Source organism: Streptomyces humidus, assembly GCF_014649655.1.
Lineage (GTDB): Bacteria > Actinomycetota > Actinomycetes > Streptomycetales > Streptomycetaceae > Streptomyces > Streptomyces humidus.
Genome location: NZ_BMTL01000029.1, coordinates 57672 through 115342 on the forward strand (window position 1 = coordinate 57672; position 57671 = coordinate 115342).

At 72.1% G+C, this 57671-nt stretch carries 43 protein-coding genes and 3 pseudogenes (2 of these 46 cut by a window edge); 17 read left to right on the forward strand and 29 right to left on the reverse strand.

The features are described 5' to 3' along the window. From IE239_RS29760 to xylB, 3 genes are all read right to left on the reverse strand, one after another. Positions 1-559, reverse strand: the start of a protein-coding gene (locus IE239_RS29760) for a GAF domain-containing protein (RefSeq protein ID WP_190152520.1). 698 nt of this gene lie to the left of the window's left edge; only the first 559 of its 1257 coding nucleotides appear in the window; the start codon lies at positions 557-559; its stop codon lies beyond the left edge, outside the window. A 452-nt stretch (positions 560-1011) separates the two neighbouring features. Then, positions 1012-2220, reverse strand: a complete 1209-nt coding sequence (locus IE239_RS29765; protein ID WP_190152521.1) for an ROK family transcriptional regulator — start codon at positions 2218-2220, stop codon at positions 1012-1014. 72 nt (positions 2221-2292) lie between these two features. Further along, a complete protein-coding gene (xylB, locus tag IE239_RS29770; protein WP_190152522.1) occupies positions 2293-3738 on the reverse strand; it encodes a xylulokinase in 1446 nt (481 codons plus the stop codon). Between the two features lie 139 nt (positions 3739-3877). Between xylB and xylA the strand changes: the two genes are divergently transcribed. Next, complete coding sequence (gene xylA, locus IE239_RS29775) at positions 3878-5044, forward strand: xylose isomerase (RefSeq protein ID WP_190152523.1); 1167 nt, start codon at positions 3878-3880, stop codon at positions 5042-5044. Positions 5045-5287: 243 nt separating this feature from the next. Next, complete coding sequence (locus IE239_RS29780) at positions 5288-5692, forward strand: hypothetical protein (RefSeq protein ID WP_229878389.1); 405 nt, start codon at positions 5288-5290, stop codon at positions 5690-5692. Between the two features lie 255 nt (positions 5693-5947). Here IE239_RS29780 and IE239_RS29785 read toward each other — a convergent pair whose 3' ends face one another. Then, positions 5948-7333 (reverse strand): SWF or SNF family helicase, encoded by a 1386-nt coding sequence (locus IE239_RS29785; RefSeq protein WP_373308166.1) that lies wholly within the window; start codon positions 7331-7333, stop codon positions 5948-5950. Further along, the gene (locus IE239_RS29790; RefSeq protein ID WP_229878390.1) at positions 7330-10248 is read right to left on the reverse strand and encodes an SCO1167/SCO6262 family helicase; all 2919 of its coding nucleotides are present in this window, start codon (positions 10246-10248) and stop codon (positions 7330-7332) included. The genes IE239_RS29785 and IE239_RS29790 overlap by 4 nt, the downstream gene beginning before the upstream one ends. Positions 10249-10510: 262 nt before the next feature. Between IE239_RS29790 and IE239_RS29795 the strand changes: the two genes are divergently transcribed. Continuing rightward, the gene (locus IE239_RS29795) at positions 10511-10693 is read left to right on the forward strand and encodes a tail-anchor membrane protein (protein ID WP_190152525.1); all 183 of its coding nucleotides are present in this window, start codon (positions 10511-10513) and stop codon (positions 10691-10693) included. A 206-nt stretch (positions 10694-10899) separates the two neighbouring features. Here IE239_RS29795 and IE239_RS29800 read toward each other — a convergent pair whose 3' ends face one another. Next, complete coding sequence (locus IE239_RS29800) at positions 10900-11895, reverse strand: hypothetical protein (RefSeq protein WP_190152526.1); 996 nt, start codon at positions 11893-11895, stop codon at positions 10900-10902. A 574-nt stretch (positions 11896-12469) separates the two neighbouring features. Between IE239_RS29800 and IE239_RS29805 the strand changes: the two genes are divergently transcribed. Further along, positions 12470-13366 (forward strand): oxygenase MpaB family protein, encoded by an 897-nt coding sequence (locus IE239_RS29805; RefSeq protein ID WP_190152527.1) that lies wholly within the window; start codon positions 12470-12472, stop codon positions 13364-13366. Between the two features lie 103 nt (positions 13367-13469). After that, positions 13470-13788: pseudogene (locus IE239_RS42475) on the forward strand (alpha/beta fold hydrolase); the annotation flags it as partial. A gap of 4 nt (positions 13789-13792) precedes the next feature. Here IE239_RS42475 and IE239_RS29810 read toward each other — a convergent pair. Further along, complete coding sequence (locus IE239_RS29810) at positions 13793-14392, reverse strand: class I SAM-dependent methyltransferase (RefSeq protein ID WP_190152528.1); 600 nt, start codon at positions 14390-14392, stop codon at positions 13793-13795. A gap of 866 nt (positions 14393-15258) precedes the next feature. On the opposite strand from IE239_RS29810, the gene IE239_RS29815 reads away from it, so the two are divergent. Next, entirely contained in the window at positions 15259-15861 is a 603-nt protein-coding gene (locus tag IE239_RS29815) for a GTP-binding protein (protein ID WP_190152529.1), read from the forward strand. A 22-nt stretch (positions 15862-15883) separates the two neighbouring features. Here the strand turns inward: IE239_RS29815 and IE239_RS29820 are convergent, their stop codons facing one another. Next, entirely contained in the window at positions 15884-16312 is a 429-nt protein-coding gene (locus tag IE239_RS29820) for a PPOX class F420-dependent oxidoreductase (RefSeq protein ID WP_190152530.1), read from the reverse strand. Between the two features lie 116 nt (positions 16313-16428). Between IE239_RS29820 and IE239_RS29825 the strand changes: the two genes are divergently transcribed. Both IE239_RS29825 and IE239_RS29830 read left to right on the forward strand, forming a co-directional pair. Beyond that, entirely contained in the window at positions 16429-16842 is a 414-nt protein-coding gene (locus IE239_RS29825; protein WP_190152531.1) for a roadblock/LC7 domain-containing protein, read from the forward strand. A gap of 138 nt (positions 16843-16980) precedes the next feature. After that, positions 16981-17985, forward strand: a complete 1005-nt coding sequence (locus IE239_RS29830) for a DUF6397 family protein (protein WP_229878391.1) — start codon at positions 16981-16983, stop codon at positions 17983-17985. On the opposite strand, the gene IE239_RS29835 is transcribed toward IE239_RS29830, so the two are convergent. Both IE239_RS29835 and IE239_RS29840 read right to left on the reverse strand, forming a co-directional pair. Next, positions 17922-18788 (reverse strand): acyl-CoA thioesterase, encoded by an 867-nt coding sequence (locus tag IE239_RS29835; protein WP_190152532.1) that lies wholly within the window; start codon positions 18786-18788, stop codon positions 17922-17924. The two genes, IE239_RS29830 and IE239_RS29835, sit on opposite strands and share 64 nt — an antisense overlap. 100 nt (positions 18789-18888) lie before the next feature. Then, positions 18889-21402: a DEAD/DEAH box helicase gene (locus tag IE239_RS29840; RefSeq protein ID WP_190152533.1), complete on the reverse strand. Its 2514-nt coding sequence runs from the start codon at positions 21400-21402 to the stop codon at positions 18889-18891. Positions 21403-21547: 145 nt separating this feature from the next. On the opposite strand from IE239_RS29840, the gene IE239_RS29845 reads away from it, so the two are divergent. After that, complete coding sequence (locus IE239_RS29845) at positions 21548-22342, forward strand: metal-dependent hydrolase (protein WP_190152534.1); 795 nt, start codon at positions 21548-21550, stop codon at positions 22340-22342. A gap of 17 nt (positions 22343-22359) precedes the next feature. Here the strand turns inward: IE239_RS29845 and IE239_RS29850 are convergent, their stop codons facing one another. The 4 genes from IE239_RS29850 to IE239_RS29865 all read right to left on the reverse strand — a co-directional run bounded on the left by IE239_RS29850 (position 22360) and on the right by IE239_RS29865 (position 27422). Beyond that, a complete protein-coding gene (locus IE239_RS29850) occupies positions 22360-22617 on the reverse strand; it encodes a type B 50S ribosomal protein L31 (protein ID WP_190152535.1) in 258 nt (85 codons plus the stop codon). A gap of 18 nt (positions 22618-22635) precedes the next feature. Further along, positions 22636-23106: a DUF5709 domain-containing protein gene (locus tag IE239_RS29855; protein WP_190152536.1), complete on the reverse strand. Its 471-nt coding sequence runs from the start codon at positions 23104-23106 to the stop codon at positions 22636-22638. A 594-nt stretch (positions 23107-23700) separates the two neighbouring features. After that, positions 23701-25518, reverse strand: a complete 1818-nt coding sequence (locus IE239_RS29860; protein WP_190152537.1) for an ABC transporter ATP-binding protein — start codon at positions 25516-25518, stop codon at positions 23701-23703. After that, positions 25515-27422: an ABC transporter transmembrane domain-containing protein gene (locus IE239_RS29865; RefSeq protein ID WP_190152538.1), complete on the reverse strand. Its 1908-nt coding sequence runs from the start codon at positions 27420-27422 to the stop codon at positions 25515-25517. The genes IE239_RS29860 and IE239_RS29865 overlap by 4 nt, the downstream gene beginning before the upstream one ends. A gap of 258 nt (positions 27423-27680) precedes the next feature. On the opposite strand from IE239_RS29865, the gene IE239_RS29870 reads away from it, so the two are divergent. Both IE239_RS29870 and IE239_RS42480 read left to right on the forward strand, forming a co-directional pair. Then, positions 27681-28424 (forward strand): L,D-transpeptidase family protein, encoded by a 744-nt coding sequence (locus tag IE239_RS29870; RefSeq protein WP_190152539.1) that lies wholly within the window; start codon positions 27681-27683, stop codon positions 28422-28424. Positions 28425-28427: 3 nt separating this feature from the next. Beyond that, positions 28428-28595 (forward strand): annotated as a pseudogene (locus tag IE239_RS42480) (peptide-N4-asparagine amidase); the annotation flags it as partial. 140 nt (positions 28596-28735) lie between these two features. Here IE239_RS42480 and IE239_RS29875 read toward each other — a convergent pair. Next, on the reverse strand, positions 28736-29254 hold the full coding sequence (locus tag IE239_RS29875) for a MarR family winged helix-turn-helix transcriptional regulator (protein WP_190152540.1): 519 nt from the start codon (positions 29252-29254) through the stop codon (positions 28736-28738). 93 nt (positions 29255-29347) lie between these two features. Between IE239_RS29875 and IE239_RS29880 the strand changes: the two genes are divergently transcribed. Further along, complete coding sequence (locus IE239_RS29880; protein ID WP_190152541.1) at positions 29348-31189, forward strand: ABC transporter ATP-binding protein; 1842 nt, start codon at positions 29348-29350, stop codon at positions 31187-31189. A 53-nt stretch (positions 31190-31242) separates the two neighbouring features. Beyond that, complete coding sequence (gene mltG / locus IE239_RS29885) at positions 31243-32097, forward strand: endolytic transglycosylase MltG (RefSeq protein ID WP_190152542.1); 855 nt, start codon at positions 31243-31245, stop codon at positions 32095-32097. 12 nt (positions 32098-32109) lie between these two features. On the opposite strand, the gene IE239_RS29890 is transcribed toward mltG, so the two are convergent. Beyond that, on the reverse strand, positions 32110-33186 hold the full coding sequence (locus tag IE239_RS29890; protein WP_190152543.1) for an NAD(P)-binding domain-containing protein: 1077 nt from the start codon (positions 33184-33186) through the stop codon (positions 32110-32112). A 228-nt stretch (positions 33187-33414) separates the two neighbouring features. On the opposite strand from IE239_RS29890, the gene IE239_RS29895 reads away from it, so the two are divergent. Then, entirely contained in the window at positions 33415-33837 is a 423-nt protein-coding gene (locus tag IE239_RS29895) for a secondary thiamine-phosphate synthase enzyme YjbQ (protein ID WP_190152544.1), read from the forward strand. Between the two features lie 124 nt (positions 33838-33961). On the opposite strand, the gene IE239_RS29900 is transcribed toward IE239_RS29895, so the two are convergent. The 7 genes and pseudogenes from IE239_RS29900 to IE239_RS29930 form a co-directional block, all read right to left on the reverse strand. Beyond that, complete coding sequence (locus IE239_RS29900) at positions 33962-34630, reverse strand: response regulator (protein ID WP_190152545.1); 669 nt, start codon at positions 34628-34630, stop codon at positions 33962-33964. Then, positions 34627-35955 (reverse strand): sensor histidine kinase, encoded by a 1329-nt coding sequence (locus IE239_RS29905; RefSeq protein ID WP_229878393.1) that lies wholly within the window; start codon positions 35953-35955, stop codon positions 34627-34629. The genes IE239_RS29900 and IE239_RS29905 overlap by 4 nt, the downstream gene beginning before the upstream one ends. Positions 35956-35971: 16 nt before the next feature. After that, positions 35972-36805, reverse strand: a complete 834-nt coding sequence (locus IE239_RS29910; RefSeq protein WP_190152546.1) for an ABC transporter permease — start codon at positions 36803-36805, stop codon at positions 35972-35974. Next, positions 36805-37734 carry an ABC transporter ATP-binding protein gene (locus tag IE239_RS29915; RefSeq protein ID WP_190152547.1) on the reverse strand — a complete coding sequence of 310 codons (930 nt, stop codon included), beginning with the start codon at positions 37732-37734 and terminating at the stop codon, positions 36805-36807. Before IE239_RS29915 ends, IE239_RS29910 begins: the two co-directional genes overlap by 1 nt. A 331-nt stretch (positions 37735-38065) precedes the next feature. Further along, positions 38066-38214 (reverse strand): annotated as a pseudogene (locus tag IE239_RS43490) (arabinofuranosidase catalytic domain-containing protein); the annotation flags it as partial. Between the two features lie 24 nt (positions 38215-38238). Next, positions 38239-39330, reverse strand: a complete 1092-nt coding sequence (locus IE239_RS29925) for an arabinofuranosidase catalytic domain-containing protein (protein WP_190152548.1) — start codon at positions 39328-39330, stop codon at positions 38239-38241. Positions 39331-39427: 97 nt separating this feature from the next. After that, entirely contained in the window at positions 39428-41380 is a 1953-nt protein-coding gene (locus IE239_RS29930) for an alpha-L-fucosidase (protein ID WP_190152549.1), read from the reverse strand. An 833-nt stretch (positions 41381-42213) separates the two neighbouring features. On the opposite strand from IE239_RS29930, the gene IE239_RS29935 reads away from it, so the two are divergent. After that, the gene (locus tag IE239_RS29935; RefSeq protein WP_190152550.1) at positions 42214-43836 is read left to right on the forward strand and encodes an alpha-L-arabinofuranosidase B; all 1623 of its coding nucleotides are present in this window, start codon (positions 42214-42216) and stop codon (positions 43834-43836) included. A gap of 325 nt (positions 43837-44161) precedes the next feature. Then, a complete protein-coding gene (locus IE239_RS29940) occupies positions 44162-46087 on the forward strand; it encodes an alpha-L-fucosidase (protein WP_190152551.1) in 1926 nt (641 codons plus the stop codon). A 288-nt stretch (positions 46088-46375) separates the two neighbouring features. Here IE239_RS29940 and IE239_RS29945 read toward each other — a convergent pair whose 3' ends face one another. Further along, positions 46376-46591, reverse strand: coding sequence for a DUF4177 domain-containing protein (locus tag IE239_RS29945; RefSeq protein ID WP_069772325.1), 216 nt, complete (start codon positions 46589-46591; stop codon positions 46376-46378). Between the two features lie 336 nt (positions 46592-46927). On the opposite strand from IE239_RS29945, the gene IE239_RS29950 reads away from it, so the two are divergent. After that, positions 46928-48328 carry a cytochrome P450 family protein gene (locus IE239_RS29950; RefSeq protein WP_190152552.1) on the forward strand — a complete coding sequence of 467 codons (1401 nt, stop codon included), beginning with the start codon at positions 46928-46930 and terminating at the stop codon, positions 48326-48328. A 102-nt stretch (positions 48329-48430) separates the two neighbouring features. Here the strand turns inward: IE239_RS29950 and IE239_RS29955 are convergent, their stop codons facing one another. The 5 genes from IE239_RS29955 to IE239_RS29975 all read right to left on the reverse strand — a co-directional run. After that, positions 48431-48985: a DinB family protein gene (locus IE239_RS29955; protein WP_190152553.1), complete on the reverse strand. Its 555-nt coding sequence runs from the start codon at positions 48983-48985 to the stop codon at positions 48431-48433. Positions 48986-49107: 122 nt separating this feature from the next. Continuing rightward, positions 49108-50931, reverse strand: a complete 1824-nt coding sequence (locus IE239_RS29960; protein ID WP_190152554.1) for a hypothetical protein — start codon at positions 50929-50931, stop codon at positions 49108-49110. Next, a complete protein-coding gene (locus IE239_RS29965; protein ID WP_229878394.1) occupies positions 50928-54746 on the reverse strand; it encodes a vWA domain-containing protein in 3819 nt (1272 codons plus the stop codon). The genes IE239_RS29960 and IE239_RS29965 overlap by 4 nt, the downstream gene beginning before the upstream one ends. A gap of 5 nt (positions 54747-54751) precedes the next feature. Continuing rightward, positions 54752-55936, reverse strand: coding sequence for an ATP-binding protein (locus IE239_RS29970; protein WP_190152556.1), 1185 nt, complete (start codon positions 55934-55936; stop codon positions 54752-54754). Between the two features lie 35 nt (positions 55937-55971). After that, positions 55972-57671, reverse strand: the 3' portion of a protein-coding gene (locus IE239_RS29975) for a hypothetical protein (protein WP_190152557.1). It continues 3310 nt past the right edge of the window; the window shows 1700 of its 5010 coding nt (coding positions 3311-5010); its start codon lies beyond the right edge, outside the window; it ends in the stop codon at positions 55972-55974.

A 57671-nucleotide genomic window follows, 5' to 3' on the forward strand; every position in this document is an offset into this window, starting at 1 on the left:
CGGCGCCCAGGACCCGCCCGGTCCGCGGATCGTGCACCGGGGCGGCAGCGCACGTCCACGGCTGCACGCGCCGTATGAAGTGCTCGGCCGCGAACACCTGCACCGGCCGGTCCAGGGCGACCGCCGTGCCGGGCGCGTTCGTCCCCACCGCGTTCTCCGCCCAGCGTGCGCCGGGCACGAAGTTCATCCGCCCCGCCTGTCGCCGGGTCGCCGCGTGCCCCTCCACCCACAGCAGCCTGCCGCGCGCGTCGCACACCGCCAGCAGATGCTCGCCGTCGGCGGCGAACGTGCCCATCAGCTCGCGGAACAGGGGCATCACTCGAGCCAGCGGATGCTCGCAGCGGTAGGCGCCCAGCTCACCGTCGTCCAACTCGACGCTCGCGGCGCCGTCCGGGCCGACGCCGGCCCGCGCGGAACGCCGCCACGAGTCGGCCACGACGGCACGCACCGGTCGGGGCACGGTGCCCGCCTCGGTGAACGTCTCGTGCGCCCGACGCAGGAGCCGTACTCGCTCGGCGGGGTCGGCCCCGGGTTCCAGGGCCACCCAGGGATCGGTCAACTGGTCCTCCCGGAACGCGGTACGGCTGAGTGCGGGTCGCAGGGTGCGGCTGGGGACATCGTCACGCCGGGTGCGCGGCGCGACAACCGTCCGGCGACACTCAGTCGAAACGTCGCCGGCGGGTCGTGTGATCACGCTACGGGCGCCGGTCGGGCGGACAGGGGGAACGGCCGAGATCCGTGGACGAACCCGCGTTTGTGGACAACTCGGTCACCCGAAGGAGGGGTTCCGGTCATCCGGCGGCCAGGGCGAGGCACGCGGACCCGGCTCGCGGCCTCGGTGACACATGAACCTGTCCTTCGGGGCGCACACGGGCCGAGACCCGTCAGGGACGCAGCGAGGCGGCGTCCTCAGGCCCCGCTTCGGAACATCTCGCTCCGGAACGCCCCGCTCCGAACGTTTCCCGCCGCCCGTCGCTGCCTGCCGCCCGCCGCCTGCCGCCCGTAGGCCTCTCAGGCTCGCTCCGCCACCGCGGCCGGGTCGTCGAGCACGGCTCGCACCACCGAGTGCGCGGCCCCGAGCAGGGGTCCCTCGGGGCCCAGCCGGGAGACGGAGACGGGACAGGCGGGGCCCGCCGTGCGCCGGGAGAGTTCGGCCTCCAGCGACGGCAGAAGCCACGGCGCGAGTCCGGCCAGGGCGCCGCCGAGCACGACGCTCTGCGGATCCAGCAGGTTGAGCGCACCGGTCAGGGCGATGCCCAGGGCTGTTCCCGCCTCGCGCAGAGCGCGCCGCACCTCCGGATCACCGTCCGCGGCGCGGCCCGCGAGGAGGCCGACGCGGTCCTCGCCCGGTTCCAGCCCGGCCGACCGCAGCACCGCCTCCTCACCGGCGTACTGCTCCAGACATCCGCGTCCGCCGCACCCGCACTCCGGCCCGTCGGGATGCACCGGCACATGGCCCAGCTCGCCCGCGAAGCCGCGGGTGCCGCGCAGCAGGCTGCCGTCCACGACCAGCGCGGCGCCGATGCCGATCTCTGCCGACACGTGCAGGAAGTTCGCCGGAGTGTCCGCGCCGAGCCAGAGTTCGGCCAGCCCGCCGAAGTTGGCTTCGTTGTCGACGGTCAGGGGGAATTCGCCGGGCAGCAGCGCCCCGAGGTCGACGTCCTGCCAGCCGAGGTTCGGCGCACGGACGACCGTGCGGGCGTCGCGGGCGACGAGGCCGGGGACGGCCACCGCGAGGCCCGCCGGCCACAGCCCCTCGCCCTCGGCCTCGGCGACGACCTGGCGCACGAGCCCGGTCAGTTCCTCGACGACCGGCCCGGGGGAGCGGCCCCGGTTGGCGACGTGCCGCTCGGCACGCGCCCGGACGTCACCACGCAGGTCGACGGCGCAGACCGCCAGATGGTCGACGCCGACCTCGGCGCCGATGCCCACCGGTCCGCGCCCGCTGACCGCCAGCGCCGATCCCGGGCGCCCCACCCGGCCGGGCCGCTCGGGGCCCAGTTCCTCCAGCAGACCGGTACGTATGAGCTCGTCGACGAGGGTCGAGACCGCCGCCCGGGTCAGACCGATGCGTGAGGCGATGCCCGCGCGCGAGAGCGGTCCGTCGGCGTGGACGGCGTGCATCACCCTGGCCAGATTGCGCCGGCGCATGCCCTGCTGGGTGTCGGGCAGCGCGCGCCCCGGTCCGGTCGGCCGGGCCTCGTGCGGCGGTGCGGTCATGCCTCCGTCGATTCGTCGATCTGTTGATGTTGGGGTGCCGATGTCAAGGCACCGATGTCCGGGCGTCGGTGTTCAGCGCGCGTCCGTGCTCCGTTCCAGCAGCGCGGCCGCGTCGGAGAGTACCCCGGCGATACGGCCCAGCGTCGCCTCGTCCCGATCGACGGCGTCGAGGACCGGGCCCCGCGCGGTGTCCCAGCGGCGGGCGACGGCGGCCGGGTCCTCGCCGGTCAGGAGGCCCGCCGCCTGCGCCGCGGCTCCCAGCGCGACGAGCTCCCTGGCCTCGGGCACCTGGACCGGCCGCCCGGACAGCCGGCGCACGGTCTGCTGCCAGGCGTCGCCGCGGGCGCCGCCGCCGATCAGCAGAAGGGGGGCCGAGCGGTCGGCGTCCTCGTCCAGGACCAGGTCGAGCGCGCCGAGCAGGGAGTGCACGGCGCCGTCGTAGGCGGCCTGGAGGAGCTGACCGGCGGTCGTGTCGTGGCGCAGCCCGTGCAGCAGGCCGGAGGCGTTCGGCAGGTTCGGGGTGCGTTCGCCGTCCAGGTAGGGCAGCAGGGTGAGGTGCTCGGCGGGCTCCACGGCCTCGCGGTCCAGACCGAGCAGAGCGGCGACGCGGTCGACGGCGAGTGTGCAGTTCAGGGTGCAGGCGAGCGGCAGCCAGTCGCCGTGGGCGTCGGCGAAGCCGGCCACGGTGCCGGTGGGGTCGGTGGGGCGGTGCTTGGCCACCGCGTACACCGTGCCCGAGGTGCCCAGGCTCAGGACCGGTGTGCCCGGGCGCAGCCCGAGGCCAAGGGCCGCCGCCGCGTTGTCGCCGGTGCCGGGGGCGACCAGCGTTCCCTTGGCGAAGGGCAGGTCGTGGCTGTCGCGCACGGTGCCCGCCACCTCGCCGGGCCGCACCACGCGGGGCAGCAGCGCGGGGGAGAGCCCCACGTGGGCGAGGATCTCCTCGTCGTACGCCTCCGTGGCCGAAGCCCACCAGCCGGTGCCGGACGCGTCGCCGCGGTCCGTGGTGCCCTCGCCCGTCAGACGCTCGGTGAGGTAGTCGTGGGGGAGGCGTACCGACTTCGTGGCCCGCAGGGCCTCCGGCTCGTTCTCGGCCAGCCAGGCCCATTTCGTGACCGTGAAGGAGGCCGCCGGCACGGATCCGGTGCGTTCCGCCCAGAACTTCGCGCCGCCCAGCTCCTCGGTCAGCCGACGGGCCTGGGGCGCCGACCGCACGTCGTTCCACAACAGTGCCGGACGCACCGGCTCCCCGCGCCCGTCCAGCGTGACCAGCCCGTGCTGCTGTCCTCCGATGGACACCGCGGCCACCTCGCGCGCCGCGTCGCCGCACTGGTGCAACGCCTCGCGCAGGGCGTCCCACCACTGGCGCGGGTCGCTCTCGCGACCGGCCCCGGAGGAGACCGTGTGCGGGGCCTGGCCACTCGCGACGACCTCGCCGGTGGCCGAGTCGACGACCAGGGCCTTGGTGGACTGGGTGGACGTGTCCACGCCGACGACGAGCGGACCCTCGGCTGCTGACATCGGGTTCTCCCTCAAGTTTTTTCCGCGGCTCTGCGGGATCTGTCTTCCCAGAGATGCGTCCGCATACTAATTTGTAAACGGCCATGACGAAATAGTTCGCCACCGCCAGCACGACAGTCTTCGAGCAAGGAGCCGCGGCATGAGTTACCAGCCCACCCCCGACGACAGGTTCACCTTCGGCCTGTGGACCGTCGGCTGGCAGGGGAGGGACCCGTTCGGCGACGCCACTCGGCGCGCCCTCGACCCGGTCGAGACGGTGACGCGCCTGGCCGAGCTGGGCGCCTACGGCGTGACCTTCCACGACGACGACCTGATCCCGTTCGGGTCCTCCGACAGCGAGCGCGAGGAGCACATCAAGCGCTTCCGCCAGGCTCTGGACACCACCGGCATGACCGTCCCGATGGCCACCACCAACCTGTTCACGCACCCCGTCTTCAAGGACGGCGCCTTCACGGCGAACGACCGTGACGTGCGCCGCTACGCCCTGCGCAAGACGATCCGCAACATCGATCTGGCCGCCGAGCTGGGTGCGAAGACCTATGTCGCCTGGGGCGGCCGTGAGGGCTCGGAGTCCGGTGCCGCCAAGGACGTGCGTGTGGCGCTCGACCGCATGAAGGAGGCTTTCGACCTCCTCGGCGAGTACGTGACGGCCCAGGGCTACGACCTGAAGTTCGCCATCGAGCCCAAGCCGAACGAGCCGCGCGGCGACATCCTGCTGCCCACGGTCGGCCACGCCCTGGCCTTCATCGAGCGCCTGGAGCGCCCGGAGCTGTACGGCGTCAACCCCGAGGTCGGCCACGAGCAGATGGCCGGGCTGAACTTCCCGCACGGCATCGCGCAGGCGCTGTGGGCGGGCAAGCTCTTCCACATCGACCTCAACGGCCAGTCCGGCATCAAGTACGACCAGGACCTGCGCTTCGGCGCCGGCGACCTGCGTGCCGCGTTCTGGCTGGTCGACCTGCTGGAGAGTGCCGGCTACGCGGGCCCGAAGCACTTCGACTTCAAGCCGCCGCGCACCGAGGACCTCGACGGCGTGTGGGCGTCGGCCGCGGGCTGCATGCGCAACTACCTGATCCTCAAGGACCGCGCGGCCGCCTTCCGCGGCGACCCGGAGGTCCAGGAGGCCCTGCGCGCCTCGCGTCTCGACGAGCTGGCCCAGGCCACCGCCGCCGACGGACTGCAGAGTCTGCTCGCCGACCGCACCGCCTTCGAGGACTTCGACCCCGAGGCGGCCGCAGCCCGGGGGATGGCCTTCGAGCACCTCGACCAGCTCGCCATGGACCACCTCCTCGGCGCTCGGGGCTGAAACAACCGCACACACGCGCGCGTGTGTGTACGGCCGAGGGGGCCGCACACACGCGTGCCGCCGGACGTTCGCGTCCGGCGGCCGACGGAACCTCCGGGCGCAATACGCCGGAATCATGTCCTCCGTGACCTGAACCGGTATCAACTCGCGCGCGGGGGTCGCCTCCTGGACGGGCCCACGGTCAGGCTGGGCGGTATGGCCCTACCGCCCGTACCGCCTCAGCCGCCCGTACCGCCGGGTGACATGCCGCCTCCCGGCGGCTTCGGACCGCCCACCGCCCCTTACGCGGCCGGGACGGCCGACGGCCCGGGCGGTCCCGGCCGGCCCAGGAAGCCGCTCTTCGTGGTGCTCGTCCTGCTGATCGTGGCCGGTGTCGTGCTCGCCGTCGTGCTGACGGCCTCGAACGACCGCTCCCCGGACGACGCGCCGGGCCCCGGGGACAGCGCCACGACCTCTCCGAAGCCTTCCGCCAGCCTTCCGGTGGAACTGCCCAGCGGCTTCCCGGGCGAACTGCCGTCGCACCTCCCCACCGGCTTGCCCACGCAGTTGCCGAGCACTCTGCCGACCGAGTTGCCGAGCGGACTCCCGACGGAGTTTCCGAGTGGACTGGAGTCGCTGCTGCCACAGGCGGCGGAGCCTGCTTCGTAGCCGGCGTCACCGACCGCGCGGCAGCCGCACGTACGCGAACGACGCAGCGATGCCGCTGTTCGACCAGCCGCCCCTGGGCGTGGAAGGCATCCTTCGCCGTCCGTCATCCCGTAGACGTAGACGTTGTCCTTGATGAGGGCCGGAGTGGCGCGGTCCGAGAGCAGAGGCACGCACCGAACGGTGTGCTGTCTGGAGGTGAAAGCGGAGCGGCGGCCGTCTGCCGGACCGACACGGCGCTGAGGACGATATGCGAACTCAGTCAGGGAATGCGCTTCCTTCGCCGCCGGGCCGCGCGGTGGCCAGGGCCGTCGCCGGATCGTGGGCGGCGCCGCCCGCAGGTGTCCAGCGGCCGCCCTCCTCGCGGAACGGCCACCAGCGACCGTCCCGCCCCAACCGCAGTTGACAGCCCGTGCCCACGGCCGTCCACCGATTTCCCCGCTCTTGCAGCAGAGGCCGTTCGTCCTCCTCCCAGGCCGAGTCCAGCGCCGCACGCGCGCGTACGAGCGCTTCGCCCTCGACGGTCCACTCCTCCTCGAGGACCGACAACGCGGACGCGCCTCCGTGCGCCCAGGCGCGCACCCCCAGTTCGAGCTGCTCCCGGTCACGCCCCGACCCGGCGGCGAGCCGGCCGGCCACGACCGCGGCGGGTGTCTCCCCCGCGTGGGGGCCTCCGAGGACGCCCGCCGCCAGCCGCACCGCGTCCTGGGCGAGCGTCGACCGACCCGTGGCCGCCGCGCTCCGTCCGGCGTTTTCCCGCAACGCTTCCACGAGCATCCTTCGCGCCTCGACGGCCGTCAGCGCCGCCAGAATCTCCAGCGCCGCCGGGTCCAGCCCGAGGGGGACCGGCGCATCCGTGTCCAGCGACGGGGGAAGGCCCGGTTCCTGCGGAAGTTCGGTTGCGGCGGGCAGCGGGGGCAGGACGCTCCCGGCCGCGTAGGCCTCCGCCGCGTCCACGCCCTCCGCCCCCGGTCCGGACACCTCCTCCGCGGCGACACCGCGCGCCTGGAGGGCGCCCAGCAGGGAGTCCTCGCGGCACCCTCTGAGCAGCAGCAGGATGAACGGGTCCTGGTCGAGCAGCCTTGCCACCTGATAGCAGACGGCCGCGGTATGACCGCAGTGGTCCCACGCTCCGCAGTCGCACTCGGCCTCCAGGTCGCCGAGCCCCGGGAGGAGGCTGATGCCGGCCGTCTCGGCGTCCTCGACCAGATGCGGGGGCATCTCGCGGTCGAGCAGCGCGGCCACGTGCCCGGATCGCTCACCCGCCAGGTCCAGGAACCGGTCCCACTGCGCGTCCGAAAGCACGTCGAGCAGCACGTCTGCCCTGTGCGCCGTGCGATCGCGGTCCCGGACGACGGCCGTGACGCGTCCCGGCCGCACCGACACCGCGCCCACGGCGCCCGCCCGCGCCAGCCGGCGGCCTGTCCTCACCTGCGCCCCGTCCAGCGCGCCGTCCTCCAGGGCGGACAGCCACGCCCGGCCCCACCAGGTCCGCGCGAACGCCTTTCCGGGCACGGGAGGCGACGCGGCGAAAGTCCGTTCGTCGCCGTCGATGCCGTCGATGCCGTCGATGCCGTCGATGCCGTCGATGCCGTCGATGCCGTCGATGCTGTCGTGGCTGACGTGCCCGTCGTGCCCGCTCATCGTGTGCCCCCTCGCAGTTCCACCAGGTCGGCCAGCTCGGCGTCCGTCAGTTCCGTGAGCGCCGTCTCCTCGCCACCGAGAACGGCGTCGGCGAGGTCCTGCTTGCGGCGCAGCATGCCGGCGATGCGATCCTCGACCGTGCCTTCCGCGATCAAACGGTGTACCTGCACCGGTCGGGTCTGGCCGATGCGGTAGGCGCGGTCGGTGGCCTGAGCTTCGACGGCCGGGTTCCACCAACGGTCGTAGTGCACGACGTGCTCCGCGCGCGTGAGGTTGAGGCCGGTGCCCGCAGCCCGGAGCGACAGCAGGAACACGGGGATCTCGCCGTCCTGGAAGCGCCTGACCATGGCGTCCCGCTCGGCGAGGGGAACACCGCCGTGCAGGAACTGGGAGGGCACGCCTCGGGCTGCCATGTGCTGCTCCAGCAGACGTGCCAGGCTTACGTACTGCGTGAAGAGGAGAACGCTCGCGCCCTCGGAGAGGAGGGCGTCGAGCAGCTCGTCCAGGAGCTCCAGTTTCCCGGAGCGTCCGGCGGTCCTCGGCCGCTCCTCCCGCAGGTACTGCGCGGGATGGTTGCAGATCTGCTTGAGCGCAGTCAGCATTTTCACGATCAGTCCGCGTCGCGCCATGTCGTCGGCCCCGGCGATCGCCGCCAGGGTCTCGCGCACCACGGCCTCGTAGAGGCCCGCCTGCTCCTCGGTGAGGGACACGGGGTGATCGGTCTCGGTCTTGGGCGGCAGTTCCGGGGCGATCCCGGGGTCCGACTTGCGGCGGCGCAGCAGGAACGGCGCCACGAGCCGGGTCAGTCGCTCGGCTGCGGCCGGATCGCCCCCGCCCTCGACCGAGCGCGCGTACCGCGTACGGAAGGCCCCCGGACGGCCCAGGAGCCCTGGTGTCGTCCAGTCCAGGATCGCCCACAGCTCCGACAGGTTGTTCTCCACGGGGGTGCCGGTCAGCGCCACGCGTGCGCGTGCGCCGATCGTGCGCAGCGCCCGAGCGGTGGCCGAGCAGGGGTTCTTGACGTGCTGTGCCTCGTCCGCCACGACCAGCCCCCACGTCGCCCGGCCGAGGCGGTCCGCGTCCAGTCGCAGCGTGCCGTACGTGGTGAGCACGAACTCCCCGTCGGCCAGGTCCTCCAGGTCGCGACGGGCACCGTGGAAGCGGCGCACAGGCGCCCCCGGCGCGAACCTTTCGATCTCCCGCTGCCAGTTGCCCATGAGGGACGTCGGGCAGACCACGAGTGTGGGGCCCGCCGAGGACGGATCCGTCTGACGGTGCAGGTGCAGCGCGATCAGCGTGACCGTCTTGCCGAGCCCCATGTCGTCCGCCAGGCAGCAGCCCAGTCCCAGGGCGGTGGTCCGGGCCAGCCAGGTCAGGCCGCGCCGCTGGTAGTCGCGCAGGGTGGCGTCGAGCGTGGCGGGCTGCTCCACCGGCTCGGGCGCCTCGGCGCCGGTCAGCCGCTCCCGCAGGGCCGCCGGCCACCCGGTGGACCGTACGTCGACCCGGCGGCCGTCGATCTCCGTGGAGCCCGTCAGGGCCGCGCTCAGGGCGTCCACGGGCGTCATCCTGCCGTCCTGCCGGGCGCGGGCCCGGCGCAGCTCCCTCGGGTCGAGTAGGACCCACTGATCGCGCAGCCGCACCAACGGCCGGTCCGCTTCTGCCAGCTGCTCCAGTTCCTCCCGCGTCAGCCGCCGGTCGCCCAGCCCGAACGACCAGGTGAAGCTCACCAGCGTGTCCGCCGACAGGAAGGACGGAGTGTCCGAGCCGACGCGACCGGGTTTCGCCTCTTCCTGCGGTTGCCCCACGACCGCGTGGATCGTCAGCGAGCGGACGAGCTCCTTCGGCCAGTGCACCTCCACACCGGCGTTCGCCAGGGCCCGTGTGCCCTCCCCGAGGAGCTCGGCGATCTCCTCCTCGAGAAGATCGACGGCGTCCGGGACGCCGGCGGACAGCAGCGGGGCGAGCGGTGGCCAGGCCCTGGCCGCGCGACGCAGCGCGAGCAGGGTCTCCATCCGCGCGTGGGGGCCGAACGCCCCGGGCGGGTCACCCCGGTCGCCCCAGATCTCGGCGGCGTCCGCGACGAGCGCGGGATCGCTCACGCTGTGCACCTGAAGCACGGCCCGGAACCCGGGTTTCGATCCGCCGCCGTCAGGGGGCGCCGAGGCCTCCGCGCCGCTCGTCTCCATCCCCTCGGCTCCGGCCGGGCCGAGTGCGGGCAGGCCGGGCCCCGAGACCTCGATTCGCAGCGAGATCCGTACGCGGGCGTCGTGTGCCTCTGAGACTTCGGCCGCCCACGCGCGCAGCTCAGGCGCGAGCTGCGGCTGCCGCGCCGCGTAGAGGGGGTCGCCGGTCACGAGCGACGCGGCGGGCGTGCGGGGCAGTGTGTCGGCGACGGCGTCCAGGAAGGTGCGCAGCAGGCGCTCGGGATCGGGGAGCCGTAGCGGTGTGGTCTCGTCCAACGGCACGGCGTGCGCTTCGGGTGGCATCGACGCGGCCAGTCTGCGCACCTGCTCGATGTCCTGCGCGCCCAGTGGCCCCATCCGCCATACGTCGTGGCCTTCCGGGGACAGGCCGGGAAGGAGCAGCCCGCGTGCGGCGCACCGCAGGGCGAGCAGGGTGGCCGCGCTCCAGAAGGCGGTGGACCGGTGGGCGTCCGGTTCGGCACGCGTGCGGGTGAGGACGGGGAGGGCGTCCCACATCGGCAGCAGCACGGCCGGCACGCGCGCGAGGGTCACACCGGTGCCGTGCGGTACGACCAGGCGCAGTCGGTGGGCGGAAGCCGGTGGGGCGGCTGGAGGAACCTGTTCCTCGCCGTAAGGACGCCAGAAGGCGACGCCGCCGGCGCGGGCCGGAGCCCCGGGGAGGAAAACGGCGCGGCAACGGGCCGGCTCGAAGATCTCGGACGGTGCGTCCACGGAAACCCTCTGCGCGGAGATGAGCCTCTCCTCAAATTTGACTACTTGGGGTGGGGTCGCCGAGAGTACAGCACCTCACCGAGAACGTGGACCACTTTCGGATCGGCCTCGGACGCGGACCTGCGAAGCGCGAGACACACGGCTCTCAGGGGCGTCTCGGGGTGCACCTCAGGGACGTCTCAGGGTCAGGATCGGAACCGTGGGCGGCGCGGGCCCGTTTCCATGGCAGAGAGCGGCAACGGCCGCGGAGGAGGCGACACAGATGTCGAAGAACGCGAAGATCGCCGTGGGCGGTGTGGCGGTCGGGCTTCTCCTGTTGATCTGGCTGCCCTGGTGGGCTGCCCTGTTGATCGTGGTGGGTGTCCCGGCGGCGGCCTACCTCACGCTCGATCCGGCACAGCGGCGCAGACTGCGCCGTGTCACGCGCAAGGAAATCGGCCGCTGACGCGCGGGCCCCGCGGCTCGGGGGGAACGACCGGTGCGGCCCTCCAGGAGCCATAGCGGTCAGGGCGGCCGCCGGGACCTTCGCCGTTCACCTAGGCCCCCTTTGTCACCGAGGGTGTCGATGGTCGACGCAGGAATCCATGACCCCCAAAGTCGCCGTTGTCGCCACAGGGACGACGGCCGTCGAGAAGGGAGAGACCGGAAGCTTCACAGAGGGCGCACGGCCATCTTGTCGAGCGCCTCGAGAAGCCCGGGCAGTTCGGGTCCGCGGCCGATCGGGAGCACCTCGCCGGGCTTGTCATCGAGGAGGACGAATGCGATGTCGTCGGTCCTGGCCACCAGCGACCAGCCGGGTCCGTCGGCGCGCAGAGTGCGCGCCTCACCGGGAGCGAACGAAGAGCGCACGCGGCCGAGCGGGGGAGGGGTGTCCACATAGGCGCGTACTTCGGCCAGCACACGTCGGATGTCGCTGTGACCCCCCGGCGCGTCCTTCCGGGCCTCTGGTGCCTCTCCGGCCTCACCGGTGCCTGCCACGCCTGCGGAACCAGGCGCCTCGCCGTCCCCGTCGGGCCCCGAGGCCGCGCCGGGCGCCGAGGTCGTGCCGGGCCGGCCGCCCTCGCGGGCCTGGTCCGTCCGGTCGGCTCGCTGCGCCCCGACGGCGTCTGTGTGCGTCCCGGCGCCGCCCTCCCGGGAGGGCACGAACTCCGTGTCGTCGATCTGCTCGCGCCACAGCGCCCACTGCAGCGCGATCTCGTCTGCCCCCAGCCGCCGCTGGGCCGGACCCCAGGTGCTCGCGTCGGGCGGGCGCAATGCCGGGCCGTCCGCCACCTCGGGAGCGGGATCGTGCGGCGCCGGCACGCCGGGAGCCGCGACGGCGACCGCCAGCGGCCAGCCGGGCAGCGCGGCGACCACCGTCCGTTCGGCGGGTGACAGGTCGTACTCCATACCGCAGTCCCACGACGCGATGGCGACGGCGACCAGCGACACGTCGTCGATGACGACGGTCCAGCGTGCGCCTTCGCCGTCCTGGCCCAGCACCAAGCCGTAGCCGTCGGCGAGCGGCGGGAGGCCGAGCGCCGCACAGGCCTCCGGATAGTCGTCGCCCAGCGCACTCGGGAACTTCGCCGGCGTCAACAGCACCGCCGTGAGCACATAGAGCGCATCGTCCGCGGCGGCGACGGCGTCCTCGTCCGTCCCGGCCATCCCAGCCTCCCCATCGGTTCGTCCAACGGCGCGCACCCTAGTGCGGCGGGAAGGCGCTTGTCACTGCCGACCGACCATTCGGAGCTGCAGCTTTCCGGTCGGACGGGGCGAATCGACCATCTCCGGCCGTCGGACGCCGTATGGCGTCGGCAGCCCGAGCGGCGCACGGACCACGGCATAGGGCGGTTCGTCGCGCTCCCGTGCGAGAGCGAGGACCGCGCGACAGGGGCGGTTCATCGACCGCGAAGGACAGCACCTGCGACGACACCCGGCCGCCGCCTCATCGAACCTGCCCTGGTCGTCTTCCGCGCGGGTCGAGCGTAGACGGCGGCCGCCTCGACAGGATCGGGTGCGCGCCTTCGGCCGGCCCGGGTCCGACGTCTCGCCCGGACGCACGCCCGGGACGGCCCTGCTGCACGGGCCGGCGTGCGCGTCACGTCGAAGTGCCTCCCGTAGCCGTGCGGATCCTGCAGAACCCGCCGACCGCCTTCCCGGGGGATGACGGCGACTGGACGTTCATCTCCTCCTTTTCGCCCTAGAGTTGGCGGTCGGGCGACAGAAGGGGGACAAAGCGGTGAAGCGCTTCGAGCGACTGGAACGGATCCGGCGGCTGGACCCGCACGAGGACGCGTTCGAGATCTACCGGCTCACTGCGGCGTACGAGTTCCCCTGGGACGTCACCCGCGCCTTGGAGCTGGCCCTGTATCGCACCTATGCGGTGCCTTCCATCGGGCGTCTGCTGGCGGAGACCGCGGAACTCACGGAGCGCCCACAGAAGCGCTACGACGACACCTCGCTCCTGCTGGGTGCCGTCGTCGAACACGGCTTCGACAGCGAGCAGGGGCGCACGGCCGTCCGCCGCATCAACCGGATGCACCGTAGTTACGACATCAGCAACGACGACATGCGGTACGTGCTGTGCACGTTCGTCGTGGTGCCCAAACGGTGGATCGACGCCTACGGATGGCGCAGGCTGTCGCGCCACGAGATCGTCGCCTGCAGCGTGTACTACCGCACTCTGGGGCAGCGCATGGGCATCAAGGACCTTCCCGAAACCTACGAGGAGTTCGAGGCCTGTCTCGACGCCTACGAAGAGGCCCACTTCGCCTGGGACGAGGGTGCGCGCCGCGTCTCGGACGCCACGCTCGCCCTGATGGCCTCCTGGTACCCGCGGCCTCTTGCTCCCGTCCTGCGCCGAGCCACGCTCGCCCTCCTCGACGCGCCGCTCCTGAAGGCCTTCCGTTACCCCGTGCCCGGCCCTGTCACTCGCGCCCTGGTGCGCGGAGCGCTACGCGCGCGTGGACGAGCGGTGCGGCTGCTGCCGCCACGCAGCGTCCCCCACTACGCCCGGCAGAACCGGGAGATCAAGGGTTACCCCAACGGTCACCGGCTGGAGGAACTGGGCACCTGCCCGGTGCCCGGCGTGGCCGGCTGCCCCGTGCGACGGCCGGGCGAGTCGGTCGGCCGGTGAGTCGATCAGCGAGTCGAGTGGCTCGCGCAGCCGGCCGAGCTCGGCCCGGGTGGTGGCCCGCGTCATGGTGAGGACCCCGCCGCCGGAACGGGTCCGTCAGCTCTTCGGGTCGGGCGGGTGCGCGCGTGTGCCGAACAAGGTCGGCCCCGCGTGGGCCGCCACCATGCGGCTGGCCGACCCGCGCGCACTGCATCGCGTGCCGTCGGGCTCAGGCACGGATCGGATCCGGTCATGCGAAAGATCCTGACCGGCCTCAAGACGGTCGAACGCGTCTGTCTGCAGGGCGAGCTCACCGGCGAACTCGAAGGCGCGGAGGCGCTGGAGGCGGAGGGCGTCCGGGTGGTGGCGTCCCCGGCGCGGGCCACAAAGTGGTGTTCGACCGCCCTGACGTGTTCGTGTGCCTGGTCACCGGACGTGCCTGAGTCCTCAGCCCTGCCGGACGGCCAGGGCGAGGAAGCGGGAGTCCTCGTCGACGTACGACGTCATGCGCCAGCCCGAACTGGTCAGCAGCGGGCCGAGGTTGGGCTCCGCGCGCAGGTCCTCCGGTGTGATCCGCCGGCCCTGGCGGGCCGCGAGCGCGGCTCTGCCGATCGGGTGGAAGAGCGCCAGCGTGCCGCCGGGGCGCACCACCCGTGCCAGCTCCCGCAGGTTCTCCTCCGGGCGAGGCAGATGGGCGACGAGCCCCGCAGCGAACACGGCGTCCACTGAAGCGGAGCGCAGCGGAAGCGCGGCGACGTCGGCGAGCACCAGTCGCCCGTCGCGGTCGCGTCCGGCCCGTACGGCGGCCTCCAGCATCGCCGGGGTCAGATCCACCCCCACGACCGTTCCCGAGGGCCCTACGGCCGCACGCAGCGGCGTCAGCGCGCGTCCGGTGCCGCAGCCGGCGTCCAGCACGCGGTCACCTCGGCGCAACCCGAGTTCACCGGCCGCGGCTTCGTAGGCGGGGCCGTCGTCGGGGAACCGGCTGTCCCAGTCCGCGGCCCGAGCGGTGAAGAACTCCTGGACGTGTGTGTGGTCGTCGCTCATGCCCGCATGATCCCCCACCGGCAGGGGATGCGCCGGTGTGCACGTTCGAGGGTGCCCCGATCGGTCCGTTGCATTTTCCCGTCATGTTCCAGCAGCTTTCGCACTGCGCCCCCTTGTGGCTTCGTGCTCCGGACGGCATCCCATGGCCATGGCACATCTGGACCACGCTGCCTTCGGCCGACCGGACTCCGTGCTGTGGATACGTGATGACTCGGCGACCTCTTCCGGCTCGACCACCTCATCCCGCTCATGCGACGCCACGCGGAGAGCCTGACCGTCCTCTCCCGACCCGCCGCAGGCCGGTCTCCTCACCGACATGGTCCGCGCCGCCGACTCCGAGGTCACCGGACCACGCGCGCGTGGAGGTGCGCCGACCCCGGAGGGGGCCTACATCGGCATCGCCGTCGCCGGCCTCCGCCTGCTCGCCGGACCCGTCCGGAACGCGGCCCCGTTCTCCCCGTTCTCCCGATTTCCCCCTTCTCCCGCTCCCGCCGCACACGCGTCTGCGGCGGGAGCGGCAATCCCGTCAGCGACGGATACGCCGTAGAGGTCGAGGACCGGGGCCAGGGCATGGGCGGCGAAGTCGTCACCGAGGCCAACCGGCGAATCGCGCGAGTCGGAGGCTCTCGACCTGTTTCGGACGCGTACGGACCTCCGCGGCGCCGAGTCGGGCACTACTTCGGACACCGACACGCAGGAGTCGATCACATCGGTCGGACCCCGGTCGAACGGCTCGAAGAAGGCGCGCGATCGTCATGATGCTGCCGTCGCGTGCTTGTGCAGAGGCTCCGCGCGACCGCTGCGTCGAGGCCCGGCGCGCCCGTACCGACGTAGACCGTTGCCGGCACTCCCGAGAGAAGTGATCCATGGTCTCCGAGCACTCCCACGACACCGGCGAGACGACTCCCCTCGCATTGAAGATACTGGTCGCCGGCGGCTTCGGCGTGGGCAAGACCACGATGGTGGGCGCGGTCAGCGAGATCAAGCCGCTGCGCACCGAGGAACTGCTCAGCGAAGCCGGCCGGTCGGTGGACGACACCGAGGGCCTGGACCACAAGGTCACGACCACCGTCGCCATGGACTTCGGCCGTATCACCATCCGCTCCGGCCTCTCCCTCTACCTGTTCGGGACGCCGGGCCAGGACCGCTTCTGGTTCCTGTGGGACGAGCTGTCCCAGGGGGCCCTGGGCGCCGTGGTCCTCGCCGACACCAGGCGTCTGGAGGACTGCTTCCCGGCCGTCGACTACTTCGAGCACCGGCACATCCCGTTCGTGGTGGCGGTCAACTGCTTCACCGGCTCGCGGACGTATGCCGCCCAGGACGTTTCGCGCGCCCTCGACCTCGACAGCGGAACACCCGTCGTGCTGTGCGACGCCCGTGACCGCGACTCGGGCCGGGAGGTCCTGATCAGACTGGTCGAGTACGCCGGGCGTATGCACACCGCCCGGCTGCTCGAGTCCGTGGGCTGACCCCGCCGTACGGCGGCCGGGGTCAGTCCGCCACGCGCTTCTGCGCCAGGACCTTGGCGATCGTGACGCGGACGAGGAGTTCGCCCGGCACGCCGTTACGGGCCCCGAACTCCTCGGCGCGCTCCTCTCCCATGTACCGGGCCCCGATCCGGGCCGCCCAGTGCCGGACCTCGTCGAGATCCTCCGAGATCCGGGCCCTGCCCTGCAGCACCACGTAGTCGAACGGCGGCCGGTCGTCGTCCACGCACAGGGCGACCCGGCCGTCCCGGGCCAGGTTGCGGCCCTTCACCGTGTCCTTGCCGGTGTTGAACACCACGTCGTCGCCGTCGAGCACGAACCAGATCGGTGCCACGTGCGGGCTTCCGTCGGCCCGCACGGTGGACAGTTTTCCGGTGCGGGTTCCGTGCATGACGAACGCCCGCCACTCTTCATCGGTCATCTTCTGTGCCATGCCGCCATCCTCCTTGCTCCGGCGACCGGTCCTGCGCAAGGCTGGCCGACAGATGCTCCGGTGAGACGGAGGATCACACGGGACGTCACTCGGGGACGTCACACGGGGAGTGGGACATGGCGCAGAACCAGGACCTGGACCGGCTGTTGGACGATCTGACCGAGCGCGTCGAGCCGGTGCGCCATGCGCTCGTCCTGTCCAACGACGGTTTGGTGGCGGGCGCGAGCTCGCGACTGCGCCGGGAGGACGCGGAGCACCTCGCCGCCGTCTCGTCCGGGCTGCACAGTCTCGCCAAGGGCTCGGGGCGCCACTTCGGCGCGGGCCGGGTGCGTCAGACCGTGATCGAGTTCGACGACGCCGTGCTGTTCGTCACCGCCGCGGGCACCGGCAGCTGTCTGTGCGTGCTCAGCGGCGCGGACGCCGACATGGGCCGGATCGCCTACGAGATGACCCTGCTCGTCGACCGGGTCGGCGAGCACCTCACCGTCGACGCCCGACAGCCGGAGCGCGCTCCGCTGAAAGACCTCTGACCTGCTCTTCCTCTTCCCCGATCGGAGTTATCCACAGGCTCGCCATGCTGTCCGCGATTCCGGCTACGGTTTTTTCCGAGGCCACCGCGGAGGACGCGGGCCCACTCCACACCACTTCACTCCACGGGGGAGACGACCATGTCCCGCACCACCATCGCCCCGCCCGACTCCGTTTCCTGCACGCCGAGCCGTGCCGCACGTGAACTGGAACTGAAACGCGTCGAGCTGGATCTCGCCGTGCACCTCGGGCGCATCAGGACCGTACCTGACGCGGCAGGTGGCGCCCGCAGGGTGCCCCGCGCCGAGATCGACCGCCTGCGCGCGCAGCCCGGCTTCCCCGACTCGCTGCGCGAGACCGTGCTGGCCGTGGGGACCGCCGAGGGCGCCGCTCTCCTCGAAGTGCCGCCGACCCGCTTCACCCGCCTCGCCCGTCTGGGGCTGGTGGTGCCAGTGAGGTTCTATCTGAACCGCTACCGGGCCGTCGTCTGGCTGTATCTCGCCGAAGAACTCAAGCAGTTCGCGGCGGACCGGACCAACGCGTTCCTGCTCACCGGCCGCACGCCCGAGGTGTTTCGGAGCCAACTGGCCGCCGGTGTCGACCTGCGACCCAGGAACTGGCGCGGACGCCACCTGGGCTTCCTGCTCCGTCAGGCGGAAGACCCCTGGCAGCACGCCGGGGCCCTGGCCGGGTTCCTCGACCCCCTCCAGGTCGCGGAGATCGTCAAGGACCCGTACGAGCGCTCCCATCTGAACCGGTTCCGGCCGGTACCGCCGGCACATTGCGCCCCGGGCACGCCGGCCGCACACCTCGTCGAGAAGATCACCATGGCGGAGGACCCCGACGAGATCGACTGGCTGAGGTCGGACCTGCAACGCACCTTGGACGAGGCCCGAGTCGATCAGCCCGCTCCGCGCCCCTCCGCGAAACGGACCGTGCCGTGTCCACCGGAGCAGCGGGCCGCGCCCGGCGAGCCCGATACCGAGCGGCCCGCGCGCGGCCTGCTGAACCGGCTGTGCCGCCGAAAGCCTGCCGCCCTGCCGACCGGGACCCGCAAGCACCCGCAGCGACTCCGTGACGCCTACAGCGCCCGGAACAGCCCCTCCTGGACGACCGACACCAGCAGGCGCCCCTCCAGGTCGTAGATGCGCCCCCGGGCCAGTCCGCGTCCGCCGGTGGCGATCGGCGACTCCTGGTCGTACAGGAACCACTCGTCCGCGCGGAACGGCCGATGGAACCACATCGCGTGGTCCAGGGACGCCATGTCGAAGTTGCGCGGCCCCCACAAGGGCTCGACCGGAAGGCGGACGGCATCCAGCAGAGTCATGTCGCTGGCGTACGTGAGCGCGCAGGTGTGAACGAGCGGGTCGTCGCCCAGCGGCCCGACCGCACGCATCCACACCGCGCTGCGCGGCTCGGCGTCCTTGACGTCCTCAGGCCTCCAGCGCAGCGGATCCGCATACCGGATGTCGAAGGGCTGGCGGCGTGCCATGCGCTCCAACTGCTCGGGCAAAGCGCCCAGATGCGCCCGGACCTCCTCCGCCACCGTCGGCAGGGACTCAGGGTCCGGGACCTCCCGGGCCGGCGGCAGCTGGTGCTCGAAGGGACCTTCCTCAGGCTTGTGAAAGGAGGCGGTGAGATTGAAGATCGTGCGTCCCTGCTGCACGGCGGTGACCCGGCGGGTCGTGAAGGACCGGCCGTCCCGCACCCGTTCTACCTGGTACACGATCGGCACGCCCGGCCGGCCCGGGCGCAGGAAGTACGCGTGCAACGAGTGCACGGGCCGGTCGCCGTCGGTGGTCCGGCCCGCCGCGACCAGCGCCTGGCCCGCCACCTGGCCGCCGAAGACCCGCTGCAGCGACTCGTGCGGGCTGCGACCCCGGAAGATGTTGACCTCGATCTGCTCCAGGTCGAGCAGGTCGACGAGCCTCTCGGCCGGATTCGTCATCGGTGCGTTTCTCCTGTGCCCTCTTCTGCGCCTTGTCCCGTGCTCGGGCCGACGCCTGATCCGGCTGTTCCGGTACGCGACGCCGGACCTTCGCCCGGTCTCACAACTGGCCGACGGACGTGACGCGGACGACAGCACGGCCCTCGGCGTCGGACGCGGTGAGGTCGACCTCCGCGCTGATGCCCCAGTCGTGGTCGTCGTTCGGGTCGTCGAAGATCTGACGGACCCGCCACAGGGCGTTCCGCGGCTCCTCCTGGATGACGAGCAGCTTCGGCCCGCGGGCATCGGGGCCGGTGCCGAGGTCGTCGTACTCGTCCCAGTACTTGTCCATCGCCTCGCCCCACGCGTCGGCGTCCCAACCCGACTCGCCGTCCAGCTCGCCGAGCTCGTGGACATGGTCGAGAGCTGCCAGCTCGACCCTGCGGAACATCGCGTTGCGGACCAGGACCCGGAACGCACGGGCGTTCGCGGTGACGGGCTTGACCTCGTCGGCCTTCTCCTGCGCCTCCTCGGCGGTCATCTCCTCCGGGTTGGCGAGCTGCTCCCACTCGTCCAGCAGGCTGGAGTCGACCTGGCGCACCATCTCGCCCAGCCACTCGATCAGGTCCTGCAGATCCTCGGACTTGAGGTCGTCCGGGACGGTGTGGTCGAGCGCCTTGTACGCACCGGCCAGGTACCGCAGCACGATGCCCTCGGTGCGCGCCAGCTCGTAGTGCGAGACCAGTTCGGTGAACGACATCGCCCGCTCGTACATGTCACGGATGACAGACTTCGGCGACAACGGGTGGTCGCCGACCCACGGGTGGCTCTTGCGGTACGTGTCGTACGCGTGGAAGAGCAACTCCTCCAGAGGCTTCGGGTACGAGACGTCCTGCAACCGCTCCATGCGCTCCTCGTACTCCACGCCGTCCGCCTTCATCGCGGCCACCGCCTCGCCGCGCGCCTTGTTCTGCTGCGCGGCCAGGATCTGGCGCGGATCGTCCAGCGTGGACTCCACGACGGAGACCATGTCGAGAGCGTAGGAGGGCGACTCGGGGTCCAGCAGTTCGAACGCCGCCAGTGCGAACGTGGACAGCGGCTGGTTCAGCGCGAAGTCCTGCTGCAGGTCGACGGTGAGACGGACGATCCGGCCGCTGGCGTCCGGCTCGTCGAGCTTCTCCACGATGCCGCCGTCCAGCAGCGAGCGGTAGATCGCGATCGCGCGCCGGATGTGCCGCAACTGCTGCTTGCGCGGCTCGTGGTTGTCCTCCAGCAGGTGCCGCATGGCCTCGAAGGCGTTTCCGGGCCGGGCGATCACCGACAGCAGCATCGTGTGCGTGACGCGGAAACGCGAGGTCAGCGGCTCAGGGTCGGAGTCGATGAGCTTGTCGAAGGTGGTCTCGGTCCAGCCCACGAACCCTTCGGGCGCCTTCTTGCGCACCACTTTGCGACGCTTCTTGGGATCGTCCCCGGCCTTGCTGAGGGCCTTCTCGTTCTCGATGACGTGCTCTGGGGCCTGCGCGACCACCAGACCCGCCGTGTCGAAGCCGGCCCGGCCCGCTCGGCCCGCGATCTGGTGGAACTCACGCGCCCGCAGCGTGCGCACCCGGTTGCCGTCGTACTTGGTCAGCGCCGTGAACAGCACCGTGCGGATGGGCACGTTCACGCCGACGCCGAGCGTGTCCGTACCGCAGATCACCTTCAACAGACCTGCCTGGGCGAGCTTCTCCACCAGACGCCGGTACTTCGGCAGCATGCCGGCGTGGTGGACGCCGATGCCGTGCCGCACGTAGCGCGAGAGGTTCTGGCCGAACTTCGTGGTGAATCGGAAGTTGCCGATCAGCGCGGCGATCCGCTCCTTCTCCTCACGCGAGCACATGTTGATGCTCATCAGCGCCTGCGCCCGCTCCACCGCCTGCGCCTGCGTGAAGTGCACGATGTACACGGGCGCCTGCCGGGTGTCCAGCAGGTCGGTGAGCGTCTCCGTCATCGGCGTGTACCGGTACTCGTAGGAAAGCGGCACGGGGCGGGTCGCCGAGCGGACCACCGCCGTGGGCCGGCCGGTGCGCCGGGCGAGGTCCTTCTCGAAGAAGGACACGTCCCCGAGCGTCGCCGACATGAGCACGAACTGCGCCTGCGGAAGCTCCAGGATCGGGATCTGCCACGCCCAGCCGCGGTCGCCCTCCGCGTAGAAATGGAACTCGTCCATGACGACCTGGCCGACGTCGGCGTGCCTGCCGTCGCGTAGGGCGATCGAGGCGAGCACCTCGGCGGTGCAGCAGATCACCGGAGCGTCGGAGTTCACCGATGCGTCGCCGGTCAGCATGCCCACGTTCTCCGTGCCGAAGATCTTGCACAGCTCGAAGAACTTCTCCGACACCAGCGCCTTGATCGGCGCCGTGTAGAAGGTGACCTCGTCCCGTGCGAGGGCCGCGAAGTGCGCGGCCGCAGCGATCATGCTCTTCCCGGACCCGGTGGGCGTCGACACGATCACGTTCGCCCCGGAGACCACCTCGATCAGCGCCTCCTCCTGGTGGGGGTAGAGCGTCAGACCGCGCTCCTGCGCCCAGGACTCGAAGGCTTCGTACAGGGCGTCGGGATCCGCGGTCGGCGGCAGCTGATCGATGAGGGTCACGCCCCCATCTTGCCTGCCGTCGCCCCTGAGGGGGGAATCGGCTGCCGGCCCGAAGATCACGGCGGCTACGCTGTGTCGCCGACGGAGCGTCATCGCACCCGGTCAACTGGACAGCGGCACACGAGGAACAGGGCGGGCAACGGCCATGATGGGACCAGCACACTCACTGTCGGGGGCCGCGGCCTGGTTGGGCGTCGGCGCGGCCGCCGCCGCCACCGGTCACACCATGCCCTGGCCGGTCCTGCTAGTCGGCGCGCTGATCTGCGCCGGCGCAGCGCTCGCCCCGGATCTCGACCACAAGGCGGCCACCATCTCCCGGGCCTTCGGCCCCGTCTCCCGCTGGCTGTGCGAGATCGTCGACAAGCTCTCCTACGCCGTCTACAAATCCACGAGGAAGCAGGGCGACCCGCGCCGCTCCGGCGGGCACCGCACGCTCACGCACACCTGGCTGTGGGCGGTCATGATCGGCGCGGGATCCTCGGCGCTGGCGATCGCCGGCGGCCGCTGGGCGGTGCTGACGATCCTCTTCGTCCACATGGTGCTCGCGATCGAGGGCCTGCTGTGGCGGGCGGCCCGCGGCTCCAGCAGCGACGTGCTGGTGTGGCTGCTCGCCGCGACCAGCGCGTGGATCCTCGCCGGCGTCCTGGACAAGCCCGGCAACGGCTCGGACTGGCTGTTCACCCAGCCCGGTCAGGCGTACCTGTGGCTGGGGCTGCCCATCGTGCTGGGTGCTCTGGTGCACGACATCGGCGACGCCCTGACCGTCTCGGGCTGCCCGGTTCTGTGGCCCATCCCGATCGGGCGCAAGCGCTGGTACCCGATCGGTCCTCCCAAGCCGATGCGGTTCCGGGCGGGCAGCTGGGTCGAGCTGAAGGTGCTCATGCCCGTGTTCATGGTGCTCGGCGGAGTGGGCGCGGCGGCTGCCCTCAACTACATCTGACGGTCGGCGCGGTCGGCTCAGGTCATCGCGCCGTCGTCGCCGTAGCGCCGCTCGAAGCGGGCGATGCGGCCCTCCGTGTCCACCGTGCGCGCCTTGCCCGTGTAGAAGGGGTGGCTCTCGGAGGAGATCTCCACGTCCACGACCGGGTAGGTCTCGCCGTCGTCCCATTCGATGGTCTGGTCGCTGACCGCGGTGGACCGGGTCAGGAAGGCGAAACCGGCGGCGCGGTCACGGAAGACGACCTCGTGGTAATCGGGCTGCTTGTCCTGCTGCATGAGTGCTCCTCCTGCGGTTCAACCGGACAAGGTGTCCTCGTCGACGATGTGCATCGCGGCCTCCTCCGCGGAGGCGGCCGCTCCGTCGATGCCGACGTCCGTGGCGATCAGCGCGCTCTCCTCGTCCTCGTGGGCTCCCTCGTCGGGTGCCACCAGCCGTCCGGAGCGCATGGCGCCGACCTCGTTGTCGAGGAGTTCCCCGTCCGTGCCGTCGCAGTCCCCGAGACCGTCACCGTCGGGCGCCCCGGTGTCCGGCAGCTCCTCCGCGAGGCGCTGGTCCAGGCTCTCCCCCTGTCGGCGCTCCGCGGCGGTCACACCGACGTGCTCCACGGCCCAGGGACGGTCCGGCGGGGACCAGCCGCGGTCGAGGGGGTCCTCCACGCCGTCGTTCTCCAGTGTGTCCTCCCCGTCGAGCAGCCCCGCGTCTTCCTGGATGTCGGAGGCGTCAGGCTGGTAGACGTCGTCTCCCCATCCGTCGGCGCTGTTCACGGCTACCTCCCGGGGGTGACGGGCCGGTTCCCACCGCGGTCGGCGGTCGGGTGCCGCCGTACGAGGCGCCGGCCGGGCGCGGCGTGTGCCGGATGGATTCCGACGGTCTCCCGCGCGGGTGCCGTTATCCAGCGTTCCACCCCGCTTCGGTACCGCGCAACGCCAGAGGCCACGCGAGGGCGGGGCCGTGTCGCCCCGGACGGGGCGACACCGCTCCTCGGCGCCCTGATCGGTCATTGCGTCGACCCGGGGTCGTGGCCGGGGCGGGTGCCATGGCTCCGTCCGGGGCCGGCCTCGGCCGCCTGCGCGGAGGCAGACGACCGTGGCTTCGCCCGGGGCCGGCCCCGGGCACCTGCCCCGGGGCAGACGCCACGCTCCGGAGCAGACGCCCCGGCCGACACCGACGCGGGAGCCGCTGCCGTGGCCGTCACTGTCCCCGGCGGCGCCGGTACCGGTCTGTGTGCCGGCACGCGCGTTCTCACCGGCACGGGCGCCCGCACAGGTCTCCGCAGCGGTCTCCGCGCGGGTGCCGGGGCACGCGCCGCTCGTGTCGGCCTCGGCGTTCGACGGGGGCTGCCTGCGTCGCCACGACGCTCACCCGTGCCACGACCGCCAGAGCGCCGCGTACGCTCCGTCAGCCGCCACCAGCTCGGCGTGGCTGCCCAGCTCGCTGATGCGGCCGTTCTCGACGACGGCGATCATGTCCGCGTCATGGGCGGTGTGCAGCCGGTGCGCGATCGCGATGACCGTGCGGCCGTCCAGGACACGGGCCAGGGACCGTTCCAGATGGCGGGCTGCGCGTGGGTCGAGCAACGAGGTCGCCTCGTCCAGGACCAGCGTGTGCGGGTCGGCCAGCACCAGACGGGCCAGGGCGATCTGCTGGGCCTGGGCCGGGGTGAGCGGGACGCCGCCGGAGCCGACCTCGGTGTCGAGGCCGTCGTCCAGGGCCCGTGTCCAGCCGTCGGCGTCGACCGCGCCCAGGGCTGCCCACAGCTCGGCGTCCTCCGCTGCCGTGGAGGTCTCCTCCGTCGGGTGGAGCCGAGAGTGGGGGAGGGCGAGGCGCAGGTTGTCGCGCAGGGAGCCCACGAAGACGTGGTGTTCCTGGTTCACCAGCGCCACATGGGAGCGGACCAGTTCGGCCGGCATCCGCGACAGCTCGGCGCCGCCGAGGGTGATCCGGCCGTCGCGGGGCGCGTAGATCCCGGCGAGCAGCCGCCCCAGGGTGGACTTGCCCGCGCCGGAAGGGCCGACGAGGGCCAGCCGGGTGCCGGGGGAGACCTCCAGGGAGACCTTGCGCAGCACGTCCACGCCCTCGCGGTAGCCGAAGTGGACCCGGTCGGCGAGCACGTCGCGTCCGTCCGGCGCCAGCCCGGAGTCTCCTCCGTCCGGCTCGATGTCCCGCACCCCGACCAGCCGGGCCAGCGACACCTGGGCGACCTGCAGTTCGTCGTACCAACGCAGCACGAGGTTCACGGGGTCGACGAGCATCTGGGCCAGCAGCGCCCCCGTCGTCAGCTGACCGACGCCGATCCAGCCCTGCAGCACGAACGCGCCGCCCAGCATGAGGACCGATCCGAGCACCGTCACATGCACGAGGTTGATCACCGGGAAGAGCACGGACCGCAGCCACAGGGTGTAGCGCTCCCAGGCCGTCCACTGCTGGATGCGCTCCTCCGAGAGGGCGATGCGACGGTCGCCCAGACGGTGTGCCTCCACGGTGCGGCCGGCGTCCACGGTCTCGGCGAGGGCGGCTGCCACGGCGGCGTAGCCGGCCGCTTCCGAACGGTAGCCGGCGGGCGCCCGCTTGAAGTACCAGCGGCATCCGACGATCAACAGCGGCACGGCGATGAGCACGGCCGGCGCGAGCGGCGGCGCGGTGACGACGAGTCCGCCGAGCAGCAGCAGGGCCCACATCACGCCGATGGTCAGCTGTGGCACCGCCTCACGCATCGCGTTGGCCAGCCGGTCGACGTCCGTGGTGATGCGGGAGAGCAGATCCCCCGTGCCGGCCCGCTCCAGCACGCCCGGCGGCAGGCGAACCGACCGGACGAGGAAGTCCTCGCGCAGGTCTGCGAGCATCCGCTCACCGAGCATCGCGCCGCGCAGCCGCACCTGTCGCACGAAGGCGGCCTGGACGACCAGAGCGAGCACGAACAGGGCGGCGGTGAGCCCCAGATGGAGCTCGCGCACTCCGTCCGACAGGCGTTGAACGAGGTCGCCCAGCAACCAGGGGCCCACCATCGACGAGACCGTGGCGACCGTGTTGACGAGGAGGAGCAGCAGAAAGGCGCGGCGGTGCCGGCGCAGAAGTTCGGCCACGTAGGCGCGCACGGTCGCGGGGGCGCCGACGGGCAGCGTGTTCGCCGTCCTCGGAGCCGCCGGGTCGTACGCGGGCGGTGCCACGCCGATCATGCCCTCTCCTCGATCTCTTCGCGCTCGGTCCGTACGAAAGCGCGCTCGGTGGGTGTCGTGTCGTGTTCGATGTGTGCGAGTTCGTTCTGCTTCAGGTCCTTCTGCTGCAGGTCCTTCAGCGCCCCGCTCAGGGAGACCCGCTCCTCCTCGAGGGCCGTGCCCGGATTGCTCTCCTCCTCGGTCTCCCTGGTCACGACGGCCCGGTACCGGGGTTCGCGGTGCAGCAGTTCACGGTGCACGCCGGTCGCGACCGCCGTGCCCTCGTGCACCAGCACGACCCGGTCGGCCCGGTCGAGCAGCAGTGGGGACGAGGTGAACACGACCGTCGTGCGCCCCTCCCTCAGCTCGCGCAGTCCCTCGGCGATCCGGGCCTCGGTGTGCGAGTCGACGGCCGAGGTGGGCTCGTCCAGGACGAGTACCTCGGGGTCGGTGTACAGGGAACGGGCCAGCGCGAGCCGCTGTCGCTGGCCGCCGGAGAGCGACCGGCCGCGTTCGGTGATCCGGGCGTCCATCGGGTCGGCGGCGTCCAACGACCCTTGCACGAGCGCCTCGAGGACGTCCCCGCACTGGGCGGCGGCCAGCGCCGTACCCGCGTCGATCTTCCCCGAGGCGGGTACGTCGAGCAGGTCGCGCAGGGCGCCGGACAGCAGCACGGGATCCTTGTCCTGGACGAGGACCGCCGTGCGTGCGCAGTCCAGCGGGAGTCCGTCGAGCGGGATGCCGCCGAGGAGGACCGACGGGCCGTCCTCCGCCGGGTGGCCGCCCAGCCGTTCGGCCAGACGTCCGGCCGCGTCGGGGTCGCCGCACACCACCGCGGTGAGGCGGGCGGCCGGAGCGAGCAGACCGGTGGCGGGGTCGTACAGGTCGCCCGAGGGTGCTTCGGCCGCGCGCGACCCGCCGATGTCGGTCGCCCGTTCCAGGGACAGCACGCTTGCGGCACGTCTGGCCGACGGACGCGAGAAGGAGTAGGCCATCGCGATCTCCTCGAAGTGCCTGAGGGGATAGGTCAGGACCATCACGGAGCTGTAGACCGCGACCAGTTCGCCCACCGTGATGCGGCCCTCGCGGGCGAGGTGGACGCCGTAGCAGACGACCCCGATCAGCAGCAGGCCCGGCAGCAGCACCTGGATGGCGCTGATCAGGGCCCACATACGGGCGCTGCGCACCGCCGCGTGGCGCACTTCCTGGGAGGCGCGGCGGTATCGGTCGAGGAAGAGTTCCTCGCCGCCGATGCCGCGCAGCACCCGAAGGCCCGCCACGGTGTCCGAGGCGAGTTCGGTTGCGCGTCCGGCCTTTTCGCGCTGGATGTCCGCCCGGCGGGTGGCCCGCGGCAGCAGGGGCAGCACCGCGAGTGCGAGGACGGGCAGCCCCACGGCGACCACGACGCCGAGCGCGGGCTGGTACACGACCAGGCCCACGCAGACCAGGAGGACGGTGACGGCCGCGGCGGTGAAACGGGACACCGCCTCCACGAACCAGCCGATCTTCTCGACATCGCCGGTGGAGACGGCCACGACCTCGCCGGCCGCCACCCGCCGGTTCAGCGTGGACCCGAGCCGCGAGGCCTGTCGGGCGAGCAGTTGCTGCACTCGGGCGGCCGCCGTGATCCAGTTGGTGACCGCGGCCCGGTGCAGGAAGGTGTCCCCGATGGCGACGGCGGCGCCGCACAGGGCCAGCACCGCGCCGGTGAGGGCGAGTCGGGCGCCGGAGCGGTCCACGACGGCCTCGATCGCGAAGCCCACGCAGAACGGCAGCGTCGAGACGGCGACGAAGTGGAGCAGTCCCCAGGCCAGGGCCTTGAACTGACCGCCCAACTGGTTGCGGCCCAGCCACCACAGGAAGCGGGGGCCCGAGCGTACGTCCGGGACACCCGGGTCGGGGTACGGAAGGTCTTGGATCTGCATGACGTCCCAGTGGGCTCGAGTCAGGGAAGGGGGAGAAAGGGGCGAGAGACGGGCGGGAAAGGGAATCGGGCAGGAAGGTGGGGAGGGACCGGACGGGAAGGGCCGCGGGGTGCGGTAAGAAACCGTGCAAGGTTCGCGTCGTGGAGTGGTGGGAATCAACCGGTTTTCCATGGCGACGGCAGGATCCGGCAACCATCGACGCGGCCGGGTGTCCGGAACCTGCCGCAAAAGTCCGGAAAGCGATGCGAGCATGGCCCGATGCGACTCGGCGACGGGCGGCGTGCGGGAGCCGCGACAATGACCTCCGTGCTTCTGTTCGCTGCCCTGGCCGCGTGCGGCGGAGCGGGCGGGGAACGCGGAAGCGAAGGCATGGCGGGGGCCGGTGCGCAACGCGGCAGTCGTTCGCCGGGACCGGCGTCGGCGACCCGTGTCCCCGGTGTCGGCGACCGGATGCAACGACGGATTCCCGTTGCTTCGCGCCAGGCCGTGGTGGTGTACGGCGACGGAAAGGACTCCGCGGGAGCCACCGTCGTGCTCTACGCCAAGCGTGGTCCGAACTGGGAGCGCGTCCGCGGTTGGCCGGGGCACAACGGCAAGAAGGGGTGGACGGCGGAGCACCGGGCAGGCGACAACCGCAGCCCTGTCGGCGTGTTCACACTCACCGACGCGGGCGGGGTGCTCGCCGACCCCGGAACCAGACTGCCCTACACCAGGTCCGCCTCCTTCGCGGCGCCGCGGTGGTGGGCCAAGTCGCACTGGCACGACTTCGACTACGTCATCGCCATCGACTACAACCGTGTCAAGGGGGCCCCGCCCGACGACCCGACGCGGCCCGAGGGCGAAGAGAGAGGCGGTGGAATCTGGCTGCACATGGACCACGGCAGCGGGACGTCGGCCTGCGTCAGCGTGTCCAGGGCGGCGATGGAGCACTTGTTGCGCATGCTCGACCCCGACGAGCATCCCGTCGTGGTCATGGGGGACAGAGCCGCGCTGAAGGAGTGAGCCCCCTTCCTCCGGCGCGCGATCCCAGGGCCCCGCGCTTTCGACGTCAAGCCGATCGAATACGACCTGACCCCCTTCGCGGGGATCCTCGACGACCGGCGCTCGCCCGGTATCGAGGTGTCGGCAGCCGGTGTGCCCGGGAGGCAGAGCGGCTTGAGCACCTCCGTCAACTCGTCCGGCAGCGCCCGGGCAAGGCCGCCGTCGGCGGGAGAACCGTCACGCGGGCCACGGAGACCGAACGTGGGCCGCAGCGTTTCCGGCAGCGGCCGGCCGCCGAGCCTTCGGAGGGATCGGGTCCCTTCGCGCGCCGTTCAGCAGATTCCTCCCCGCTCCCCCTCAGGGCCCCTCCGCCGGTCCGGCTTCCCCTCCCGCTCCGGTCCCGGTCCGTGGTCCACCGTCTCGCCACCCACCAGTGCGTCCAGCAAGCCGCTCAGCACCTCGCGCTCCAGGGTCGTCAGAGGGTCGAGGATCTCCTCCGCCGCCGACACGCGAGCGCCGCGCAGCTCGCGCAACGCCTTGCGGCCGCCTTCGGTGAGCTCGATCCGGATGACCCGCCGGTTCGTGGGGTCGGGCGCCCGCCGCGCCATGCCGCTGGCCTCCAGCCCGTCGACCAGGGTCGTCACGGCCCGGGGCACCACCTCCAGCCGGGCGGCCAGGTCGGCCATGCGCGGCGGTGAGTCGCAGTGCGCCAGCGTGCGCAGGAGCCGGGCCTGTGCCGGTGTGACACCCAGCCCGCTCTGCTGCAGATGGCGCTTCTGGATGCGGTGCACCCGGCGCGTGAGCCGCAGCAGTTGCTCGGCGAGCAGACTGTCGGAATCGGGGGTGGTCATGAGGGAACAATATCAGGACGCCGTTCATTGTGAGTATAGGTAACAATGAGCTATGCTCCGTCAGTCCTCATCGTCACACCCTCCGTAGGAGCCATGCCCCGAGATCACATCGAATGGACCCCCGCTCCCGGCGCGTCGACCGACGAACCCCGTCAGGTGCGCCGCATCCTCGCCCTCTTCAAGCCCTACCGCGCCCGGCTCGCGGTCGTCGGCCTGCTGGTCGCCGCCTCGTCGCTGGTCACCGTGGCCACTCCCTTCCTGCTCAAGGAGACGCTGGACGTCGCGATCCCCCAGGGGCGTACCGGCCTGCTGAGCCTGCTCGCCCTCGGCATGATCCTCAGCGCGGTGCTCAGCGGCGTCTTCGGCGTCCTGCAGACGCTCATCTCCACGACGGTCGGGCAGCGCGTCATGCACGACCTGCGCACGGCCGTCTACGGACGCCTGCAGCGCATGTCCCTCGCCTTCTTCACGCGCACGCGTACCGGTGAGGTGCAGTCCCGCATCGCGAACGACATCGGCGGCATGCAGGCCACCGTCACCTCCACCGCCACCTCCCTGGTCTCCAACTTCACCAGTGTGGTCGCCACGATCATCGCGATGGTCGCCCTCGACTGGCGGCTGACGGTCGTCTCGCTCCTGCTGCTGCCGGTGTTCGTGTGGATCAGCCGTCGCGTCGGCAACGAACGCAGGAAGATCACCACTCAGCGTCAGAAGCAGATGGCCGCGATGGCCGCCACGGTCACCGAGTCCCTGTCGGTCAGCGGCATCCTGCTCGGCCGCACCATGGGCCGGTCCGACTCCCTCACGCATGCCTTCTCGGAGGAGTCCGAGCAGCTGGTCGGACTCGAGGTGCGGTCGAACATGGCCGGACGTTGGCGCATGGCCGTGATCGGGATCGTCATGGCGGCCATGCCCGCCGTCATCTACTGGACGGCCGGCATGGCCCTCCAGCTCGGAGGCCCCGACGTCTCCCTCGGCACGATCGTCGCCTTCGTGTCCCTGCAACAGGGCCTGTTCCGTCCCGCCGTCAGCCTGCTGTCGACCGGCGTGCAGATCCAGACCTCCCTCGCGCTCTTCCAGCGCATCTTCGAGTACCTCGACCTCCCCGTCGACATCACCGAGCGCGAGAACCCGGTCCACCTCGACCAGATCAAGGGCGAGGTGCGCTTCGAGGACGTCGTCTTCCGCTACGACGGCGACCACGGCGACCACAAGGGCGACGGCATGGGTGACGAGGCGGTCAGGCCCGTCCTCGACGGCATCGACCTCACCGTCCCCGCAGGCGGCAGCCTCGCCGTCGTCGGCCCGACAGGCGCGGGCAAGTCCACGCTGGGCTACCTGGTGCCGCGGCTGTACGACGTGACGGGCGGCCGGGTCACCCTCGACGGCGTCGACGTGCGCGACCTCGACTTCGACACCCTCGCCCGCGCGGTCGGCGTCGTCTCGCAGGAGACGTACCTCTTCCATGCCACGGTCGCCGACAACCTGCGCTTCGCCAAGCCGGACGCCACCGACGAGGAGCTGCACGCGGCGGCGCGGGCGGCGCAGATCCACGACCACATCGCCGGACTGCCCGACGGCTACGACACGGTGGTCGGTGAGCGCGGCCACCGCTTCTCGGGCGGCGAGAAGCAGCGCCTGGCCATCGCCCGCACCATCCTGCGCGATCCGCCGGTGCTCATCCTCGACGAGGCGACCAGCGCCCTGGACACCCGCACGGAACAGGCCGTCCAGGAAGCCATCGACGCGCTCTCGGCGAACCGCACCACCGTCACCATCGCCCACCGGCTGTCCACCGTTCGGGGTTCCGACCAGATCGTGGTCCTCGACTCCGGAGCGGTGGCCGAACGGGGCACGCACGAGGAGCTGTTGAGGCAGGACGGCCGGTACGCGGCCCTGGTGCGACGGGACGCTCGACTGGAGCCGACAAGCTGACAGTATGGCAAGTTATGCCAGGTTTGAGATGATCTGAGGGTTACCGTGCCCGCATGCAGATGAACACTCCGCCTCGGAGCACGATTCGACTGACGCGTCGGGGCCGTCTCGTCCTCATCGCGACCGGAGCCGTCGTGGCCGGCGCCGCCGTGGCGGTGCCGCTGCTGACCCTGGGGAAACCTGAGGAGGCGCCGAAGCCGAAGACCCTGGTCATCCCCGAGGGCTGGCGCGCGAGCCAGATCTACGAGGCGATCGACAAGGCGCTCGCCCTGCCCTCCGGCACCACCAGGAAGGCGATGCCCACGGCCGGCCTGAAGCTGCCGAGCGACGCCAGGGGCAACCCGGAGGGGTACCTCTTCCCGGCGACCTATCCGGTGGACAGGAAGGCCACGCCGCAGTCGCTGCTGGCGTACATGGTCGACACGGCCGACAAGAGGTTCAACGGGGCGCCGATCGCCGCGGGCGCCCAGCGCAACGCCGTGAACGTGTACCAGGCGGTCACCGTCGCCAGCCTCGTCCAGGCGGAGGCCGCCACCAAGGCGGACATGGGCAAGGTGGCCCGGGTGGTGTTCAACCGGCTCAAGCGCGGGATGCCGTTGCAGATGGACTCCACCATCAACTACGCGTTGAACCGCTCCCTGCTGAAGACGACGGAGAGCGACACCCGTGTCCAGAGCCCCTACAACACCTACCAGCGCATGGGCCTGCCTCCTACGCCCATCGACAACCCCGGCGAGGAGGCGATGCGGGCCGCCATCAGCCCCACCCCCGGTGACTGGCTGTACTTCGTCACCGTCAAGCCGGGCGACACGCGCTTCACGGCCGGCCTCGCCGAGCACCAGCGCAACGTGGCGGAGTTCAACCGCAACCAGAAGGCTGCCAAGAGCCCGTCCGCCGCGGCGGGGTGAGGCGGCGGGCCGTCAGGCGGCGACCGTCTCCTGCGCGAGCAGTCGCCTGATGTCCCGAACGGCCGCGCGTCCGGCCCGGTTGGCGCCGACGGTGCTGGCCGACGGCCCGTAGCCGACCAGATGGATCCGCGGGTCCGCGACCGCGCGCGTGCCCTCGACCCGGATCCCGCCGCCCGGCTCACGCAGGCGCAGCGGCGCGAGATGGTCGACGGCGGCCCGGAAACCGGTCGCCCACAGGATGACGTCGGCGGGGACCCGCCGGCCGTCGTCCCACTCCACACCCTCCGGGGTGATCCGGTCGAACATGGGCAGCCGGTCCAGCACGCCGTCGGCCAGCCCCTGGCGGATCGCGTCGTTGAGCGGCAGACCCGTCACGGAGACCACGCTCAGGGGCGGCAGCCCCCGCCGCACCCGCTCCTCCACCAGCGCGACCGCGGCGCGCCCCGCCTCCTCGTCGAAGGGCCCCTCACGGAAGACGGGAGGCCGACGCGTCACCCAGGTGGTGTCGGCCGCGTGGGGCGCGATCTCCAGCAGATGCTGCGTGCCGGACGCGCCGCCGCCGACCACGACCACCCGCAGCCCCGCGAACGCCTCTGGGCCCGGGTACTGCGCGGTGTGCAACTGCCGGCCGCGGAAGGTCTTCTGGCCCGGAGAGCTCGGCCAGAACGGCCTGCCCCAGGTGCCGGTCGCGTTGATCAGGGCTTGCGCGGACCACGTGCCGTCCGAGGTCTCCACCAGCAAGCGCCCGCCGGAGCCTTCCCGGACGCTCCGCACCTCGACCGGCCGACGCACGCGCAGATCGAACGTGTGCTCGTAGGCGGCGAAGTACTCGCCGATGACCTCGGACGACGGCCGGGCGGGATCCGCGTCCGTCAGCTCCATCCCGGGCAGCGCGTGCATCCCGTGCACCTTGCCGTACGTCAGCGAGGGCCAGCGGAACTGCCAGGCGCCGCCAGGGTCGGGCGCGCGGTCGAGCACCACGAAGTCGCGCTCCGGCTCGAAACCTGTGCGCCGCAGGTGAAAGGCGGCGGCCAGCCCTGCCTGGCCGGCGCCTATGACCACCACCTCGACCTCACGCACGTTGTTCACGTTTCCACCAACGCGCCGAGAGGCGTGGATCTTCCCGAGCCCGTCGCCGCGACGGCCGTGAACCCGGGCGACGAGGAGTAAGCGGCTCAGGCTGCTCGGGCGGCTCCGAGGGCCGTCGGGTTCATGTCGGTCAACGGTCGTCCTGCACGTCGGATCCCCGGCGTCACACCTCGGCCGGCCGACGGGACGAGGGGGTGCGGGATCCCGCGTATGGGTCAGGATGGTGGCATGCCAGATGCGTTCACCACCCGAGTTCTGTCCGTCGCCTCCGGTTCCCGCGAGCGGGTCGTCGATCTCACCGGAGAGTGCGAGACGTTCCTGCGTGACGTGGCAGCCGGCCGCGACGGCCTGCTGAACGTCTTCGTCCCGCACGCGACGGCCGGCATCGCGATCATCGAGACCGGGGCCGGCAGCGACGACGACCTGCTCGCCGCGCTGCACACACTCCTGCCCGCGGACGACCGCTGGCAGCACCGGCACGGCAGCCCCGGTCACGGCCGCGACCACGTCCTCCCGGCCTTCGTCCCGCCCCATGCGACCCTGCCCGTCGTGGAAGGGAGGCTGCAACTGGGCACCTGGCAGTCGGTCTGTCTGGTGGACACCAACAAAGACAATGTCAGCCGTCAGGTCCGGCTGAGCTTCCTGGCCTGAGCGAGATCGTCCTGGGCGCGGCCGCCGGATCTGCGTACCTTGCGTGTCCAGGTCATCGCCGCGGACTCTGTGAGACTCGGGGCGCTTCACCCGGGACCGCCCCGTGTGAGGAGCTCCTGGCGGGCTACGGCTTGGCGCTGACCAGCCCGGTGTCGTAGGCAGTGATCACGGCCTGGATGCGGTCGCGGGCGCCGATCTTGGCGAGGACGCGGCCCACGTGCTTCTTGACGGTGGATTCGGTCAGGACGAGGCGTTCGGCGATCTCGGTGTTGGTCCAGCCCTGGCCGATGGCGACGAGGACCTCGCGCTCGCGATCGGTGAGGGTGTTCAGACGGGGGTCCTCGACGGGTGGGGTGTGCGTGGGGGCCAGGACCTGGTGGGTGTAGGCGTCCAGGAGGCGGCGGGTGAGGCGGGGGGAGACGACGGCGTCTCCGGTGGCGACCGCGTGGATGCCGGCGACGAGCTCCTCGGGGCGGGCGTCTTTGAGGAGAAAGCCGCCCGCTCCGGCGCGCAGGCCTTCGTAGGCGTATTCGTCGAGGTCGAAGGTGGTGACGATGAGGACGCGGGTGCGGCCCCCGGCGGCGATGATGCGGCGGGTGGCTTCGATGCCGTCCATGCCGGGCATGCGGATGTCCATGAGGACGACGTCGGGGCGGAGTTCGGCGGTCATGCGGACGGCCTCGGCGCCGTGCCCGGCCTCACCGACGGGGGTCAGGCCGGGGGTGCCCTCCAGCAGCATGCGCACGCCCATGCGCTGGAGGGGCTGGTCGTCGGCGATGAGGACGGTGGTCATGGCTGATGGTCTCCCGGGGGTACGTCGAGCACGACGTCGACGAGCCAGCCGTGGCCGCTTGCGGGCGGTCCGAGGGTGACGGTACCGCCGTACATGGCGGCCCGCTGGCGGATGCCGACGAGACCGTGCCCGGCGTCGCCGGAGGGCGCCTCGGCGGCGGACACGCCGGTGTCGGCGACCCTGATGCGCAGGGTGCCGGCGTCCTTGGTGACGGTGACGTCGGCCGTGGCGCCCGGTCCGGCGTGTACGAGGGTGTTGGTGAGGGCTTCCTGGACGACGCGGTACACGGTGAGCTGAACGCCGCTGCCGAGGGCGTCGAGGTCGCCTGTGGTGCGGTAGGTCACGGGCAGCCCCGCCGCGCGCACGCGTGCCAGCAGCGGGTCCAGGTCCCGGATGCCGGGCTGCGGGCCGAGCAGCCGCACGTCTTCTTCATGCCCCCGCTCCTCGCGCAGCACGCCCAGGACGCGCCGGAGTTCGCTCATCGCCTGGCGTCCGGTGTCGGCGAGGATGCGCAAGGGCTCGGCGGAGGTCTCGCCACGGTGGGTGGCGAGGGTGGCGGCGCCGTCGGCGACGCTGACCATGACGGAGAGGTTGTGGCCGACGATGTCGTGCATCTCGCGGGCGATACGGGCGCGTTCGGCGGCGGTGGTGAGACGCACGCGCTGGTCGTGCTCGATCTCCAGACGCCTGGCGCGGTCCTCCAGGGCCGCCAGGTAGAGGCGGCGGATCCGCAGGGTCAGGCCGATGGCGACGGCCGCCGTCGCCGTGCCCAGCAGGAAGAAGAGGCCGAGGAACGGGTGCTCGAGGGGGGTCAGGAGCCAGACCGCCAGGGTCATTTCGGCCGCGGTCACAGCGGCGGCCCAGCCGAGCGAGCGCAGTGAGCCGCGCAGGGCCAGGCTGTAGAGGGCGATGAGCGTGGCCATCCCGGTCTGCTGCCACACCCCCAGCGACCACTGCGCCAGCAACACCGCGGAGATCACCCAGTAGGTGACGGCCGGGGTCCTGCGGCGCCACCACAGCGGTACGGCGAGTGCGACGGCGAAGGCGACCAGCACCGGGGTCGGCACCTGGCCGTGGTCCGTGGTGTCCCCGAAGGGGCCGTGGCGGCTGTGGGAGAGCAGGTCGGGGAGGCTGGACAGGGCGACGACGAGGACGACCGCGGTGTCCAGCAGCCACGGATGACGCTGGTCCAGTCGGTGCCGGGCGCTCTGACCGCGCAGCATGCGGCCCAGGAGAGGGTGCGCCCAGGCGTCGGCGAGCCCGGGGGACGGCTCGGTGGCCGTCCCCCGGGCGGCGGCCGCGGGGGTCTGTCTCGTGATCCCCACTGTCTCGCACCGCCCCTCAGGCGTCGCTCTTGAGGAGCCGCCAGGCGGCTGCGGCGAGGGTGAGGGCGACCCACCCGGCGAAGACGGCGAGTCCCGCCCCGGGAGAGAGGGCGTCGGAGGACTGGTGCAGGGTGTACATCGCCGCGCCCGCGTTGCTGGGGAAGTAGGGGTTGATGTTGTCGTACACGGAGTCGGGCAGCAGCGAGGCCAGACCCGGGAGGATGAGCAGGACGCCGACCAGGACCGCGATCGCCCCGGCGCTGGAGCGCAGCAGCATGCCCAGGGCCACGCCCGCGACGGCGACGAGGGCGAGGTAGAGGCCGGCGCCGGCCAGGCTGCGCAGCACACCGTCGTCGCCCAGGGACAGGGCGATCTTCTCGCCGTCCAGGCCCAGGGTGCCCAGCTGGAACGCGGCCAGGGCGCCCAGCGAGGCCAGGACCAGGATGACGGGTCCGATCACCGCGGCCTTGGACCACAGGACGGGCAGGCGACGGGGGACGGCGGTGAGGGTGGAGCGGATCATGCCGGTGGTGTACTCGCCGGCCGACAGCAGGGCGCCGAGCACGCCGACGGCCAGCGACGCGAAGGTCACCCCGAGCAGCGCGAGGCTGACCGCGTCCTGGTCGCCGGAGCCGGGTCCGGGCGGCCCGCCCTGGCCGACCGTGTCGGGACTGTAGGTGGCGGAGGCGATCGCGCCGAGGGCGATCAGCAGCACCACGGCGACGCCGAGGGTGATCCAGCTGGAGCGCAGCGACCACAACTTGGCCCACTCCGCGCGCAGCACCCGCGGACCCGTCACCTTGCAGGCCTGGGCGCCGGCCCGGGCGGGGGAGAGCTGGGTGACGGTCATCAGGCTGCCTTTCGCTCGGTCTCGGCGGGGTGGCTCTGGTACTCGACGACGTCCCTGGTCAGGTCCATGAACGCGGCCTCCAGCGAGACGGTCTGCGGAGTGAGTTCGTACAACGCCACCCCGTGCTCGGCCGCGATCCGCCCGATCTGACGGGCGTCGCGTCCGGAGACCAGAAGCTCCTCGGCGGACGAGGAGGAGATCGTGACGTCGGGGCCCGCCAGCAGCGGGCGCAGCCTGGCGGTCTCGGCGGTGGCGACCTTCACCCCGCCGCCGTTCGCCTCCCGGGTGAAGTCGTCGACGGTGGTGTCCGCGAGGAGACGTCCGCGGCCGATGATCACCAGGTGGTCGGCGATCAGTGCGGTCTCGCTCATCAGGTGCGAGGAGAGCATCACCGCCCGGCCTTCGTCGGCCAGCGAGCGCAGCAGGTTGCGCACCCACAGCACGCCCTCGGGGTCGAGGCCGTTGACCGGCTCGTCGAGCATGACGATAGCGGGGTCGCCGAGCAGGGCCGCCGCGATGCCGAGCCGTTGGCCCATGCCGAGCGAGAAGGCCCCGACCCGCTTGCCGGCCACGCTGGTCAGACCGGCCAGGTCGATGACCTCGTCGACCCGGCGGCGCGGGATGCCGTGCGTGTACGCGAGCGCCATGAGGTGGCTGAACGCGCTGCGGCCGGGGTGGACGGACTTGGCCTCCAGCAGGGTGCCGATCTCGTGCAGCGGTGCCGTGTGCTTCGCGTACGACTTCCCGTTGACGGTGACCGAGCCCCTGGTGGGGGAGTCCAGGCCGACGACCATGCGCATGGTGGTGGACTTGCCGGCGCCGTTGGGGCCGAGGAAGCCGGTGACCTCACCGGGCTTGACGGCGAAGCTCAACTCGTCGACGACGGTCTTGTCGCCGTACCGTTTCGTCAGCTCGCGTGCTTCGATCATGGACGTGGGCCTCTCACCTCGGACTCGGCCGGGCGAGCGCCGCGGCCTGTGCAGTCGACGTTAGAAGCGCGGCCCACCGGAAACCTGGGACCACGGGAGACACTTCGACGCCCGAGTGGTACCGCGGTACCACTCGGGCGTCGATCGCTCGTACGCCTCAGGTATGACGGCGCTGCACGCTCAGCCGGTAGTGGTCGGAGCCCGTGCCGCGGATCGGCCGGCCCGCGTCGCGGCACGACCCGTCCTGTGGTCCCCGACGACGCACGCGTGCGGAGGCGGTCCTCACCGTCTCCGCACGCGTCGCGTCAGTGCCGCGAGGAGGTCACCTTCCGTAGCCCGTCGCGGTGATGTCGGCCTGGACGGCGTTCTCGGTGGCGTCCGAGGGGCAGCCGGAGGTCATGACGCCCTCGTAGAAGGTGCGGGGGCTCCGTGGCCGTTGTCGCCGCCGATGCCGAGGAGGGTGGCGCCTTCCTTCTTCATCACCACTCCTTGTGCCGGCCGGTCTCAGCGGTAACCGGCGGCCACGATGTTGGCCTGTACGGCGTTCTCGGTGGCGTCGGAGGGGTAGCCGGAGGTGATGGCTCCCTCGTAGAACGTGCCGGCGCTGAGGTTGGTGTTGCCGTTGCAGCAGTCACCGCCGCTGCCGAGGATGATCGCCCCTTGCTTCTTCATGGGGTTGTACCCGTTGGGGAGGGCGCCGGCGTACAGCGTGGCCAGGCCGCCGGACTGTGCATCGGCGCCCTTCATCGCGAACCGCGTCGTTCCGTTGTTCTTCAGCGTCGCGGTGACGAACTTGTTCTTGAAAGCACGCTGGTTGGGGTTCCAGGAGCTGCTGCCGCCGGGGAACAGGCCCCATTCGAGGTCGGCCTGGACCCAGGGACCGGAGCCGGAGCAGCCGCCGAACCAGCACGACGTGCTGAAGTTGATGGCGTCCATGGCGCCCGGGCCGTCGGCCTTGCGGGTGGTCTCGCTGTTTCCGTAGTCGAAGCAGCAGCCGTTGTTGACATGCGTGCCGCTGGTCACCATGTACATCCCCTCGGGTGCGCTGCCGGTGGGCACGCCCGTCAGATGCCCGTCCCGCCAGTAGCTGTTGCCGGGGTTGATGTACAGCGAGTACGCCTTGCTGCCCGCGACGGTGAGCGACTCGCTCGTCGCCTTGGCCGCCGTGTCGGATCCGCCGACTCCGCCCGGCCCCTGGTAGCCGAGCTTGTTGCCGCGCCCGGACTGGTCGTACACCCAGGTGACGACGCACGTGGCACCCGCGCAGAACGCGTCCTGGGCGGCGGCGTTGGCCACCCCGCCCGTGGCCACGACGCCGATGTCCCTGGTCGCGTTGTCCGAGGAGCGCCGGACCTGGTAGAGGGCGCCGTTGTACGAGGAGTACAGGGCGCGCACCGTGCTGTGGGCCGCGATGCAGGGGGTGCCGCCCGACGCGTACAGGTCGCAGGGGCCGGCGCCGGCCGCCGACGCCGGCGCCGGCCATGTCAGGGCGGCCAGCATCAGGGTCAGGACCGCCGCCACGCACGCGGCGACGGCCGCTCGTGGTCGCCGCGCGGGGGAGGGGCGGCGCGGTAAGAGCTGGGAGGGGAGGGGCATCGGTTCACTCCTTGTCGCTGGGTGTTCTGGCGAGGGGGCGGGACAGCGGGGTGTCGCCCGGCCGTCACCCGCCTGCCGCAGGGGCGCCGGGGCGGTGTCAGACCCCGTTGATGGTCCACTGGAGGTTGGTGCTGCTGCCGGAGGACCAGAGCTTGACGGTGCTGCCCGAGGTGACGGCGCCGCCTGAGTCGAGGTAGGTGCCTGTGCCCCGGTTGGCGATGGTGAAGCGGCCGTTCCCGGCCCCGCTGATCTTCCACTGCTGGTTGTTGCCACCGGTCCAGGCCGCCTGGCGTGCGGTGGCCCCGACGGTGGCGTCGCCGAAGCTGTCGGCCACCATGCCGTTGGTGCGGTTCACGATGCGGTGGTATCCGGTGCCCAGGTCCACCAACTGCCATTGCAGGTTGGTGGATCCGTCGTTGTAGGTCCACTGCTTCAGGTCGGATCCCGAGGCGACGGAGCCGCCGCTGTCCAGGGCCAGGCCGTTGGTGACGTTGCCGATCTTCACCCAGCCGGTCGGCAGCGAACCGGCGTCCAACGACGGGATCTGCCCCGAGAAGGTCAGCTTGACCACGTAGGCGGGGGCGCTGAAGGGTGCGGTGGCCGACGGCATCGAGAGGTGCAGCCCCGAGCCGTCCTGCGTGCGGTTGGGCAGGTTGACGTAGGCGCCGGCCGCCGAGTCGAGCAGCTGGACCGACTTCAGCGTGGACAGGTTGAACCGGCTCGACGTCAGCGTGGTGATGTTCAGGGTGCTGCCGGGCCAGCCCAGGACCGTGGCGTACAGGACGGTGTTGTCCTTGCTGCGGGTGAACCGGATGTCGGTGTTCTTGCCCTCCACCGGCGTGGTGAAGGAACCGCCGCCCATCTTCGTGGGCCCCTCGCCGTACGCCACCCAGGCCCGCGTGGCGTACACCGACTCGCCGAAGCGCCTGAGGTAGTCGCCGAAGCCCTGGAGGATCGACTTCTGGCCCGCCGGGATGGTGCCGTCGGCCATCGGGGCGATGTTCAGCACCATGGTGCCGTTCTTGCTGACGCGGTCGAGCAGGGCGTGCAGCAGGGCCTTGAGCGAGTAGTAGCCGATGCCGGTGGTGTAGCACCAGCTGGAACTGGACACGGAGTCGTCCGTCAGCCAGTACGGGGTCTGGATGCCGGCCGGTCCGCCGCGCTCGAAGTCGTAGACCTCGCCACGGTTGTTGAGACCGTCCTTGTAGGTGGCGACGACGTCCGTGTTCCAGGAGACGGCCTTGTTGTAGTAGTGCGCGAGGAAGTCCAGCCGCTTCGACTCGTCGATGTTGTTGAGGTCGAAGTCCTGGTAGAGGATGTCGGGTTGGTAGCCGTCGATGACCTCCTTGAGCTTGTCGAGCCACAGTTGCTGCTCGGTCGCCCGGTCCAGCTGGCCGTACAGCTTCTTGAGGCTGGGGTCCGACTGCGTGGGGACGCTGTCGAAGTAGCCGAGGAAGTTGTAGGCGTGGTGCAGGGAGACCCACAGCTTGAGGCCCTTCCTGCGGATGGCGTCGGCGTGCAGCCGCAGCATGTCGAGCCGGGGTCCCTTGGCGACGGAGTTCCACTCGTTGACGGAGCTGTTCCACTGGGAGAACCCGTCGTGGTGCTCGGCGACCGGTCCGGCGAACTTGGCTCCGGCGTCGGCGAACAGCTGCGCCCACTCGTCCGGGTCGAAGTTGCCGCCGGCCGACTTCAGTTTGGGGGCGAACTGGACGAAGCTGCCGGCCTTGTCCCGGGCGCCCTGGATGAAGTTGTGGTACGGCCACGCCGACGGGTCGCCGTACGTCGCCTTGTGGTGGTTGTTGCAGCCGTCGCCCGCCTTGTACATGAGGCGCGGGTACCACTCGCTGCCGTACGCCGGGACGCTGTAGGCGCCCCAGTGGTAGTAGATGCCGAACTTGGCGTCCTGGAACCACTCCGGCGCGGGTGGGTGCTGGTCGACCGAGGACCAGCTCGGAGTGTAATCGCTCGGACCACTGGTGGCTCTGGCGGCACCGGCGGGCAACAGCCCGGTCGTGGCCGCTCCGGTGAGACCGGACAGAATGAGCATGGTGCGACGACTGAGCCCGGAAGGAGACACGGTGGGGGACCTCTTGTCTCGGTTGGGGTGATCCGGCGCTTCGGGCCGCGTGCGCGGGCACGTCGGCGCCGCAGGCGCGGAGAACGACAGGGCTGTGCGGACCGCCGCCTCAGTCCGGCCGGGACGTCGGCCGGTCGTCGGGACACCGCGGGGATCGCCACGGCGCGGAGCGGTCCGTCGGCAGGGGCGGCGCGATGGTGACCATGTCAGTCGGGTCAATGGAACATGCTGCTCCTGAGGGTGTGAGGGGTGGAGGTCGCTCGGTCCCGCTCAGAGCCTGGACCTCGCCGGCGTGGGGCAGCCGCCTCGGTTCCGGGAAGGCGTGGATGCCGGCATGCCCAACTCCAGGCGGTGGAAGGCCGATACGGACGCATATGCGGTCGTGACGCGGGATGTCGTGCTTGTACAGCCCGTGCGAGAGACGCTCAAGCGGTGCACAGACAGCAGGTCCGGGGCGGCATTCGACGTTCGCCATGTCGGACAATGCCCGGGCCTTCGGACAACTGGATACTAGGGATCCGTGAGCCGTCGTCAATACCTGTCACGCAATTCATCGGATGTCAGGTGTCGGTTGGTGAAAGGTATTGACACGACTGTGCGCGTCCTTAGCATCAACGTCTGTCCGGTCAGCCGTTCATTGGCCGAAATACCGAACGAGCGGCTTGGGCTTCAGCGAACTGCCTGAAGACGAGGTGCGGGTGGGAGCCGGCGGGACGCCGGTCTCCACGTGCCACGCCGTTCCGCATGGGCAACAAGGTTCCGCCGGCCGCGACATCTCCCTACCCGTCATCCGAGGAGAGATCATGTCCTTGCCTCTGAGCCGCTTACGGCGGGCCAGGCCGCTCGCTGTGCTGGCCTCCGGCCTCGCTCTGACCACGGCCCTCTTCAGCGGTCAGGCGTCCGCCGACGATCCCGCGGCCGGATCGCCGTCGGCGGGACGTCATGCCGTCGCCACGACGGCTGCCGCCGCAGCCACCTCCCTGCCCTGCGACCTCTACGCCGCGGGCGGCACGCCCTGCGTTGCGGCACACAGCACGACCCGCGCGCTGTACTCCTCGTACAACGGCCCCCTGTACCAGGTGAAGCGCGCCTCGGACAGCGCAACCCGGGACATCGGCCTGCTCGGCGCCGGCGGATACGCCGACGCCGCCGCGCAGGACTCCTTCTGCGCCGGGACGAGCTGTCTCATCACGATCATCTACGACCAGTCCGGCCGCAACAACCGCCTCACCCAGGCTCCGCCCGGCGGTTTCTCGGGCCCGGCCGCCGGCGGTTACGACAACCTCGCCGACGCCACCGCCGCGCCCGTCACCGTGGGCGGCCACAAGGCGTACGGCGTCTTCGTCGCTCCGGGAACCGGATACCGCAACAACAACACCAACGGCGTCGCCAAGGGCGACCAGCCCGAGGGCATGTACGCGGTCCTCGACGGCACCCACTACAACGGCGGCTGCTGCTTCGACTACGGCAACGCCGAGACCAACAGCCGCGACAACGGCAACGGCACCATGGAGGCCATCTACTTCGGCAACAACAAGGTCTGGGGCTACGGCGCGGGCAACGGCCCCTGGGTCATGGCGGATCTGGAGAACGGCCTGTTCTCCGGCGTCAACCAGCGCTACAACGCGGGCAACCCCAGTGTCAGCCACCGGTTCCTCACGGCCGTCGTCAAGGGCGAGCCGAACCACTGGTCGATCCGGGCCGGTGACGCCCAGGCCGGCTCCCTGTCCACCTACTACAACGGGGTGCGTCCCAACGTCCCGGGCTACAACCCGATGAAGAAGGAAGGCGCCATCATCCTCGGCATCGGCGGCGACAACAGCCACGGAGCCGCCGGCACCTTCTACGAGGGCGTCATGACCTCCGGCTACCCCTCGGACGCCACCGAGAACGCCGTCCAGGCCAACATCGACTCGGCCGGCTACGCGACGTCGACCTCCGGCACCGGACCGCTCACGCCGGGCTCGAAGATCTCGCTACGGGCGACCACTTCGTGCTGCACCAGCGACTACATCGTGCACGACGACGCCGACAGCAACGTCGTCATCGCGCCGGTCTCGGCGTCCAGCCCCGCCACCACCAAGGGTGACGCCACCTGGACCGTGCGGGCGGGACTGTCCAACTCCGCCTGCCTGTCCTTCGAGTCCGCCAACCAGTCCGGTCGGTATCTGCGCCACTCGAACTTCCAGCTTCACCTGGGCGCCGACGACGGCACCTCGGGGTTCGCCCAGGACGCCACGTTCTGTCCGGAAGCAGGCCACAACGGCCAGGGCTACTCCTTCCGTTCGGCCAACTACCCGAGCGACTACATGCGCCACTACAGCTACAACGTCTACATCGCCGGCCAGGGTGGATCCCACACCTGGGACAACGCCACCTCCTGGAGTGACGACACCAGTTGGGCCGTGGGCCAGCCCTGGGCCTGACGCCTTTCCGCAGGCCTGCCCAGTGACGCCGTGCCGGCGCAGACCCAGCCGGCGCGGCGTCACGCGTGTCCCGCGTGCGCCCGCCGGCTCCCCGCCGGGCGTGTGGCGGAGGGGCGACCTGCCGTGGATCTTCGCCCCGCTCCGAGGCGTCGCCGTCCACTCAGACATGTGATGCCCTGCAATCCTATAGTCGCGAAAGTCCGTAATCGTCCATGGCTTCGAGGTGAAGGGGTCATCTTTCATCCCATCAACTGGTTGACGTGGACCCGTCAGGTGTAAGAGGTTCGTGTGCGACAGACCCGCACCGGTATCCGGGAGCCAGACCATGCCGTCAGCACGTCCGTCCCGCCGCTCCGTACTGACCGCCGCCGGCGTCACCGCCGCCGCGGCGTCGCTGCCCGTCGTGGCGGGGCAGCCCGCCGAGGCGGCCGACCGCCCACAGACGAACCTGTCCAGGCTGGTCGACATGCGGTTCGGCATGTTCAACCACTTCAACATGGGGACGTTCACCGACGAGGAATGGGCCGCGCCCCGCCAGAACCCCGAGCTCTTCTCCCCGGGCAGCGTCGACTGCGGGCAGTGGGCCGCCGCCGCGAAGGCGGCGCGGATGAGTTACGGCGTGCTCACCACCAAGCACCACGACGGCTTCTGCCTCTGGCCGTCGAAGCACAACGACTACAACGTGTCCAACAGCGGCTACCGGCAGGACATCGTCGCCCAGTACGTGAAGGCGTTCCGCGAAGCGGGGCTCAGGGTGGGCCTCTACTTCTCGATCTGGGACCGTTCCTACGACGTCCAGGGCTTCGACAGCCGGCACGGGGTCGGCGCGGACCAGTACATCGTGCCCTCCGACGTGACGTACGTCCTCGACCAGATCACCGAACTGCTGACGGACTACGGCGCCATCGACATGTTCGTCACGGACGGATACGGCTGGCAGATGGGGCAGCAGGCCATCTCCTACCAGCGTGTCCGCGAGCACGTGAAGTCTCTGCAGCCGGACATCGTGATGATCGACCACGGTGCGCTCTCCGAGCCGTTCCTCGGTGACGCGATCTACTTCGAGGAGCCTCTGGGCGTCACGGCCCCCGAGGGGAACACCCACGCCGCGCTGCAAGGGCAGACGATCAGCGACGGGTGGTTCTGGCACCCCTCGACGCCGACTGCCGACCCCATCAGCAAGGCGTCGATCCTCTCCCATCTGGTCGACCTGGAACCGAAGTACACCTCGTTCATCCTGAACTGCCCGCCCAACCGCGACGGGAGACTGGACGACAACATCGTCAGGCGGCTGGCCGAGGTGGGCGCGGCCTGGCGGCCGGACCGGTCCCGCAGGCCGCTGCCGCCTCAACTGCCGCGCGCCGAGCACCCGGTGACCCCGGTCAGTGCTTACGCGACCGGCTTCCACGTCGGCGAAGGGCCGATGAAGGCCATCGACGGCCTGAGCGACAAGGGCTACGAGACCTGCTGGTCCACGTGGTCCCTCGACCTCCCGCACTCGATCACCGTCGACCTCGGGGGAGTGTGGAGCGGCATCTCCACGCTCGAGTACCTGCCCAAGCAGTGGAACCGCAACAACACCACCGACGGCGACATCATCGCGTACGCCATCCACACCGGCACCGACGGCGTCCGCTTCACCAAGGTCGCGGAAGGCATCTGGGCGGGCAGCAGAGCGACGAAGGTCGTCGAGTGGGCTCCCCGGAACGCGGGCTTCGTACGGATCGAGGTCATGGAGGGCACCGGCGGCTATGTCAACCTCGGTGGCGTCCACATCGGTGGCCGGAGGACGAAGCCGACGCTCGTCTCGCGAGTGCTGCCGGGGGACGAGACGGTGTACCGGCTGGTGAACCGGGCCGGCGGCAAGGTCGCGGACGTCCTCGACGGCGGTACCGCCGACGGCACGGATGTCCGTCAGCAGCCCTGGCGCAACCAGGCGAACCAGCAGTGGACCTTCACCTCCACCGGTGACGGCTACTACAAGATCCGCAGCGTGGGCAGCGGCAAGCTGCTGGAGGTGGCCGGGCTCTCGCGGGCGGACGGCGGCAACGTCGGCATCTGGTCCGACGACAGTGTCCCCCAGCAGCACTGGGCGGTGACCCCGACCGGAGACGGCTACCACTACGTCACCAACCGGCTCTCCGGGCTCACCCTGAACGTCGACGACGGCTCGACGGCGGACGGCGCCGACATCAACCAGTGGACCTACACCCGCGCGCCGCGCCAGCAGTGGCAGATCGTGGCGGTGTGACCGGGGTGTACGGCGGGGCCGGAGCCGACTGACGCGGCGAGGGAGCAGATGACCCGCATGCGAAAGCCGTGCGAGCCGCGCAGCGGCGGTGTGCCCCGGAAGACCGACGACAGCGACCGGACCCTCCTCGGCGAGGACAGCTGCCCTCGGGGTCGTCCTGGCGGAGGCCCGTGGACACCGACAAGGACGACCTCGGCCGTCAGGTCCGGCTGAGCTTCCCGGGGTGACCAGGAGCGCATCCGGCGCCTGACGGTCGTGCCTCCGGTCTCGGCCGGGGGGTCGAGGCCGTCAGCGGCGCGGACGCTCCAGCGTGAGGAGCAGACCCTCGACCGCGCCGGGCCCGATACGGCCCTTGACGTCGGCGGAGGTGATGGCCTTGAGGGCCCAGCCGTCCTCGGCGTGCTTGTTCAGGACCTTCTCCAGCTTGTCGCTGTCGAGTGCGTCTCCGATCAGTGACTCGCGAAAGGTGACGACCTTGTACTCGAGTGCCTGGGGGTTGCTCATGTCTGGGGGCCTTCCCGTGCATGGAACTGGCTGACGGAACCGGTACCAGCCAACCACCGAACCGCGTCGCCGCGCGCGGCGGGGTCGCTCCCCATGGGACGGGGCCGGCCGGTTCCCCGGCGGCGGACGGGGGCGCAAGCGACGGGATGCGGGGGTGCCGGGAGATGCCGCTCGCCGCGGGTATCGGGCACGGGTGTGAGCGTGGGCACGGCGCCGGGGAGTCCTGAGCGGTCCCCCGTAGTTCACGCCGGGCCCGGCCTGGGATAAGGTCCCCCCGGTTCCGGCTACCGATCGAAGACGCGTCGGTACGGGGAGTGTCGGAGGGGCGGCGAGGCGATGGAATCCCAGGTGGGCGACGGCAGATCCGTGGACCTGGAGGGTGCGCGGTTGGAGACGTTGACGCTCGAACCGCTGCTGACCCGGGACTACGAGACCCGTCCCGCGCTCGTGTACGAGCGGTTGCGCCAACGCCATGGCCCGGTCGCGCCGGTCGATCTCCTCGGGGTGCCCGCCTGGCTCGTGCTGGGCTACCGCGAGGCGCTCGACGTGCTCCAGGACGACGCCGGATGGCCGAAGGGCCTGGAGAACTGGCGGGCCCGCACGGACGGCGAGGTGCCGGCCGACTGGCCGCTCGGACCGTCCCTGGAGGTCAACCACGTGCTGATCCAGGGCGGCCCCGGTTACCGTCCGTTGCGCCAGGCGTGGGACGCGGCTCTCAAGCCGTTCCAGGACCCGCGTCACGCGCAGGCCAAGCGGCTGAAGAGCGCCGTCACCGCCTACGCCGACGAACTCATCAGCCTCGTGGGACAGGCGGGCGGTACGGGCCTGGCGGACCTGTCCGCCCAGTTCGCGCGTCCGCTGCCGCTGATGGTGGCCAGCCGTCTGCTCGGCTTCCCCGGTTCGCAGGGCGACGACGCCCTGATGGACATGTGGCGGGTGCTGGACGCCGGGCCGGACGCCGAACCCGCACTGGAGCGGCTGCTGGCGGCCCTGGCGGAACTGGCGGCGGTGAAGCTGAAGAAGCCGGGGGACGACTTCCCCTCCTACCTTCTCGCGGCGCACCCCGAGCTCACCCTGGACGAGTTGGCCCGTGAACTGTTCATGCTGCTGGGCATGACCTCCGACCACGTGGGGATCCTCATCTCCAACACGGTGGTCGAGGTCATCTCCGGGGAGGGCGGCGTGCGGGCCAGTCTGTCCGCCGGGATGGTCAGGGAGAGCATGAACCGGGTGGTCATGCGCAAGCCGCCGCTGGTGAACTTCGTGCCGCGCTTCGCGGCGAAGGACACGCCGCTCGGCAACTACACGATCCGGGCCGGGGATCCGGTGTGGGTCTCCTCCGCGGCGGCGCACGCAGACCCGCTCTTCGCCGGCAACGTGTGCCCGAGCACCACGGTCAGCACCCGCGCACACCTGTCGTGGGGCGCGGGCCTGCGTCAGTGCCCGGCGCGCGAACTCGCCTCGACGGTCGCGGCGGTCGGCGTGGGCCGGCTGTTCGAGCGGTTCGCCGAACTGGAGCTCGCCCTGCCCGCCGACCAACTGCCCTGGCGCTCCTCCCCGTTCATGCGGGGCCTGCGCTCACTGCCGGTGCGGTACGAACTCGCGGCGATGCCGGCCGAGCCGTCGGCGCACGCCGAGACCACGGAGTCGGCCGAGACGGCGTTGCCGGACCCGGCCGTCCGGCAGCGCTCCTCGCTGTGGCGCTATCTGACGGGCCTGATCGGCGTCGGCCGCTGACCCTGCCGACGCCCTGGAAGGGATGCGATTCCCGGGCCCGCCGCGACCTGCCCGCCCGGGCCTCGAAGGCATCGTGCCCGGACGCGCACGGTCAGCGGATGCTCAGCCCATGCTCTTCGAGCCGTCCAGGGCCTCACGGATGATGTCGGCGTGCCCGGCGTGCTGGGCGGTCTCCGCGACGATGTGCAGCAGAACCCGGCGGGCGGACCACTGCGCGCCCGGCTCGAACCACGGAGCCGACGGCAGCGGGTGCGCCGCGTCCAGGTCGGGGAGGGACGCGACCAGCGCGTCGGTGCGGTCGGCCACCTGCTCGTATTCCTTGAGCACGTCCGCCAGCGCCTCGCCGGGCAGCATCCGGAACTCGTCGGCACGCGCGGCGAAGTCGGCTTCCGTCATGGCGCTGAAGTCGCCCAGGGCCGAGGGGCCTTCGAGGATGAAGTCCGCCCAGCCTCGTTCGGTCGCGCTCACGTGCTTGATCAGCCCGCCGACGCACAGCTCGCTGACCGTGGTCCGCTGCCCGGCCTGCTCGTCGGTGAGGTCGCGGGCGGTGAAGCGCAGGAAGTGCCGCTGCTTGGCGAGAGCCTCCAACAGGTCCGCGCGCTCGCGGCTGACGGTCGGCGCTGCGGCGGTCTCGTCGTTAGTGATGCGCTTGCTCATGGGTCGCCTTCTTCCGTGAATGCTGTTCAGCGGTCGTAGGACCACCGTAGAAGCGATAGAGGCCAGATCCTGACCTACTGGGCCGGGCGGCGACCTCGTTCAGGGGAACTCCGTCAACACCGTCAGCCCTGCTTCGCCGCACCCCACGCCGCGGCGCACAGGGCCCGTTCGGCCTCCTCGGTGTACAGCGACGAGGCCAGCCAGGCCCGGGCGAAGCGGTCCGTGTCGGCCGGGAGCAGACGGCCGAAGGCATCACGGGACCGGTCCGCCGCGGCCGCGTGCAGTTCGTCGAGGAGCTCGGCCGCGGTGCCCATGCCGACACGACGCAGACGCGCGCCGTCGCCGGCGGCGACGCCCGGAAAGGCCAGCACGCGGCGGCCGCCGGAGACGGCCTGGTGCACCCGGCGGCGCAGAAGGTGCAGCGGGGCCTCGTCCACCGCGCGGACCGCGACGGACGCGCCCGTCGCCGTGGGCAGGTCCGCGTGCTGGAGACGATCCAGTCCCAGGTCGACCCGGGCGCCGGGGTCGGCCGGGTGTTCGGCGGCGAGCAGCAGCGCACGTGGCAGCGGCCCCGGCACGAGCCGGGCCACGATCCGCAGCCGACTGCCCCGGGCGGCGGCCAGCAGACGGAGGTTGTCGCGGTACGGGAGCGCCGGGTCCTGGTGAGCCGTCGCGAGTCGCAGTGTCAGGCCGGCGCAGTCGGCCAGCAGGCAGTCGCCCGTCGCCTCACGGACCGTGCCCGCCAGGGTGACGTCCAGGAACAGCAGGTCATGGCCGCCGTGGAGAGCCCGGGCGACCTGCTCGGCGACGGGAGCGGTCCACAGCCGGCCGAGCGGCTCGGCGCTCCAGGCGGCGCCGCCGGCGCGCACCGCCCGCACCCCGGCCCCCGCGCCCAGCCGGCCGGTCGGGGACACGGTGGCGCCGGAGACCGCGAGCCCGGCGCGCGACAGTTCACGGTGCGTCAGGGCGGTGTCGCCGATGCGGACGGCGCGGTCGGCGGCGGCCGTCGCCCGGCCGGGACCGCCCGGCGCCACGTCGGAGACCGTGTACAGGCGGCCTTCGGCGTCCGCGGTCCAGGTGACGGCGCCCGCGTACCCGGTAGCCGTGAGGACGGGTTCCGAGAAGAGCCCGTACAGGCGCAGAGAGCCGTCCGGAGCGTAGGGCTGCCGTACCGTGCCGCGCAGTTCGGCCAGCTCCGCGCCGCGCGCCGCCGGCAGCCGGTGGGCCACGCCGAGGGCGGCACGCAGGGCTTCGACCAGATCGGGCAGCCGGTGCGCGGGGTCGGCGGAGCGGGCCGCGCGCACCCCGTTGACGACGGAGACCGCCGACGCGGCGGCCCGGGGGAGCCCCGCGAGCCGTGCGGTGTGCGCGGCGCGCAGGAGTTCCGCCTGGAGCACGGCGCCGGACCCGTCCGCGCCGGCCTCGAGCACGGCGGCGGCCGCGTCGAACACGCCTCGTGCGGCGACGAGTTGCCCCGGATCAGGGCTTTCGTCCGCCGGCCGTCCCGGCACGCCTCCATGCCCGGCGCTCCCCTCCTGGACAGAGGCATAGGCAGCAGACGTAGAAGCAGTCGCAGTCGCAGCTGCGGACGCAGTCGCGGACGAGGACGGATGTGTGGGCGTGGGCGCGTGCCCGGGAGAGTCGGCAGGGCCGGCGTCGGCGACCGGCGCGGCCGAGGCCGCCGCCGCGCGGTGCAGACAGTCGGGGGCGAGCAGGCACCCGCAGCGGATCGCGTCCGCACTCGTCACCGAGCCGCCCACGACGTGCAGCTCGAGCTCGGTGTCGTCGTCGAGGGCGATCCGTACCGTGTCGCCCTCGCGGACCACCGGACGGGCCGCCAGCTTGGCGACTCCCGCGTCCAGCCGCTTGCGCAGCCGGGGAGACAGCGCCTCGACGAGTCCGGCCGTGACGGACGGCGCGACCGGCGGCAACAGGTCCTGGCTCATGCGATCTTCTCCCCTACCCAGCGGGCGAGTTCGAGTGGGCTGAGAGCGGCGACGGGCATCCCGGCGGCGACGAGCCGACCCGCGACGCCCGTGGAGTAGCGCGGCCGGCCGGAGTCGTCGAGGCTCGCGCACCCCAGTACATGGCAGCCCGCCCCGACCAGCGCCCGCACCTCGGCGAGCAGTCCGCCGAGCGGGTAGCCCTCCTCGAAGTCGCTGACGACCACCACCAGCGTCCGCGACGGCACGGTGACCAGTTCGCGGGCGTGCCGCAGCCCCGCCGCGATGTGCGTGCCCCCGCCGACGCTGACCTCCAGCAGCAACGACAACGGATCCTCGACGTGCCCGGTGAGGTCGATGACCTCGGTGGAGAAGGCCAGGAAATGGGTGGACAGGGTCGGCACCCCGGCGAGCACCGAGGCGGTGAGCGCCGCCCACACGGTGGACGCTTCCATGGACCCCGACACGTCGGTCACCAGGATGAGCCGCCAGTCGGCCGACCGCCGCGCCCGCGCACGGAACACCGGGCGCTCCGGGATGACCCGGACCGTGCCGTCCGGGCCCCGCCGCGCGGTCGCAAGGTTGGCGCGCAGGGTGCGGGGCAGATCCAGGCCGCCGCCCGGACGCCTGCTGGGCCGCGGCAGCGCCGTGCCGTGCAGGGCGGGGCGCAGCCGGGTGGCCAGCTGCCGGGTCAGGGCCTCGACCAGCCGGCGTACGAGCGGGCGCAGCGCGGCCAGCCGGGCCTCGGGCAGCCCGCCCGCGTGCCGCAGCACCGTGCGCAGCAGATCCACCGAGGGACGCACACTGTCGGGGTCCAGCTCCGCGAGCACGTCGTCGCGGCCCGACGCCGCGGCCGCCGCCAGCACCTCCTCCCGGATGCCGGGCCCGAAGAGCGCGGCCAGCTCCTGCGACCACTCGCGCACCCCCGGATACGGCACGTCGCGGCCCCCGACGGCCCCCCGGCCCGAGAGGTCCCCCCGGCTGCCCTCGCCGCGTCCGCTGCCGTACAGCTCGTCCAGGGCCGTGGCCAACGAGCGGGCGGACGGCGGGAGGCGGTCGGCGCGCCGCCCCAGGACGAGCCGCCAGCGGTCGGCGGGCGCGAGGAGAAGCTCCTCCACCGCGTTCGCTCCCGCGTTCACGTCCGCCTTGCCTCCCACCGTCCCTCCTGGGCTCTCTCCCGGGTGCTCTCCTGGGCTTCCTCCCAGGTCCTTCCCCTGCTCGGCTCGGAAGCCGTCCTCGGTGGCGCCGGCCGCGTGCGGGGCGGCGGGCGCAGGGGCGGGCGAAGGCCCGTTCGGCGTGGGTCGGCCGGGCCCGGGTTCCGTGAACGCGGGCAGGGCGGACGCGGGTTCCGTCACGGCGGGTCGGAGCGGTGCGGGTTCGTCGACACCGCGCGAGGGCAGCAGTCCGAGCGACCGCAGCGCGGCGCGGGCCGTCAGGTCCGCCCCCGCCCAGGCGGCGAGGGCGGCCGGGTCGAGGCCGTCGGTGTCGGCCACGCGCGCGAGTCCCAGGCGCTCCTCCACGGACGCCAGCAGGCGGTCACGGGCCGCCGGGCTGAGGGTGTCGAAACCGCCCCGCAGCGCCGGCAGCCGGTCCAGGAACTGCCGGTCGGGCAGCTCCGACACGCGGTCGAGCAGCGGCTCCAGCGCCGGCGCCGCGGCCTCCAGCAGCGGGCCGGCCGCGGTCAGCAGTCCGCTCAGCCGGGCGGTCAGACCCGACCGGGAGCCGGCGTCGACCGCGCCGTCCACCCAGGACGCCACCCGGTCTCCGAAGACCCCGGCGTCCTCCTGGCCCAGCAGCACCCGGACGGCTCCTGCGGCTCCGCGCATCAGCGGGGAGCCGTCGGCGGCCAGCCGCGCGAGGGCGTCGGCGAGCCGGACGCCGCCGAACAGGTCGGCGCGGTGCGCCAGTTCGAGCAGGGCGTGCGCGTCGGCCGGGTCCTCGGAACCGGTCAGGCCGTCCACCTGGCGCACAGCCGCCGCGGTGAGCAGTTCGGCGACGGCCGTCGCCCGGGCCGCCCGTCCGGCGTCGGGGCCCAGTCCTGCCACATGACCGGCCCGCAGCCGGTCGGACAGGGCGAGCGCGGCGAGCAGTTCGGGCAGGGAGCCGGCCTGCGGCACCACCTCGGCGACCTCGTCGAGCCGCTCGTCGGTGAGCGCCTCGAGTCCGCACTCAGCGGCCTCCGCGAGTCCCGACAGGACCTGTGCGGCCGTCGGACCGCCCTCCCCCAGCTCCGCGTGTCGCCGTTCCCGCAGCACGCCCTCGGCGGCCTGGGCCGGGGTGACGCCGCGTACCCCGGCGGCGGTCAGCACGGCCACCGTGGCGGGCGTCCAGCGCGCCTCCCAGCGGGAGGTGAGCGCCTGGGCTCCGCCCGCGCCGACGACCTCCTTCGGCTCCCCGTACGGCACCCCGCACACCGTCAGCCTGCGCAGCAGCAGTTCGCGGCGCCGGTCCAGGTCGGATCGCAGGGGGTCGAGCCGGAGCTCCCGGACGGCGCCCGAGGAGCTCTCCGGTCCCGGCAGCCCCAGCGCGGCGACCTCAGCTTCGACCGCCGGGGCGAGCCCGCTGCGCGGCGCGTCCGGGGCCGGTCGTCCGGTGCGTGTGCCGATCAGCACCCGTTCCATCGCCCGTGCGACCGCCCGGCCCCGCCCGTACGGCTCGCCCTGGGCGAGGACCGTCTGCACCGCCTCGACCAACTCGCCCCGGCCCGCCGCGGGCAGCCCGCGCAATCGCGCCAGGTCCGAGGCGAGCCGAATGATCTCGCGCGCGTCGGCCGGCCCGGACGGATGCCCCAGACCCCGCAGTTCCGCGCACACCCGCACGGCCGACCGCGTCAGCGCCTCTTCCAGCGCGGCGGGGTCGCCGGCGGCCCGGAGCACCATGTCCTGCCACTCCGGGTCCCGGATGCCGGCCGGATACCCGGAACGCTCGTCCAACAGGTGGTAGGCGTAGGGGATCAGGGAGGTGACCCAGGACACCCGTCGCGTCGCGACGGCGTCGGGCCGCGCGACGGCGGGGGAGTGGGCGTCGGCCCGGACATCGGCCCGGACATCGGTTTCCGCGTCGACGTCATCGGCCGGAGCGGGCGCCGTGAGCCGGTCCTCGGCGGAACCGGTCAGCGCCGGCGCGTGGAAGGCGCCGACCAGCACGGCAGCCCGCTCGCCCCCCGCGGTGGCCTCCGCGATCCGTGACCGCATCCACCGCTCCCGCCGCAGGTCCAGTGCGCCCACCCCGCCCGAGGCCGCCGCCTCCTCGCGCAGCGCCCACCCCGCCAGCAGCGCGGCCCGGCGCAGCGCCTCGGGGGGTGAGCCCGGCGCGGTCGCCTCGACGAGCCGGTCCCACAGATCGTCCCCAGGGCGGCCGGTGAGCCGGGCCCGCAGCGCCCCGGTGAGTCCGAGGAACTCTCCCGGCCCCGGGCCGTCGCGCCCCTCGCCCCACGCCCTGTCGGCGAGGGGCAGGTCGCAGGCGATCACCGGAATCTCACGCCGGGCGGCCCAGCGCACGGCGGCCAGCTCGGGCGAGAAGTCGGCGAACGGATAGAACGCCGGACTCCCGCCGCTCCTGGAGTCGCCAGGAGCCGCGGCGAGCGCGACCGGGGCCCGGGTCTCCGCATGCCCGAGCCAGGGCAGCCACTCCTGCATCTCGGCCGGCAGCTCGACGAGCAGCACGTCCGGTCTCGCCTCGTCCAGCAGCGCGGGCACGGCGGCGGCCAGCGAGGGCGCGTGGTGCCGTACGCCGATGAGATAGGGCGCGGCCGGGTCGGTGAGCGCGGCGAGCGCCTCCTGCGGAGCGCCCGGTGCGGTGGCGGGGTGCGGGGACACGGCCGTCAGCCCTCCAGCACCGTGCGCAGCTCCCACAGGGTTCGCCAGGTGGCGGAACCCTGTTCGGCGCGGCGGCGGACGGGACCGTCCCAGTATCCGCGCAGCCGGCCCGCGTCCGCGGGATCGTCCTTGCGGACCACGCCGAGCAGGTGGCCGGGGAGCAGGCCCAGGACGTCACGGTCCCCGGGGAAGTAGGCGGCCGCGAGCGCCAGCGCACCCGCGACGGACACGGCCTCGGCCGTGCTCATCACCGTGGACGGCCGCTCCACCTCCCAGCCCTCCGCCGAGCGGCCCTCCCGCAGATCGCGGAAGGCGGTCACGAGAGCCTCCAGCACGGCGTCGTCGACCTGGAAGGGCGCCCCGGCCCGTTCCACCGAGGCGCGGGCCTGACTGCGCACCAGCGCGGTCTCCGCGTCGAGGTCCGGGATCGGGCCCACGGTCTCGAAGTTGAAGCGGCGCTTGAGGGCCGCGGACATCTCCGAGACGCCCCTGTCGCGCAGGTTGGCCGTGGCGATCAGGTTGAAGCCGGGTGCCGCGTGCGCCAACGCCTCCGGAGTGCCAGCGAGTTCGGGTACCGCGATGCGCCGCTCCGACAGCAGCGACACCAGCGAGTCCTGCACCTCGGGCAGACAGCGCGTGACCTCCTCGACCCGGGCGATGGCGCCCCGGGACATGGCGGCCAGCACCGGCGAGGGCACCAACGCCTGCGGGCTCGGCCCCTGCGCCAGCAACAGGGCATAGTTCCAGCCGTACTTGAGCTGGTCCTCGGTGGTGCCGGCCGTGCCCTGCACGACCAGGCCGCTGGTGCCGCACACGGCGGTGGACAGCAGCTCGGACAGCATCGACTTGGCGGTGCCGGGCTCGCCGACGAGCAGCAGCCCGCGCTCTCCGGCGAGGGTGACCACGCACCGCTCCACCAACGCCCGGTCGCCGACGAACTTGCCCTCGACCACCAGCCGGCGCGGCGCCCCGGCCGGCGCCTCGACGCCCTCGGGCAACCGCAGGGCCCGCCCGTCGCTGCCCATCACGAACGTCACGACGGCGCGCGGGGTGAGCCGCCAGGCCGGCGGTCGCGGCCCGTCGTCGTACGCGGCGAGGAAGGCCAGTTCGGCTGCGTACCGGTCCTCGGGCGGGACGATCTGGCGCTCGGGCGCGGTGGAGGGGGCGGGGGACGGGGCAGTGGCGGTCATCGGTGCGGGTTCTTCCAGCTGAGAGGGGACGGTGGTCATCGGCGGCGGCCCTTGCGCGTGGCCCTGGTGGTGAGCTCCTCGTAGGCGGGGGCGTCACCGGAGCGGACGCGCGCCCACGCGCGCCTGAACAGCTCGGGCACCGGCGCCGGGGGCACGGCGCGGTACTGGGCGCGCACCGGGTAGAGGCCCTCCTTCCAGACCTCCACCGGCAGAGCCGGAGACCTCAGGTCGAGCCAGCCGCAGGGCAGGAAGAGGGTGCGGCCTGCGCGCGCCCGCTTCGCCTCCACCACCAGGCCGCTCGCGGCGAGTTCGGCTCGGGCCTTCTTCGCCCGGACGGGCCGCCAGCCGGTCCAGCGCACGCAGTTGCGGTCCGTGGGATCCGGAAGGGCGAGCAACTGGAGGTAGAGCACCGCCGCGTCCCCGCCGAGGCCGAGCCGCGAGGCGACCTCGTCGACCAGCTCGGGCACGCTGAAGGCCGGGTCCTGCGCATGGCCCGACGGCTCCTGCGGATCGGTCCCCGCCGCGACCGCGTCGGCGAGATCCTGGCCCAGGAGTGTCCGCAGGGCGCGCATGCCCTGGCCCCGCCCGGACCCCACGAGCCCGTCCACCAGAGCGAACACGGGGTCGTCGGGGCCGGCGAGCGCGCCGGGCCGCACCAGGACGGTCTCCTGCTCGCCGTACCAGGGCCGCAGCACCAGCGCCTCGCCGGCGGCCGTCAGACCGTGCGCGTCGGCGCCCCCCGTCGCGGGCAACCCGTACGCCTTGCGCAGCTCGACAGCGGTCGAGGAGCCCTTGTCCGTCCAGGCGAGGTCCAGATCGATCAGCAGTCCCGGATCGGCGACCCGGCGGCGCAGCGCGGCCAGGCTCTCCGGCAGGACGGTTCGCAGCGGGTGCCCGTACGGCAGGGAGTAGGCGAGCCCGGCCAGGGCGGCCACGGCTCGCGTCAGGTCGTACCTGCCGGGCAGCGCCGCGGGGTCCTCCGCGACGAGGTTGCCGTCCTTGTCCGGCCGCTGCACGGTGGTGCGGTGGATCCAGGGGGTGAGCCGGGGGTTGAGGACCTCCTCCGCCGAACCGGTCGGCAGACCGTCGAGGGTGAGCTCCCCGGCGAGTTCCTCCGGCAGCCGGACGACGTCGGCGAGCCGCTCGGCCCACACCTGTCCCGCCGCCCGCGTGTCCGGCCCGTCCGTCCACAGATCGCCGGGCGCGTGGGGCAGCAGCGCGCCGACGAGCGCCGCCCGGTCGTCTCCGCCCAGCGACGCCAGCAGGGCGTCGCCGAGCTTCTTCTGACGGGGCTTCAGCCCGGTGGCGGCGATCACCTCGTCGGTGAGCTGCGGCGGGGTCCCGGCGAGCAGCAGAGCCGCCTGGACGGGCCCGAGCCCGCCGCGCGTCACGGCGGCGAGGGCCTCGGGAGCCTCCGGCTGCCAGGGAGCGGGGCCCTTGTCCCGGACGAGCCGGGTGACGGCGGCCAGCGCGTCGGCCGGGTACACCGCCGGGCGCGGGCTCTCCCGCACCAGGGTGAAGTGGGCGATCGCGCCGAACCGGCCGCCCGGATCGTGGTCGAGGGCGAGCCAGTCCACCCGCCCGGTCTGCCGGTCGACGCTCTGGCAGTCGAGGACCACGACGGTGCGGCCGTCCCGGCGCAGCACCTGACCGACCCGTTCCTGCCGCTCGTGCGGCTCGCTCAGCACGACCTCCCGCAGAACGCCCGAGCGCGTGGCCAGCGGTCCGTCGGCGA

Bases quoted from the DNA above. Each gene is read 5' to 3' on its own strand.
- IE239_RS29765 (WP_190152521.1), bottom strand. From the start codon at position 2,220: ATGACCGCACCGCCGCACGAGGCCCGGCCGACCGGACCGGGGCGCGCG.
- xylB (WP_190152522.1), bottom strand. From the start codon at position 3,738: ATGTCAGCAGCCGAGGGTCCGCTCGTCGTCGGCGTGGACACGTCCACC.
- xylA (WP_190152523.1), top strand. From the start codon at position 3,878: ATGAGTTACCAGCCCACCCCCGACGACAGGTTCACCTTCGGCCTGTGG.
- IE239_RS29780 (WP_229878389.1), top strand. From the start codon at position 5,288: ATGCCGCCTCCCGGCGGCTTCGGACCGCCCACCGCCCCTTACGCGGCC.
- IE239_RS29785 (WP_373308166.1), bottom strand. From the start codon at position 7,333: ATGAGCGGGCACGACGGGCACGTCAGCCACGACAGCATCGACGGCATC.
- IE239_RS29795 (WP_190152525.1), top strand. From the start codon at position 10,511: ATGTCGAAGAACGCGAAGATCGCCGTGGGCGGTGTGGCGGTCGGGCTT.
- IE239_RS29800 (WP_190152526.1), bottom strand. From the start codon at position 11,895: ATGGCCGGGACGGACGAGGACGCCGTCGCCGCCGCGGACGATGCGCTC.
- IE239_RS29810 (WP_190152528.1), bottom strand. From the start codon at position 14,392: ATGAGCGACGACCACACACACGTCCAGGAGTTCTTCACCGCTCGGGCC.
- IE239_RS29815 (WP_190152529.1), top strand. From the start codon at position 15,259: ATGGTCTCCGAGCACTCCCACGACACCGGCGAGACGACTCCCCTCGCA.
- IE239_RS29820 (WP_190152530.1), bottom strand. From the start codon at position 16,312: ATGGCACAGAAGATGACCGATGAAGAGTGGCGGGCGTTCGTCATGCAC.
- IE239_RS29825 (WP_190152531.1), top strand. From the start codon at position 16,429: ATGGCGCAGAACCAGGACCTGGACCGGCTGTTGGACGATCTGACCGAG.
- IE239_RS29830 (WP_229878391.1), top strand. From the start codon at position 16,981: ATGTCCCGCACCACCATCGCCCCGCCCGACTCCGTTTCCTGCACGCCG.
- IE239_RS29835 (WP_190152532.1), bottom strand. From the start codon at position 18,788: ATGACGAATCCGGCCGAGAGGCTCGTCGACCTGCTCGACCTGGAGCAG.
- IE239_RS29845 (WP_190152534.1), top strand. From the start codon at position 21,548: ATGATGGGACCAGCACACTCACTGTCGGGGGCCGCGGCCTGGTTGGGC.
- IE239_RS29850 (WP_190152535.1), bottom strand. From the start codon at position 22,617: ATGCAGCAGGACAAGCAGCCCGATTACCACGAGGTCGTCTTCCGTGAC.
- IE239_RS29860 (WP_190152537.1), bottom strand. From the start codon at position 25,518: ATGATCGGCGTGGCACCGCCCGCGTACGACCCGGCGGCTCCGAGGACG.
- IE239_RS29865 (WP_190152538.1), bottom strand. From the start codon at position 27,422: ATGCAGATCCAAGACCTTCCGTACCCCGACCCGGGTGTCCCGGACGTA.
- IE239_RS29870 (WP_190152539.1), top strand. From the start codon at position 27,681: ATGCGACTCGGCGACGGGCGGCGTGCGGGAGCCGCGACAATGACCTCC.
- IE239_RS29875 (WP_190152540.1), bottom strand. From the start codon at position 29,254: ATGACCACCCCCGATTCCGACAGTCTGCTCGCCGAGCAACTGCTGCGG.
- IE239_RS29880 (WP_190152541.1), top strand. From the start codon at position 29,348: ATGCCCCGAGATCACATCGAATGGACCCCCGCTCCCGGCGCGTCGACC.
- mltG (WP_190152542.1), top strand. From the start codon at position 31,243: ATGCAGATGAACACTCCGCCTCGGAGCACGATTCGACTGACGCGTCGG.
- IE239_RS29895 (WP_190152544.1), top strand. From the start codon at position 33,415: ATGCCAGATGCGTTCACCACCCGAGTTCTGTCCGTCGCCTCCGGTTCC.
- IE239_RS29900 (WP_190152545.1), bottom strand. From the start codon at position 34,630: ATGACCACCGTCCTCATCGCCGACGACCAGCCCCTCCAGCGCATGGGC.
- IE239_RS29910 (WP_190152546.1), bottom strand. From the start codon at position 36,805: ATGACCGTCACCCAGCTCTCCCCCGCCCGGGCCGGCGCCCAGGCCTGC.
- IE239_RS29915 (WP_190152547.1), bottom strand. From the start codon at position 37,734: ATGATCGAAGCACGCGAGCTGACGAAACGGTACGGCGACAAGACCGTC.
- IE239_RS29925 (WP_190152548.1), bottom strand. From the start codon at position 39,330: ATGCCCCTCCCCTCCCAGCTCTTACCGCGCCGCCCCTCCCCCGCGCGG.
- IE239_RS29930 (WP_190152549.1), bottom strand. From the start codon at position 41,380: ATGCTCATTCTGTCCGGTCTCACCGGAGCGGCCACGACCGGGCTGTTG.
- IE239_RS29935 (WP_190152550.1), top strand. From the start codon at position 42,214: ATGTCCTTGCCTCTGAGCCGCTTACGGCGGGCCAGGCCGCTCGCTGTG.
- IE239_RS29940 (WP_190152551.1), top strand. From the start codon at position 44,162: ATGCCGTCAGCACGTCCGTCCCGCCGCTCCGTACTGACCGCCGCCGGC.
- IE239_RS29945 (WP_069772325.1), bottom strand. From the start codon at position 46,591: ATGAGCAACCCCCAGGCACTCGAGTACAAGGTCGTCACCTTTCGCGAG.
- IE239_RS29950 (WP_190152552.1), top strand. From the start codon at position 46,928: ATGGAATCCCAGGTGGGCGACGGCAGATCCGTGGACCTGGAGGGTGCG.
- IE239_RS29955 (WP_190152553.1), bottom strand. From the start codon at position 48,985: ATGAGCAAGCGCATCACTAACGACGAGACCGCCGCAGCGCCGACCGTC.
- IE239_RS29960 (WP_190152554.1), bottom strand. From the start codon at position 50,931: ATGAGCCAGGACCTGTTGCCGCCGGTCGCGCCGTCCGTCACGGCCGGA.
- IE239_RS29970 (WP_190152556.1), bottom strand. From the start codon at position 55,936: ATGACCGCCACTGCCCCGTCCCCCGCCCCCTCCACCGCGCCCGAGCGC.